Origin of the sequence: Catenulispora sp. MAP12-49, from assembly GCF_041262705.1 — a bacterium.
Taxonomy (GTDB): domain Bacteria; phylum Actinomycetota; class Actinomycetes; order Streptomycetales; family Catenulisporaceae; genus Catenulispora.
Genome location: NZ_JBGCCP010000034.1, coordinates 56,983 through 109,047, shown reverse-complemented (window position 1 = coordinate 109,047; position 52,065 = coordinate 56,983). Strand labels below are relative to the sequence as shown.

The window sequence follows — 52,065 nt, the reverse complement described above, 5'->3', positions numbered from 1 at the left end:
AAACTTCGAACACTTCCCTACGAACGTCCTGCGATGGCTCCCAACGCGCTAGAGCCCAGCTCAAGGTCAGTTACACCACACCAGCGGACGTGACCAGCCACGGCAGCGCGACCGGCGCGGCGTCGGGTCCACCATCCGCAACCGCACCGACCGCACCGCCGCCCTTGAAGGGCGCCACGCCGCCCCGGAACCGGGCGGACCGTGCCGTGTGCCCCCGCACACCAGGCAAAGCCGCCTCGACGTCCCATTTCAACACATTGACTACGGAACAGCGCGGACGAACGGCAGCGGCCGCGTGTCGACGAACGCCGGCGTCACCGTCGCCGGGCCCGGCGAGAAGTAGCTCGCCATCTGCTGGTACTCCGGCCCGAACGTACTCGCGGAGGCGTTCAGCGCCGCCGCCGACGTCGTCGGCCACGCTCCGGTCCGCACCCGCGCGGTCAGCGTCCGCAACGCCGTGATCTCCTCCGATCCGGTGAAGAAGCAGTGGTTCGCACGCGCCACGAACTCCTGCCGCAGCAGCGGCGAACGCCCGGCCCGCGCGACCGCGTCGGCATAGCTGCGCTCGTTCCCGACCGGCGCGATGCCGTCGCCGGTGTCGTGCAGGGTCAGCACCGGGATCCCCACCAGCCCGGTGATGCTCCCCTGTACCGCCAGCCTGGCCGCGGCGCCGACGTCGGGCGCGACCCGCCGTCCGGAGTCCAAGGCGGCGAGGTCGGCGTCCAGGGCCGCCGATCCTCCGGCGCGCGCGTAGGCCTGTTCCACCAGGTCGTGCGACGCCGAATCCGCCAACTCCGCGCGGTAGTCGACGCCGATGTTCCAGGAGGGGTTCCCGCCGAGCAACGCCTCGGTGTCCGAACGTCCGGTCCCCCACAGGAATTCGGGCACCTCGTAGTACAGATACGCGACCGCCGCGTCGATCCGGTCGCCCAGCGCCGTGGGCTCCGGCGCCAGCGAGTCGGCCCAGCCGGGGATGTCGGCCAGGGACGCCGCCAGCGCCAGCCGGGCCTGGGTTCGCGGGTCCGCGGACTGCCATGCGGCCGACAGCTGCGCCAAGGCCGTCGCCTGGTTGGCCGCCGGAGAGGAAATGTGCGTTATCTGCACCGGATTCGCGGGCCATACCAAGGTATTCAGCGTGTACGCGGCATCGAGCAGGGCGTTGAAATCAGGACCCGGACCCGCTGTCTCCCCGCACATCGGCAGCGCGCCGTCGAAGGCCGGGGCCGCACGCTCGGCCAGCCCCGCCGTCAGCTGGCCGCCGAGCGACATGCCCCAGGTCAGCGTGGTGCTCGGGCGTCCGACGTGGGTGCGGAACCAGGAGAGCAGCGCCAGGTCGTCGCCGATCGCGCCGGGCGTGGGGAAGGCCACGTTCGGGTACTGGATGCCGGCCAGCGCGTAGCCGTGGGCCAGCAGCCAGGTCTTCACCTCGGGGTTGCCGGCGTCGGCGTCCTGTGGCGCGGTCACGCTCGGGTCGTAGGGGTGGTTCCACAGCAGGACGGTTCCGTTCCACCCGGCCGGGACGTCGACGACGTACGGCACGCCGTTCAGCGTTCCCGACATCGTGCCGCCCGGCGGCGCCTGTGCCTGCACCTGTGCCTGGGCCTGTGCCTGTGCCTGTGCCGCCGACCCGCAGGCCGCCACAGCCAACGCCACCGCCGCCCAGCCGGCGACCCCGCGCTTCCGCCCCATCGCAACCTCCCGTACGCGCCGTCTCGTCCTCCAGGGAACGGGGGCGGCACCGGCCGAGTCCACGAATTCGAACGGGTTCGAAGATGATCAGGATCCAGCTGGGCTCCGACGGCCTGGCCCGCTCGCGGTTCGCCTTGTCCCCGGTCGCGGAGACGGTCAACATGCTGATAGCCGCGACGACCGGCACGCTCGCGCCGGCCCTGCGCGCGCCGCTGCGGCAGACGTTCGCCACCCGCCGCCTGGACCTGCTCTCGGCGCTGGTCCGAGTCGACGACAATGCCGGCCACTACATCCCCGACTTCCTGACGCCGATGCTGGCCCGCTTCGAGAGTCAGGCCATCGAGGAACTCCACGCGGTCGCCACCACCCCTGCGTGGCGCGTCGCGGGCGAGCTGGCCGTCGCCGCGCACGGCAATCCCGCCAACACCGTGGGCCGCACACTGCCGCGCCTGCTCACCGAGGCCGACGAGCAGGAGACGGCCCAGCGGCTGGCCACCGAGCTGGAACAGGTCTGGATCGACGCGCTGGCGCCGCGCTGGCCGCGCATCAGGGCCCGCCTGGAGGCGGACGTGAGCGAACGCCTGCAGACCGTCGGCAGGCACGGTTTCGCCGCGGCCATCGAGTCCCTCGACCCGCGGATGGACTGGCGCGAGGGCGCGGTGCGCGTCCGCGGCCGCTTCGACGTGGACGTCCCGGAGCAGGCCATCACGTTCCTGCCGAGCGTGTTCATCACCCGCGGGTGGAACGTGATCGACCCGGTCCCGCGCTGCGCGATCCCCGGCTACGACCCCGGGCGGCCGGGGCCGTGGCCGTACCCGCAGCGCCGCCCGGCGATGTTCATGTACCCGGTGGCGCACCGGCCGCTGGGCGCACCACCCACGCCGCCGCGCCCGGCCGAGCTCATCGGCCGGACCCGCGCCCGGATCCTGGCCGCCGTGGCGGACCCGGCGACGACCGGCGAGGTGGCGGGCCGACTCCGGCTGAGCCCGTCAACCGTGTCCTACCACTTGCAGATCCTGCATCGAGCCGGGCTGGTCCGCCGGACGCGAGACGTTCGCAGGGTTCTGTATCAGTCCACACGTGGTGCCGGATAACCGCGCACGGGCACGGCAAACACGGCGCTGGTGAGGGCAGGTGGGAACACCGGCCGGACAATCCGGCCAACCGGACCGGTCAGCCGGCGCCCGCCTGCGCCCCGATCAGTCCGCCGGCCCCGGCCGCAGCTCGTAGATCGGGTTGTACACCGCGCGCTGCCCGCCGGTCGTCGTGATCCGGCCGCGCACCATGATGCGCCGCCCCGGCGCGATGCCCGGTATCTGCCGCCGGCCCAGCCAGCTGACGGTCACCGAGCCGGTGCCGTCCCACAGGTCGGCCTCCAGGACCGGCACGCCGGCGCGCGGCCGCAGGCGCACCGTGCGCAGCGTCCCGGCCAGGACCACCGGTTCGCGGTCCGGGCAGTCGGCGATGGCCGTGGCGCCGCAGGGGCTCACCTCCTGCGACAGTTCGGCGGCCTCCAGTTCCTCGTTCTCCAGGGTCAGGTTCTGCAGGCGGGTCCGCTGGCGCGGCGGCTTGGGCTTGGTCATGGCGCTCCCCTGGTACGCGCTCTGTGCCTTCGCCGCCTCGATGCGGGCCGTCGCCGACTGGAGCTGGTACGGCACCGCCGCGACCACGACGCGGCGCTGGAACAGCAGCCGGCTCTTCAGGCGCAGCGCGGATTGGTTGTGCAGTACCTGCTCCCACCAGTGGCCGAGCACGTACTGCGGGATGTAGACGGTGACCACGTCGTCGGGGTTCTCGGTGCGGACCCGCTTGACGTACTCGATGATCGGGCGGGTGATCTCCCGGTAGGGCGAGGCGATCACGGTCAGCGGGACCGGGATCGAGCGGCGTTCCCACTCCGCCTTGAGGGCCTCGACCTCGGCGTCGTCCAGGTTCACCGTGACCGCCTCCAGGCTGCTGGGGCGGGTGGCGCTGGCGTAGCCGATCGCGCGCAGGGTCGGCAGGTGGAGCTTGGAGACCAGGACGATGGCGTGGTTGTTGGCCGGCAGGCTGAAGACCGCGTCGTCCGAGGGCGTCAGCTCCTGGGCCACCGCGGCGTAGTGCCGGTTGATGGCACGCATGATCAGCCAGATGATCGGCATCGCCAGGACCACGATCCAGGCGCCCTTGGCGAACTTCGTCACCAGGACGATCACCAGCACCGCGGCGGTCACGCCGGCGCCGACGGCGTTGATGACGCGCGACTGCATCATCCGGCGGCGCTCCACCGGGTCTGCGGTGTCCCGCAGCAGCCGGTTCCAGTGCCGGATCATGCCGGTCTGCGAACAGACGAAGGACACGAACACGCCGACGATGTACAGCTGGATCAGCCGGGTCGGCGAGGCGTTGAACGCCACCACCAGCAGCGTGGCGAAGCCGGCCAGCAGCAGGATGCCGTTGGAGAAGGCGAGCCGGTCGCCGCGGGTGTGCAGCTGGCGCGGCAGGTAGCCGTCCTTGGCCAGGATCGAGCCCAGGACCGGGAAGCCGTTGAAGGCCGTGTTCGCGGCCAGCACCAGGATCAGGGCCGTCACGAACTGCAGGATGAAGAAGAACGGCGAGGAGCCGCCGAACACCGACCGCGCGACCTGCGCGATGACCGTGCGCGGCTGCTGACCGGCCGGCAGGCCCGACAGGTTCGCCGCGTCCGCGGCGTGCACGTGGCCGGCCAGCGCCAGCGCGGTGACGCCGGCGAACATCGCGACCGCGATGCCGCCGAGCAGCGCCAGGGTCGTCGCGGCGTTCTTGCTTTTCGGCGGCTTGAACGCCGGGACGCCGTTGCTGATCGCCTCGACGCCGGTCAGCGCGGTGCAGCCGGAGGCGAAGGCGCGCAGCAGCAGGAAGACCAGCAGGACGCCGTTGTAGTGCCCGGCGTTGGTGATCGTGTAGTGCTCGCTCTCGGCGTGCAGGCCGTGGCCGAAGACCACGCGGACCAGCCCGGTCACGATCATGATGCCGACCGCGGCGACGAAGCAGTACGTGGGGATGGCGAACGCCGTGCCCGACTCCCGGACGCCGCGCAGGTTCAGCAGCGTGATCACGGCGATCACGACCACCGCGATCAGCACCACGTGCGAGTTGAGCGCCGGGAAGGCCGAGGCCAGGTTGGCCACGCCGGAGGACACCGACACCGCGACGGTGAGGATGTAGTCGACCATCAGGGCGCTGGCGACCGTGAGCCCGACCTTCGGGCCCAGGTTGGTCGTGGCGACCTCGTAGTCGCCGCCTCCTGACGGGTAGGCGTGCACGTTCTGCCGGTAGGAGGCGACCACGACGAGCATCAGCAGCCCGACGGCCGCCGCGATCCACCACGTGAAGTGCAGCAACGCCAGTCCCCCGGCGGAGAGCACCAGAAGGATCTCCTCGGTGGCGTAGGCGACCGACGACAGAGCGTCGGAGGCGAACACCGGCAGAGCGATCTTCTTTGGCAGCAGCGTCTCGCCGAGCAGTTCGCTATGCATCGGCCTGCCGACCATGACCCGTTTTGCGATCCCCAGAGCACTTGGCACGATCGCGAGCCTACGGCCGGTGCACCCGGAAATCACTAGCGTCAGGCTGATTATTTCTCACGTGCTGCTCACACCGCACATGCGCGGCGACCACGATCCCCTAACGAGTTTCCAACGGTTGGAAGCGATAGCCCATCCCCGGCTCGGTCAGCAGCTGCCGCGGGCTTGAGGGCTCCGGTTCCAGCTTCTGCCGCAGCCGCGCGAGGTAGAACCGCAGGTAGCTGCCCTCGGGTTCGTGCTCGGTCCCCCACACATGGGCCAGCAGCTGCTTGCTGGAGACCAGGCGGCCGGAATGGCGCAGCAGGACTTCCAGGACCGCCCACTCGGTGCGCGTCAGGCGCACCGCCTCCGGCACGTCCTCGGGCGCTCCGGGGGCGCGCTTCACCGTGCGCGCCGCGAGGTCCACCAGGTGGTGCCCGACTTGGATCACCGGCCCGGTCGTGTTCTCCGGCTCCGAGCGCCGCAGCAGGGACCGCACCCGCGCGGCCAGCTCGTCCATGTCGAAGGGCTTGGTGACGAAGTCGTCGGCGCCGGCGTCCAGCGCCTCCACCTTGTCCCAGGACTCGGTGCGGCCGGAGAGCACCAGGATCGGCACCGTGGTCCAGCCCCGCAGGCCGTTGATGACCCGGACGCCGTCCATGTCCGGCAGGCCCAGGTCCAGGACCACCAGATCCGGGGGGCGGCGGGCGGCGGCGGCCAGGCCCGCGGTGCCGTCGGCGGCGACCGCCACGTCGTAGCCGCGCGCCGACAGGTTGATGCGCACGGCCAGCAGCAGCTGGGCCTCGTCGTCCACGACCAGCAGGCGCTTCACCGGACAGCCTCCTTCGCCGGGCCGGCCGCCGCGCGGGCCGGCACCGCCACCACCATGGTCAGTCCGCCGCCGGGGGTGGCCTCGGGGCGCAGTTCCCCGCCCATCGCCTCGACCAGGCCGCGGGCCAGGGCCAGGCCGAGGCCGACGCCGGCGGTGTTGTCGTGGTCGCCGAGCCGTTGGAAGGGGCGGAAGACGCGTTCGTGGTCGGTGGCCGGGATGCCGGGGCCGTGGTCGATCACGCGAATCTCCACCTTGTCGCCGGGCTCGCGGCTCGAGCCGTCCGTGGCGTCCGTGGCGTCCGTGGCGTCCGTGTCGCCTGTCTTCCGGGGGACGGCCGTGCCGAACCCGGCGTGCACCCCGCTCGCCGTCAGCTCGATGCGCGAGGAGGTGTGCTTGGCGGCGTTGCCGACCAGGTTGGCCACCACGCGCTCCAGCAGCGCGCCGTCGGCCAGGGCCGGCGGTACGCCGCCGGGGCTCGCGGCGTAGGTGACACGGCCGGCCGCGGCCGGGACGTCGTCCAGCGCGCGCGGGATCACCTCGTCGACCGAGACCGCCTCCAGCCGCGGCTTCAGCGCCCCGGACTGCAACCGCGACATGTCCAGCAGGTCCTCCACCAGCCGCGAGAGCCTGCCCAGCGAGGTGTGCGCGGCGCCGAGCAGCTCGCCGCGCTCGTCCTCGGACAGCTCGAAGCGCGGATCGCGCAGCGTGTCCACGGAGGCCAGGGCCGCCGCCAGCGGGGCCCGCAGGTCGTGCGAGACCGCGTTGAGCAGCGCGGTGCGCATCCGGTCGGCCGCCTCCAGCTGCGCGGCCTCGGCGGCGGCGCGGGTGGCGCGGCGGAACTGTTTGCCGGAGTACTCGACCACCGAGGCCACCGTCACCGCGACGATGAGGAAGGCCAGGAACGCGATCACGTCGTTGGCCACCGCGATGCGGAAGGTGTGGATCGGCGAGATGAAGTAGTAGTCGAGCAGCATCGCCGCCCAGATCGCGGCGACCAGCGCCGGCACCATCCCGCAGACCCGCGCGATCGCCACGAGCGCGACCAGGTAGATGAGGACCTGGCTGCTCAGGTTGAGGCGCTCGTTGAAGGTCGTCAGGACGGCCGTCAGGAGCGGGGGCACGACCAGCGCCGCGGCCAGCCCGCGCCACTGGCGTCCGAAGTCCGGCATCGGTCCTCCCTGGCTCCTCGCCGCGCCGCCGCGCCCCGGGCCGACGTGCCCGGGGATATCGTGTGCAGCATATTGCGAGCGCGGTATCACGCGCGATCATGTGCTTCTGGCGTGAAGCGGGGGAACCATGGGACGCAACGCGGCGATATTGGTCACGATCAACCGGATCCCGTTCCGGTGCCTGGTCTGCCAGTCCGAGCAGTTCTTCGACCGGGAAGTGAAGCTGAACACCACCGGTGCGGAGTTCATGAACCTGGGCTGGTCCAACCAGTCCGCGACCGGGCTGGTCTGCGCGCGGTGCGGCTATGTGCACCTTTTCCTGAACGACGCGATCGAGTTCTGGAAGCCGGGCGGCGGGTATCCGCAGGGCTGAAGCGCTTGCCTCAGCGCCGGTCGCCTCAGAGCCGGTCGGCCGGGCCCACGCGCAGCAGCGCGCCGTCCGGGTCGGCGACGGCGAAGACGGTCGGGCCGTACACGGCCGGGACCGGCACCTCCGGGCACTCCACCCCGTCGTGGGACCACTTCTCCCGGAGCTCCTCGGGCTCCTGGACCCGCAGGTACCACCCGGAGGGGTTCTCGGCCGGGTCGGTGTCGGGGGCCGGGTAGAAGTGGACCTCCGCGTCGTCGTAGCGCAGGCGAAGGTATTCGTCGGCGGCGTCCACGACGGTGAAGCCCAGGAAGCAGTAGAACGCGCGGGTCCGTTCGAGGTCGGCGCTGGGCAGGATCGGGACGCTTGTCGCCACGTATTCCAGCGAAGCCCCTGTTCGGCGCGGGGGCCAGGGCTTCTCACAGAGCTCTCACGCACAGCGCGCGCATCCTCACACCGTGCCAATGCCCACCTGGCCTCCGCCGTCGCGAACGCCCGTCGGGCATTCGCCGTACTCTGCGTTCATGACCATCCCCGCGTCCATGAGCATCCGCGCTGTGCGCCCGACCTCCGGTGTCACCGCGGCCACGCTCCGGGAGATGAACATCCGGACCGTCTGGTCGGTGATCGAGGGCGGCCACCCGATCTCCCGCGCCGAGATCGCCCGGCTCACCGGCATCTCGAAGCCGACGGTGTCGGTGCTGCTGGAGGAACTTCTGGCCACCGGTCTGGTCACGCAGTCCCCCGACTCCGCGCGCGACCCCTCGCACGGCGCGGTGTTCTTCGGCCCCAAGCCCGACGGCGTGCACGCGCTGGCCCTGGACCTCGGCGCGCACCGGCTGCGCGGCGTGCTGGCCGGGCCCGGCGCGGTGATCGCGGCACGCCGGGACGTGGACGTGCACGGCCTGGACGCCCCGCGCATGGTCGCGGCGGCGGCGCGGCTGGCCGCCGAGCTGGTCGAGGCGGCCGGCGTGGACCCGGCGACGGTCCGGCACGCGGTGGCCGGGGTGCCGGGCGTCGTGGACCGGCACACCGGCCGGGTCTGGCAGGCGCTGAACATCCCGGCCCTCAACGGATTCGCGATCGCCACGGAGCTGGAGGCGGCGCTGGGCTTCCCCTTCACCGTCGAGAACGACATCGACCTCGCGGCGCTCGGCGAGAACACCCACGGCACCGGCGCCGCCGCCGAGAGCTTCGCCTTCCTGTCGGTGGGCACCGGGGTCGGCGCGGGTCTGGTCCTGCACGGCCACCTGCACCGCGGCCACTCCGGCGCGGCCGGCGAACTGGACAGCGCCTTCGACACCGAGGCGTTCGCCGCGAACGATCCCTGCGCCGCGTCGATCGTCGAGTTCGCGAAGCCGCACGCCGCCGAGCTCGCGGACGCCGGCGCGCCGCTGACGACCGAGCTGATCTTCGACCGCGCCCGGGCCGGCCACGCGCGGGCCACCGAGGTCGTCGAGGAGGTGGCGCGCCGCATCAGCGCCTACATAGGGGTGCTCGCGGCCGTCGCGGATGTGGAGCTGGTCATCCTAGGCGGCGGGATCGGGCTGAACGGCGATCTCTTATTGGAGCGCGTCGCGCTGCGTCTGCAGGAGCGGCTGCCGTATCCGCCGCGGCTGGAGGTCTCCGCGCTCGGGGAGAGCGCGGTGCTGACCGGGGCGGCGGCCGTCGCGGCGTCCGTGGCGGTCGAGCAGGTGATCCGGGAGCGCACCGGCTGAGGGCGGGCTACTGCTTGTCCTCTTCGCCTTCGCTGCCGAACAGCGCGAACCCGATCCCCACCAGCGTCACGAAAACCAGCCCCGCCACTCCGACGGCGCGCCACGACCCGGAGCCGAGGACGACCATCAGCACCTGCGCGGCCGCCACCGCCGCGCCGCCGGCCCACGGCAGCCAGCCGTAGCCGGCCAGGCGGGCACGCGAGGGCGCGGCGGCGGGGTCTGGCTCGCCTCCGGCTTCGTCGGGTCCGGGGACCGGGAGGTCCGTACTGCTCACTCCCCTGAAGGACCCGGGCCGACGAGGCCGGGGCACGGCGACAACTCGTTGAGGTGCCGATCCTAGCCGTCGGTGACGGCGAAGGGCGGATCCGTCACCCCTTCGCCGCGCCGGCGAACCGGAAGGCGCCTCCCATCGCCCGCGAGACGATCAGGTAGAGCACCACGACCGGCATCGAGTACAGCACCGAGTACGCCGCCAGCTGGCCGTAGGCCACCGCCCCGTACTGCCCGAAGAAGGTGAACACGGTCACCGACGCGGGCAGCTTCTCAGGGCTCTGGAGCAGGATGAAGGGCACGAAGAAGTTGCCCCAGGCCTGGATGAAGGTGAAGATCAGCACCACCGACATGCCCGGCGCGATCAGCGGCACCACGATGTGCCGCAGCGCCACCATCGGGGTCGCGCCGTCCACCCACGAGGCCTCCTCCAGGCTGATCGGGACGTTGTCGATGAAGCCCTTGATCAGCCAGATCGCGAACGGCAGCGAGGTGGTCGCCAGGAAGACCGCGGTGGCCGGCATCGAGTCGATCAGCTGGAGCCGCACGAACAGCCCGTAGACCGGGACCATGATCGCGGTGATCGGCAGGCCGGTCGCGAACAGCACCGAGTACAGGAACGGCTTGCGAAAACGCGTCTGGTACCGGGACAGCGGGTACGCCGCCAGGGTCGCGATCACCACGGTGATCAGCGCCGAGCCGCCGCACAGCAGCAGCCCGTTCCACAGCGGCCGCCACGCCAGGTCCGTGTTCATCACGGCCTTGAAGTTGTCCAGGCTCGGATGGTCCGGGAACTGTGTGGAGGTCTGCGCCGAGGCGTCGAAACACGACAGCACCAGCCATACCAGCGGCGCCAGGAACGCCGCCGCGATGAGTATCAGGATGCCGGTGCAGACCGCTCCGGCCGCGCGCCTGCGCGGTGTGTCCACCCCCATCTCACGCCTCCGGTTTCAGCACGCGCACGTACACGAACGAGAACACGGCGCCGATCACCAGCAGCAGCAACGAGATCGCGGTGCCGTAGCCGACCTCGGAGAACTTGAAGGCCTGCTGGTACATCAGCACCGGCAGCGTCGAGCTGGCGAAGCCGGGGCCGCCGGCGGTCATGACGTAGATCAGCGTGAACACCGACAGCGTCTGCAGGGTGATCAGCATCAGGTTGGTCATGATGGAGGACCGGATCAGCGGCAGGATCACCGACCACAGCTTGCGCCAGCCGGTCGCGCCGTCCAGCTCGGCCGCCTCCTGCAGATCGGTCGGGACGTCGTCCAGCGCCGCGTTGTACACCAGCATCGAGAACGCGGTGCCGCGCCAGACGTTGGCGATGATGACGGCGAGCATCGGACTGCTGTAGAGCCAGTCCTGCCCGCTCATCCCGACGGCCTTCATCAGCTGGTTCAAGGTCCCGTTCTGGCCCAGGAACGCGTACCAGATGATCGCGCTGACGACCTCCGGCAGCACCCACGCCGACACCACGATCCCGCCGACCACCCCGCGCACCCAGCGTCCGCGGCCGCGCATCAGGAGCGCGATCGCCAGGCCCAGCAGGTTCTGGCCGATCACCGCCGAGCCCAGCACGAAGACCACGGTGAGCCAGATCCCGTTGGTGACGTTGGGATCGGAGAACAGCCGGCGGAAGTTGTCCAGCCCGACCCACTGCGGGTTCTGGGCGCCGTCGCCGGTGAGCGCGGCGTTGGTGAACGAGCTGTAGATGCTCCACAGCACCGGGCCGAGGAAGAACAGGAAGAGCATGATCAGGGCCGGCGCCAGCGGGAGGTGCCGGGTCGCCCGGGCCGCGCGGGCCCGGCGGGCGCGGCGGGGGGACAGAGCCTGCCCCACCGCCGCGCCCGCGAGATCTGCGCCGGCAAGGTCTGCGCCGGCAAGATCTTTGCCGGCGAGTTGTGCGCGGGGCTCCATCAGCTGGTGCCCGCCGCCACGTCGCCGGAGCCGACGATGCCCTTCAGGGTCTCGGTGTACGCCTTCATGGCGTCGGCCGGCGAGGACTGGCCGGTGATCACCGCCTCCATCGCCACCTGGATCGCGTCGGACACCTTCGGGTACTCGGCGTAGGCCGGGCGGTACTGGGTGACCGGGACCAGGCCGGTGAAGAACGCGGTGGTCGGGTTCGTGCTCTGGTACTTCGGGTCGGCGGCGACGTCGTTGCGCACCGCGATCTGGCTGTCGGCGATGTCGTAGGACGCCGAGTTGTCCTTGTTCAGCGCCAGTTCGATGAACTGCGCGCCCAGGTCCTTGTTCTTGGACTTCGCGGTCACCGCCAGCGTCCAGCCGCCGGACATGCTGATGGTGCCCTTGCCCGAGCCGTCCTGCGTCGGCATCGCCGCCTCGCCGATCGCGGAGTTCCAGTCGGCCCAGGGCTTGGCCCCGGAGGCGCCCCAGGTGCCGGTGACCCAGGAGCCGTCCAGGTCGATGGCGAGCTTGCTCTGGGGCAGCATCTGGCCGGCGACCACGTTGGGGATGTTCGGGTCGAGCTCCTGCTGCGGCGGGATGGTCAGGCCGCTGCCGTAGGCGTCCTTGAGGAACTGCAGGGCGTCGGTGAAGCCCTTGCTCGGAGCGGTCCACTTCTTGGTGGAGCTGTCGTACAGGGTGTCCTGGGTGCCGTAGAGGAGCATCTCGAAGCCCTGCATCGTGCTGCCCTCGCCGTCGGGCTTGCCGGCGTAGACGTTGAGCGGGACCACGCCGGGCGAGCTCGCCTTGACCGCTTTAGCGGCGGCCAGGACGTCCTGCCAGCTCTTGGGCTGCCACGGCATCGTGATCCCGGCCTTGGTCAGCAGAGCCTTGTTGTAGTACAGCGCGCGGGTGTCGGTGCCCATCGGGACGCCGTAGGTCTTGCCGTCGCTGCCGCGCGCTGCGGACTTGGCCGTGTCCGGGAACTGCGACCAGTCACTCCAGGTCGACAGGTAGGAGTCCAGGGGCGTCAGGTAGCCGGCCTTGATGTCGGAGTTGATGAGGAAGGTGTCCTCGTAGACCACGTCGGGCGCGGTCGAGCCGGAGCCCATCATCAGGTCGATCTTGGTGTAGTAGTCGTTCTCGGCCGCGGCGATCGGGTCCAGCTTGACCGTGATCCCGGGATGCGCGGCCTCGAACTGCGCCTTCACCTTCTGCATGTGGGCGTCGACCTGGATCTCGTTGCCGAACTTGACGTAGGCGACCTTGAGCGTTTTACCGCCGCTGCCGCCACTGGAGGAGGACGACGAGCAGGCGGTCAGGGCGAGCGCGGCGGCCCCGCCGGCGCAGGCTATACGTATACCCGTGGACAACATCCTGACTCCTTCGCGACAGAGTCTCCACCGCGTGGGCGCGCGGCGGAGGAAGAGGAGGGAGTGGCGCCATGCTTTGAGAAAACGTTATTTTCGCGTTAATCTAGGCGCGTGGTCCGGGGCACCGTCAAGCCCTGCGAATGTCTCGATCAGGTCACGGCGGCCCGTAGAGCGGATATTCCATGACGAAGGCTTCAGGGCGCCGGTCCAGACGCCCGACAATGGTGGACGTCGCCCGCGAGGCCGGCGTCGCGGTCAGCACGGTCTCCCGCGTGGTCAATCAGGACCCGACGGTCGGCCCGGAGTTCGCCCGCCGGGTGCAGACCGCCATCGACACCCTCGGCTACCGCCCCGACGAGCAGGCGCAGCAACTGCGCCGGGGCACGAGCCGCACCATCGGCGTGGCGGCCCGCGAGATGTCGGCCCGCAACCCGCTGCTGGCGGAGTTCGAGCGCGGCGCGTACGCCTCCGGCCTGACCGTCTTCGCCGCGTCCACGGCGGACGACGTCGAGCGCGAGCGCGCGGTGGTGCTGTCGATGGCCCGGCGCGGCTTCGACGGCGTGGTCGTCGAACCGATCGGCCCGGACCACTCCTACCTCGCCCCGGAGATGGCCACGGGCCTGGCGGTGGTGGCGGTGGACCGGCCCGTCGCCGGCCCCGAGACCGACGCGGTTTTAGCCGCCAACGCGGCCGGCATCCGCATGGCCTACCGCCAACTCACCGCCCACGGCCACACCCGGATCGCCTACATCGGCGACCACGAACGCATCTTCACCGGCCGGGAACGCGCGGCGGCCTTCCGCGCCTGCCTGAGCGCCGACGGACGCGCCGTGACAGGGCTGGTCCACACCGGCGAGACCGTGCAGAGCCGCATCAGCACGGCGATGCGCGCCGTCCTGTCGGGGGACTCACCGGCCACCGCACTGGTCACCGGCAACGTCACGACCACCCTGGCGGTCCTGACCCACCTGGCCGCCGAGGTCCCGCCCGACCGCCGCCCGGCCCTGGTCGGCTTCGACGACTTCCCCCTGGCGGGCCTGCTCGACCCCCCGGTGACGGTGATCTCCCAGGACAGCTCGGCCATGGCCTACGCCGCCCTGCACCTGATGACGGCCCGCCTGGCCGAACCGGACCGCACCCCGGAGACGATCACGGTCCCGGTGACCCTGACAGCCCGCGGCTCCGGAGAAAGACCGCCACCCTAACGGAGCCCCAGTGCCGTTAAAATACCCCCGATGACCGACCAAGCCCCACCCCCCGGCACCCTCCGCCCCGGCGGCCGCACCGCCCGCACCCGCGAGGCGGCCCTGCGCGCCGCCGAGGACGCCCTCATCGAGCACGGCTTCGACGCCCTGGACCTGGCCGACATCGCCCGCCGCGCCGACATCGGCAAGACCACGGTCTACCGCCGCTGGGGCACCCCGGCAGCACTCGTCGCGGACCTGCTCATCGACATGGCCGACCAATCCCTGCCCCGCACCGAGACCGGCACCCTGGACGGCGACCTGCGAGCCAACGCGGAACTGGTCCGCAAGACACTCACCGACCCCCGCTCCAGCGCCCTGTTCAAGGCGGTGATCACGGCGGCGGCCGGCGACCCGGCGACAGCGACGGCGCTGCACCGGTTCTACGCGACGCGGATCGCGGAGTGGGCCCCATGCGTCGAGCAGGCGGCCGCGCGCGGCGAGGTCCCGCAGGGCACTGACGCGGCGGAGGTGATCCGCGCGGTCTCGGCGCCGCTGTACTACCGCTTCCTGGTCAGCGGCGACGCGCTGGACGCGGCGAGCGCCGAGCGGGCCGCGGCGGCGGCTGCGGCGGGGGCGCGCGCGGGGGCTTTTGTGGTGCGGGGCGGCGGGGGCGGCTGAGCTGGGATTGACGCCGCAGCCTCCGCATTCGCCGCCGCCGACCGCAAGCCGCAAGCCGCAGCAGTTCGCCAGCCTCGAAAGTTCGCCGCCGCCAACCGCCAACCTCGAAAGTTCGCCGTTGCCAGCCGCCGACCTCGGCAGTTCGCCGCCGGCAGCCGCCTAACAGCCGCCGCAAGCCAGCTCAATCAGCCGCCCAACTCCCGCTCGCCTCGCCATCCCCCTCCGCCAGCGAAGCCACCCGCCCCCGATCCACCTCGAACGCCAAGCTCAGCTCCGCCACGTGCCGCGGATCCGACAGCGTCCGGCCGGTCCGCTCCTCCAGGCGCCTCAGCCGGTATCGCACCGTGTTCGGGTGCACGTACAGCGTTCGTGCCGCCTCGTCGGCGGAGCCGCCGTGGTCGAGCCAGGCGCCGAAGGTGTCCAGGAGGATGGCTCGGTCCTCGGCGGGCATGTTGTCCAGGCCGGACAGGATTGCTCGGGACAGTCTGGCCATCACGTCGGGGGCGCTGGCCGCCGCCACCGACAGGGAGTCGCGGCCGAAGACCACGACCTTGCCGGGGCCGGCCGCGCCGCGCAGGGCTACGCGGGCCAGGCGCAGGGCCTGGGAGGTGCCGGTGAGGTCGTCGAACAGGGGGCTGATGCCGACGCGGCCGACGCTGTCGGCGGCCAGGGCGTCGATGAGGACGTCCAGTTGGTCCGCGGGGCGCGGCAGGCTGGCCAGGCCGATCTCGACGTCGTGCAGCAGGCGCCAGGCCGAGGTGATGCTCTGGCGCTGGAGCCCTTCCTCCATGCCGCGGGTCAGGCCGTGTTCGCCGGCGCCGGCCACGCGGGCGGCGATCACCACGTACGGGCCCTGGTGCGGCAGCCGCAGCGCGTCGGCGGCCTCCCACACCTGCGGTTCGGACAGGTGCCCCTCCAGCAGGGCCTGGATCAGGGCCGAGCGGCGCTGCTCCTCGCTGCGGATGCGAGCCGCGAGTTCCGTGCGGTAGCTGTCGGACATCACGTCGGTGAAGCCCGACAGGCGGCGCCACAGGGCCGAGGCGGCGCGCAGGGCGACCCGGGGGGCGACCTCGTCGCGTTCGGCGGCCTCGGCCAGGTGCTCCCAGATGTACGCCAGCGAGATCTGGTACGCCTCGAACACCGCCGACATCGGCACGCCCTCGGCGGCGCGGGCGCGGCCGGCGAGGTCGGCCGGGGCGTTGCCGTCCAGGGCCGGGTCCAGGAGGCCGTCGAAGATCACCCGGAAGTGTTCGACCACCGAGCGGTGCAGGTCGGCGGGCGACACCCGTTCGGCGTAGGCGGGAACCAGGGCGATGATGCGGGCGGCGACACCCGCCGCGAACTCCTCGGTGCGTTCGAGCATCCGGTCGGCCAGCGCTTCGGCCCCGGCGTCCACCTGATCGTCGTCCGCCATAGCTACGCATCGTAGCGATCCGGCTATCTCCCGGAATGGGTTTTCCCAGTTCCGGGAGTTCCCACTTCGATCACTGAGCGTCGGGGGCGCCGGGGTCGACGTCGATCAGCCACCGCGTCGCGGCCCGCGGCCGCAGATACAGCACCCAGTACAGCGCAGCCACGGCGGTCGCACCGAGCGTCCAGTAAAGATCCGACGGCTGGGTGCGCCAGAGTTCGAACAGCACGCCGACCAGGCTCGCCACGACCAGGACCGGCACCGCCGGCCACAGCGGCATCCGCCACGCGCTCTTCGCCTTGTGCGCCCCGCGCCGCCCGGCCAGCGCCGCGACCGCGACGATCAGGTACAGCCCGGTCACCGCGACCCCGGTGATCCCGTTGAGCGTGGCGACCGGCGCGAAGCACAGCGCGGTCCCGGGCGCGCCGACCGCCAGCGTGGCGACCCACGGCGCCCCGAAACGCTCCGACACCGTGCCCAGCGCCCGGTTCACCGGCTCCGGCCACGCCTTGTCCCGCGCCGAGGCGAACAGGATCCGCGAGTTCTGGATCACCATGACGATCGCCGCGTTGACGATGGCCGCGGCGATGCACAGCGCGACGAAGGCCCCGACCGCCGAATCGCTCCAGCCCTTGACCATCCCGATCAGGTCGAAGTTGTCGCCGGTCAGCGCACTGGCGCCGCCGGCCCCCAGAGTGATGGCCACCGTCGGCACGACGACCACGACCGCACCGAGCCCGAGCGTCCACAGCACCGCCCGCGAGACGTTCCGCCGCGGCTCCTGGATCTCCTCCGAGAGGTAGACAGCGGTCGCGAAACCCTGCAGGGCGAACAAAGCCACAGCCAGACCGACCATGACGGTCGCGAACGGCAGCGCCCCGGTGTGCTGCCCGTCGGACACCACCGGATGGATCAGGACGCCGGCCCCCTGATGCGCGTGCGAGAACCCCAGCACCGCCACCACCCCGGCCGCGATCACTTCCAGGACCAGGAACACCCCGGTGATCCAGGCGTTGGCGCGCAGGTCGAACACGCCCATGATGGTCGACGCCGCCATCACGAACGCCCCGGTGTACGCCCCGCTGACCGGCAGCGCCGGAATCGCGGCGTGCAGGTACTCCCCGGTCCCGATGGCGATGATCGGCGGGATGATGAACGCCGCGACCCCGGCCAGGAAGAACGTCAGCCAGCCCGAGACCCGCCCCAGCAGCGACCCGACCATGGCGTACTCACCGCCGGCCGAGGGAATCAGGGTGCCCAGCTCGGAGTAGCAGAAGGCGACGCCGACGCACAGGACGCCGGCGATCCCCAGCGTGAGCGCCGTCCCGGTGCCCTGCGTGGCGAACAGGCCCGGCACGATGACGAACAGCGAGCTGGCCGGGGTCAGGCAGGACAGGGTGAGCAGGACCGCGCCGACCAGACCCAGCGAGCGGGCGAGTGCAGGCTTGCCGGGGGCGCCGGGCGTACCGGTGGTGCCGGCCGCGGTACCGGCTGTGTCGGGCGTGCCGGAGGATGCGGAAGCCGAAGGCCGCGCCAAGATCTCGGTCATACTCGACTACCGCCTCCACACCGATCGGCCACGGGCCATGAGCGACCCGTGTGTTCGGGCTATGAAAAGTGATGGACGTAACGGGCGTCAAGGCTGGTCAGCCGCGAATTCCGCAGTAAATGCGGACATAGCGAAGCCCGCGCCGACGCTGTTTGATCAAGAGCGGTTGGAGATAGTCCCCAACACCGGCCGTCGCCACCACATTCGCAGGCATGCGAGCCCCACAGCCTTGGATCACCAGGCGACGGAAACACGTGCGCTCCACAGAAAATCGACGCCGCGCACCGGTACCGTGGTGCGTCATGGAGGGGTTCGAAGCATCGCCGCGCGTCACCCGGCGTCGCGAGACGAACACATTCAGTGCCCGATCACTGTTGATGACCCTCCTCGGCGAATACGTCCTCCCCTACGAACGTCCGGCGTGGACCTCGACCATCGTGGAAGCGCTCAGCGCGGACGGCGTCGAGGAGAAGGCCGCGCGCCAGGCACTGGCCCGCACCTCCGCCGAGGGCTGGATCGCCTCGGAACGCGTCGGCCGCCGCGTGCGCTGGACCCTCACCCCCGAGGGCCGCCGGCTGCTGACCGAAGGCGCCGAGCGCATCTTCGCCTTCGGACGCACCGCCCCCGCCTGGGACGGCCGCTGGCTCATGCTCCTGGTGACCGTCCCGGAAACCCGCCGCGATCTGCGCCACCGCCTGCGCACCCGCCTCACCTGGGCCGGCTTCGGCACCCCCGACCCCGGCGTCTGGATCAACCCGGACCCGGCCCGCGAGCAGGAGGCCCGGCACGTCCTGCGCGACCTGGACCTGGATCAGGGCGCGATGTCGTTCACCGCGGCGCACGGCGCCGTCGGCAGCCAGGCCGCGATGGTCGCCCGCGCCTGGGACCTGAGCACCCTGGAAGCCGAGTACGAAGCGTTCGTCACGACGTTCGGCGCCCTCGCGCCCGACACCGACGCGGCCGCCCTGCGGGCCCAGAGCCGCCTGGTCCACGAATGGCGCCGCTTCCCCTTCCTCGACCCGCGTCTGCCGCGCGAGCTGCTGCCCGCCGACTGGACCGGCGCGAAAGCCGTCGAGGTCTTCCACGCGCGGCACGCCGAATGGAGCCAGGCGGCACAACGGGAATGGGACGCCTTAGACGGCGCGTGACGGCTCGTCCTCCACAAGAGCCACATGGTTCCGCTGACGCGGCACCCGCTCGAAGACTCCCCACTGCGACACACCTCCCTTGACCTGCGAGTGCTTCAGCCGGAAGACCGGGGGCAGGTCCCGAAGGTAGATGAGGTGGGTGTGCGGGCTGGAACGGCGCTGGTTCACACCGAGCCGTTCCAGCACCTTGCACGCCCAGTCCATGTGCGGCAGCGGGGTGGTCACCATCAGCTTGCCGCCGGGCTTGAGCAGGTCGGCCATCGCGGCGTAGAAGTCGCCGTGCTCGATGACCTCGAACGCCACGATCGCGTCGAACGACGCGGGCCGCAGCCCGAGCGCCCGCCAGCGGTTGACGTCGCCGTGCACGAACTCGTGCCCCAGTGGCTTCGCCGGCCGCACGATGTCGATCCCCACCAGATCAGTCCATCCATGGCGGACTGCGAACTCCCCGAACCAGCCGTCGGCACAGCCGACTTCGAGGATGCGCGCGTCCTTCGGCAGCTGACCGAGGAAGAACTGGAGCTTGGCACGCCGGGCCACATCGCTGAGAAAAGCCATGAATAGACCCTAAGCGCATCAAAGCGCGCGTTTCATCCCGCCGCGCGGTCACACCCGCCGGCGATCGAAGTCCGCCGCCACCCCCGAGCCGTACCGCGAGAGCGCACCGTTCGGGCCCGAGGCGTTCGGCCGCACGAACACCCAGTTCTGCCACGCCGCGAGCCGGCCGAAGATCTTCGTCTCCATGGTTTCCGGGCCGGGAAAGCGGAGATTCGCCTCCATCGCGGTCAGCGCGTCCGGCGACAGCGCCGCACGTTCTTGCAGCGCCACGCGCAGTTCGTCCTCGAAGTCCAGATCATCGAGCGCGTAGGTGACCAGCCCCAGCTCCACCGCCGCGTCGGCGTTCAGCCGCTCCCCCACATACGCCGCGGCTTCCAGGCCGCCATCGTGTCCCCAGAACCGCATCGCCAGGCGGCTCAACCCGTTCGCGGTCGGCCACGCGGCCAGGTTCGCGGCCGTCACCATCAGCACGGCGGGTTCGGCGTCCGGATCGACGTCCTCGAACACTCCGTCCAGCATGTACTGCCGGTCCGCGGCCAACGCCATTTCCAGCAGCAGCCCGGCGAAGCAGCTTCCCGGGTCGATCACCGCCACCAGGCTTCGGCTGGTCATGTCGAGCCGCTTCAGCGTCCGCTTGTAGTAGTGCCGCACCTCGTTCACGAACCAGTCGTCGGCCAGCGCGGTCAGCTGCGCGTCGTACGCCGCGACCGCCTCGACCGAGCCGCGGGTGCGCAGGACCCAGGTCCCGATCTCGGGTTCGTTCGTCCGCAACCGGAGTATCGCGTCGTCGAGCGCGCGAGTCAGGGCCAGCGGCCAGTAATCAGCCCCCTGAGTGTGGACGTCGGCGGGCGGCGCGTCGCTCGGCCCGAGAAGGGTGAGGTCCGCGCGACGGGCTTCCCTGTCGATCTCGACGGTCAGAAACGGATAGGCCAGCGAGTCCCCGTCGACGGCCCGCGCCAACGGCGTCAGCGCGATGCCCTTCTCGGCTCCGGCCTCGATCCCCTCGGCCCGGCGCGAACGGCGCGCCGCCTCCTCGGCCACGCGTGCGACTTCGGTCGCGAAACGCACTGGCGAGGCGACTGTGTCGACCAGTCCCCACTCCAACGCGGTCGCCCCTCGGAAGCCCTCTGTCTTGGTGGCGAAGACGTCCGCGCGGTCGCGGCGCACATGCCGCTTGTCGGTCAGCCTGGTCAGCCCGCCGGTGCCCGGCAGCACGCCCAGCAGCGCCACCTCGGGCAGGGACACGGTCGTGGAACCGTCGTCGACCAGCACGAGGTGCTCGCACGCCAGCGCCAGCTCGTAGCCGCCGCCGGCCGCCGGGCCGTTCACCGCGGCGATCCACGTCTGCCCGGAGTGCGCGCTCGCGTCCTCGATCCCGCAGCGGGTCTCGTTGGTGAACTTGCAGAAGTTCACCTTCCACGCGTGCGAGGACTGAGCCAGCATCCTGATGTTGGCGCCCGCGCAGAACATCCTGTCCAGGCCGCCGGTGAGCACCACGGCGCGGACCTCCGGATGCTCGAACCGCAGCCGTTGCACGGCGTCGTAGAGCTCGATGTCGACGCCGAGGTCGTAGGAGTTCAGCTTCAGCGCGTACCCCGGCACCAGTCCGCCGTCCTCGGCGACGGCCAGCCGGAGCGTGGCGATCGCGCCGTCGAGCTGCAGCGTCCAGTGCCGGTACCGGTCCGGCGCGGTGTCGAAGTCCACACTGGTCAAGCCCACAGCGGTCGAGTCCGCACCGGTCGAGCTCACGCCGGTCAAGCCCACACCGGTCGAGTCCACGCCAGTCATCCGATGCCCTCCTCGGCCAGGTGCACATAGTCGAACTCGACCGGCTGCTCATTGATGCCGGTGCGCGGCGGCGTGATCCAGGCGGCGAAGCGTCCCGGCTCGTACTCCGGCTGCATCATCGAGGCCACGGCCGCACGGTCCTCCGGAGTCGGCAGCCAGTCCTTGGACCGCGCCTCCCAGGCAGCGGCGTCCAGGACTTCGCCGTCCGGGCTGATGTGGTGCCCCGCGTAGGCGCCGACCTTGCGGTGGAATCCCTCGTGCGGCAGCGCAAGGCGGTGTGGGAGCCCTGCTTCGGCGAGCACCTGGTTCCAGCGCTTCACCCCGCGGGCGCAGTCGGCGATGTACTCGTCGCGCAGGTCCAGGTTCAGGGCGTTGAGCAAGGGCACCGGCTGGGCCGTCAACCGTCCGTCCTCGACCACTGTCATCGAGCGCTCGGCGCCGATCAGGACGTGGTCGTCGTCGCGGCGGGTCTCCTGCCAGCGGCCCTTCACGCCGGCGCTGAAGTAGGTGCCGGCGTTCGTGGACCGCTCGGAGCCGAACAGGTCCAGCGACACCGATAGTTGAAAGTTCAGATAACGTTGGATGATCGCCAGGGGGATGGCACCGTACGCGAGCACGTCCTCGGTATCGTGCGCGGCCATCTGCTGCGCGGTCCGTTCCACCACCCGCTGCACGCCGGTCGTCCCGACGAACATGTGGTGCGCCTCTTCCTTGAGCATGAACTCGCAGGTACGGGCCAAGGGGTCGAACCCCGATTCCTTCAGTGTGCCGAGCTGGTACTTGCCGTCCCGGTCAGTGAAGTAGGTGAACATGAAGAACTGGAGCCAGTCGGTGGTCGCCTCGTTGAAGGCCCCGAGTATCCGGGGGCTGTCGTGGTCGCCGGAGTGCCTGAGCAGCAGCTGGTCCGCCTCCTCGCGGCCCTCGCGCCCGAAGAAGGCGTGCAACAGGTAGACCATCGCCCACAGGTGACGGCCCTCCTCGACGTTGACCTGGAAGAGGTTGCGCAGGTCGTACAGGCTCGGCGCGGTCCGGCCGAGGACGCGCTGCTGCTCGACCGAGGCCGGTTCGGTGTCGCCCTGGATGACGATCAGGCGTTGCAGGACGGCGCGATGCTCGCCGGGGACCTGCTGCCACGCCGGTTCGCCCTTGTGCCGGCCGAAGCCGATGACCCGGTCCGGATCGCGTTCGGCCAGGAAGATGCCCCAGCGGTACTGCTCCATCGGGACGTGCGCGAAGTGGGCCCAGCCGTCCCGGCCGACGGCCGTGGCAGTGCGCAGATAGACGTCCTTCGTGGGCAGGGCCGGGCCGAGGTCGCGCCACCAGTCCAGGAACCGGGGCTGCCAGCCCTCCAGAGCCCGCTGCAGGCGCCGGTCGCCGGCCAGACCCACGTTGTTGGGGATGCGTTCGCTGTAGTCGATCGGCACGGGCATCAGGGCCCTCCTTGCGCTGCGCGAAGCCGCCGGGCTCTTCGGCGGTGTGCCGGAGCCCTGTTAACGTTCTACACTCGGCGCGCGCGACTGCCAATATGCTGTCGAACATCATCGTCCACTACTATTCTCCAGATCTTTATGTTCGGGGGGACTGGGGCGGCGGCGATGACGATCGTGCAGAACACGGCCAAGATCCTGGTCGCCGGCGGATTCGGCGTGGGCAAGACCACGCTGGTCGGCACGGTGTCCGAGATCGAGCCGCTGACCACCGAGGCCGAGATGACCTCGGTGGGACGCGGCATCGACGACACCGTCGGCGTGCCCGGCAAGACCGCGACCACGGTGGCGTTCGACTTCGGGCGCCTGACCCTGGCCGAGGACCTGATCCTGTACCTGTTCGGCACCCCCGGCCAGGAACGGTTCTGGTTCCTGTGGGAGGAACTGGCCCGCGGCGCCGTCGGCGCGGTGGTCCTGGCCGACGTGCGCCGCCTGGCCGACGCCTTCGCCGCCATCGACTTCTTCGAGCACCGCCGCATGCCGCACGTGGTGGCGGTGAACCAGTTCGACGGCGCCCGCGCCTACAGCGAGGACGCCCTGCGCGAGGCCCTGGCCATCCCGGCCTCCACCCCGGTCATGATCTGCGACGCCCGCGACCGCACCTCCACCGTCACCGTCCTGCTGGCCCTGGTCGAACACGCGGTGAAGTGGCACGCCGAGGAGGCGTGAACGACCGGGAGCGCCGAACCTGTCAGCACCCCCGCCTACGATGGACGACGTGCAAGATCTGGTGACTGGCGAAGATGGCCTTGCCCGCTGCGGCTGGGCCGGCACGGGCGGCGACTACGCGGCGTACCACGACACGGAGTGGGGCCGCACCCTGCACGGCGACGACGCGATGTTCGAGCGCCTGAGCCTGGAGGGCTTCCAGGCCGGCCTGGCCTGGATCACCGTCCTGCGCAAACGCGAGGCGTTCCGCAAGGCCTTCCACGACTTCCAGATCGACGCCGTGGCCGCCCTCACCCAGGCCGACGTCGAGCGCCTCCTGACCGACCCCGGCATCATCCGCAGCCGCGCCAAGATCGAGTCCGCGATCCACAACGCCCGCATCGTCCGCGACCTCCCCGAGGGCCTGGACGCCTACCTGTGGAGCTTCGCCCCCGGCACCCACCGCCGCCCCAAGTCCTTCACCGAGACCCCGACCGAGACCCCGGAGTCCAAGGCCATGGCCAAGGCCCTGAAGAAGACCGGCGTGAAGTTCATCGGCCCCACCTCCGCCTACGCCCTCATGCAGGCCACCGGCATGGTCGACGACCACCTGAAGGGGTGTTTCCGCGCCGCCGCCTGAGGGCCCCGGCACCGCGAAAACGTGGTCAACAGGGGCCCTGGAGATCTGCTAATGTTTCACCCGTCAACGCGACACCAGCAAGATCAAGCGCCGCTAGCTCAATAGGCAGAGCAGCGGACTCTTAATCCGCGGGTTCGGGGTTCAAGTCCCTGGCGGCGCACCCGTAGCAGTTCCCGGCTCAGGCTTCTGAGCTGGGAATTTTGCGTTTCAGGCCCCGAAGAGCTCGAACCTGTCGGACCGAGGCCGACATCACCGTCCAGTGTGGACTTCAACCCGGTTTGCACCCGCGCTGCACCCTCGGGTTGAAGGATTTCGCGGCACGTCGGCGGATGCTCTTAGGCATGACAACGGCTGAGTGGTTCACCGACATCGCGCTCCCGCCCATCGCCGCATCGCGCCGCACGCTGCGCGCCCTGGCCCGCACGCGGCCTCGGCTGGCCGTGGCGGCCGCCACGGTGGCCCTCGGGGCGGCCGCCTGTTCGTCCGGAGGCGGGCACCCGAGCAGCGCTCCGAGCAACGCTCCGAGCACGCCAGCCACGCCAGCCACGGCCGTGACGGCCACCACGGCGGCGTCGACCCGGCCACGCGATGCTCGTCCAGGACTCCGACCGGTTCGCCTCCCTGGTGACTCAGTTCACCGCGGCGTCAGGCGTCGAATAGATCGGGCGCAAGACCCCCGGCCGCAGAGAATCCCTGACTCAGGGCTCTGTCTTTCCGGCAATTCCAGTGCGATGATGCGGCTGACCAGCACCCTTACTGATCGGAGACCTTGATGATCGCACGACGCGTGATCCGTCTGACCACGGCGGCCGCCCTGGCCACGTCCGTGATCGGCCTGGGCGTGGGCGCAGCCTCCGCGGCGACGGCCACGACGAGCTTCCCGTGCTCGGATTCCGGGGTCGGCGCCACCCAGGGGCTCGCCGAGAACAACGCGAAGCAGAACCTCATCGGCGACTACACGGTCCTGTCGGGGATCACCATCTCGTACAACACTCAGGAGCCGGACGGCTCGTGGTACGCCGTCGCGTCGGCGCGTTGCGGGGAGCCCCGATAAGCGGTCGGATCGGGCTTCTGGGACCCCTGGCAGACTGGCTGCCGGGGGTCTTCGCCGTGGTTCGCCGTCTGAATCCCTTTGAGGGCCTAATGGGGGAAATAGCCGCCCATCGAACATTTCCCCGACCGCCCGGGGAATTTGTCCGAGATGATCAAAGGACTATTACACAGGGCCGGAGCCCTCACCGTCGCGGCCGTCCTGGCCGTGCTCGGCGTCACTCTTTCGGCGGCGCCGGCCGCCGCGGCGAGCAAGAAGGTCGTCTACATCACCTTCGATGACGGCCCCAGCCGCTACACCCCGCAGGTCCTCAAGGTCCTGGCGCAGTACGGGGTGCACGCGACGTTCTTCGAGGTGGGGCAGAACGTGGCCGCGCATCCGTCGCTGACGTCCCAGGTGTACCGGCGGGGCAACAGCGTGCAGAACCACAGTTGGTCCCACCCCGACCTGCGGAACCTGACCGCGGCGCAGATCCAGTACCAGGTGAGCGCCACCGACCGGCAGATCCTCGCGCACACCGGCTACCGCCCCTGCTGCCTGCGGCCGCCGTACGGGGCGGTGAACGGCGCTGTGCGGGCCCAGGCCTCGGCGCTCGGCAAGAAGCTCGTGCTGTGGACGGTCGACCCGCGGGACTGGTCGCGGCCCGGCACGGCCACGATCCGGAACCGGGTGCTCAGCAAGGTGCGGCCGGGGTCCGTGGTGCTGCTGCACGACGGCGGCGGGGATCGCAGCCAGACCGTCGCGGCGCTCAGCGGGATACTCAGGACCCTGAAGGCGCGGGGGTACACGTTCGCGACGTGGGCCAGGTGACCGAGGGCGTGAGCGTCCGGGCGGCGGGGGCGTCAGACGGCCCGCATACTGTTGGCCCATGACTCCGAACGAGCTGAAGTCGGCATGCCTCGCCCTCCACGGAGCCGTCGAGGACTTCCCCTTCGGCGCCGAGACCTCGGTGTTCAAGGTCTCCGGGAAGGTCTTCGCGATCACCCGGCTGGACAACGAACCGCTGTCGGTGAGCCTGAAGTGCGACCCGGAGCTCGCCGTGAGCCTCCGGGCCGCACACCCGGCGATCATCCCGGGCTACCACCTGAACAAGCGGCACTGGAACACGGTGACGATCGACGGCTCGCTGAGCGAGCAGATGGTCGTGGAGATGATCGAGGATTCCTACGACCTGGTCGTGAAGTCGCTGACCCGGGCCCAGCGCGCCGCTCTCGGGGCGTAGCCGGCGACATATCCTGCGCACGTGTCGAATTCAGATCTGTGGAGCCCCATCAACGGCCCCGGCTCCGAGGCCACCGTCGTCGAGATCTTCTCGACCTGGCTCGCAGAGCAGGGCTGGACACGCAAGGACCTCCCGAAGCACGGTGACTTCCCCGACATCGAGGCCCGGCACGTCGACGGCCGCCGGCTCGTCGCCGAGGCGAAGGGATTCACCCGCGATTCCGGCGCCAGCCTCGACATCGGCTACGGACAGCTCCTGCGGCGGATGAAGGGCGAGCCGGACACCACGTACGTGCTGGTCGTGGCCAAGACGGTGGTCCGGTTCGCGCAGCGGGTGCCCTCCGAGGTGCGCGGCAGGCTCGGAATCGCGCTCTACACCGTCGACGCGCTGGGGAAGGTCGAGCACGTCGACGGGCCGGCGCTGTGATCCGGTAACGCGATTCAGCCGAATCATTGTCAGTCCCGCGTGCCACACTGCCGACAACCGGGACCGGTCCCGGCCGCCCGCCCACCACAGCGGGCTCCAGCACCCTGTCCGCAGGGACCATCACCCCTGCGCTGGAGGCATCGTGAAACTGCTCCTCACCTCCGCCGGAGTGAAGAACCCCAGCATCCGGCAGGCCCTGCTCGACCTCCTGGGCAAACCCATCGAGGAAGCCGACGCTCTGTGCATCCCCACCGCCGGCTACGGACACCCCATGGGAAGCCCGGCCGGAGCCTGGCGATTCATCACCGGCCAGGCCACCACCCCGATGTGCGAGCTCGGCTGGAAGTCCATGGGCGTCCTTGAGCTCACCGCCCTGCCCAGCATCGGCGCCGAACGCTGGCTGCCGTGGGTGCAAAAGGCCGACGTCCTGCTCGCCAACGGCGGTGACGCGCTCTACCTGTGCCACTGGATGCGCGAGTCCGGCCTGGCGGACCTGCTTCCCACCCTGCCCGAGAAGGTATGGGTCGGACTGAGCGCCGGCAGCATGGTGATGACGCCCCGCATCGGAGACGACTTCGTCGGCTGGAAGTCCCCGACGGGAAGCGACGAGACCCTGGGCGTCGTCGACTTCTCCCTCTTCCCGCACCTGGACCACCCGGCCCTGCCCGAGAACACCATGGCCGACGCCGAACGCTGGGCGGCCGACCTGCCGAACCCGGCCTACGCCATCGACGACGACACGGCCGTCAAGGTCGTCGACGGGGTCGTCGAGGTCGTGTCCGAGGGGCACTGGCGACTCTTCTGACACGGTCGAAAAGGACGGCTCTGACTGGGGTGTGGGTCGGTGTGGGTCAGTGTGGGGTGGCGTGGGGTGTTGGTGCGGTCGGCTGGTGGTTTTTAGGAGCTTTTTACGGCTTTGCGCATGGTTTGCGGGATCCGCTGGTGGCGCGGGGTCGGGGATGGGTGACGTTGTGTGTGGGCGGCGATGGCGTGGGCGCCCGCGCAAGGCACCGGCTGGCCCGCTGGGCTGAACCGCCTACGGCAGGCTCCGCAGCCGCGAGACCGGCGACAGCGCGACCGGCACCAGCATCACCGCGGAGCCGATCGCGATCGCCGTGATCGCGGTGTGCGCGCCGAGCGTCTGGGCCAGCACGCCGCCGAGCAGGCCGCCCAGCGAGCCGCCGCCGAACAGCAGCGTCCGGAACGCCGCCGTCATGCGCCCGCGCAGCTGCGGCGGCGTGGCGTTCATGCGGAGGCTGACGCCGACCACGTTGGCGATCCCGAGCCCGAGGTAGGACACGAAGAAGGCCGCGGTGAAGCAGCCGAACACCACGGCCCGGGGCCCGCCGGCGACCGCGATCAGCAGCGGGCCGGCGAACAGCGCCGACATCGACACCGCCCAGACCGGCCCGAGCGGCAGGCGGGCCAGCAGCCGGCGAGAAAGCGCGGCGCCGATCAGGCCCCCGATCGAGGAGACGGAGAACACCACGCCGATCAACGCCGGGCTCAGGCCGCGGTCGCGGGAGGCGTAGACGAGGAACATCGTCCAGACCGACACCATGGAGAAGTTCGTGAACGGCCCGATCAGCGCCAGAGAGCGCAACAGCCGGTGCCCGAGGACGAACCGCAGGCCCTCGGCGATCTCCCCCGGGATGCCGCGCCGCGCCCCGGCTCCCGTCCCGTCGCCGGTCCCGGTCCCGGCCCCGGCGGCCGGCTTGGGCTCGGGTGTGCGGATCCACAGCAGCGTCGCCAACGACACCAGATACGAGACGGCATCGACGGCCAAGGCGATCGGGGCCGTCAGCGCGCCGATGATCGCGCCGGCCAGGCCCGGTCCGGCGACGTCCGCGCTGGAGGCGGTCACGCCGGTCTTCTGGTTCGCCTCCAGGTAGTGCGCGGGATCGCCCACCAGCGTCGGGACGAACGACATCCAGCTGACGTCGAACAGCACCGAGAACACCCCGATCGCGCACGCCAGCGTCAGCAGCAACGGCAAGGTCAGCGTCCCGGTCGCCGACAGCACCGGTATCGCGCCGACCAGCAGCATCCGCGCGGCGTTGGCCACCATCATCACGCGCTTGCGGCGCATCCGGTCCACCAGCGCGCCGAACACCAGCGCCAGGACCAGATACGGCACCAGTTGCAGGAACCTCAGCACGCCGACCATCCCGGCGCCGGCGTGGAACGACAGGATCGCGGTGAGCGGCAGCGCGAGGTTGGTGACCTGGGTGCCGAACAGCGACAGGGTCTCGCCGGACCAGAACTTCAGGAAGTCGGTGTTGCGCCACAGGCTGTCGGTGCCACCAGCGCTTCTAACAGGAGAGATGGTCGTCATGCGTGAGAAGAGTGGCAGAGACTTCTAACGGATGCAACTAGCGAGTACCATAAGAATATGGAAGCCGGACCCACCCTCGCCCTCGACCTGGCCAACACGCTCTCCATGGCGCGCGGCAAGATCCGCGACGCCCTGCCGAGCTGGCTGGCGTCCCACAGCGCCGCGCCGGAGGGGATCCCGCAGGCCCAGAAGGCGCGATTCACAGAACTGCGCGACGGGATCCGGGCCCTGATCAACGCCGCGATCGCGAACGAGCCCTATCCGGCCGAGGCGCTGCGGATGGTCAACACCGCCTCGGCCGGCGCCCCGTTCTGGCTCGAACTCGACGGGGCCGGACGCGTCGCGGAGAAGGAGGGGAAGGCGGTGGGAAGCGACCCGGAGGCCCTGCTCGGGACCATCGCCCGCCACGCCATCACGCTGCTCGGCGGGCCGGAGCGTGAGGCGCTACGCGCGTGCCAGGCGCCGGGCTGCGTGCAGTTCTTCGCGCGGACTCACCCGCGCCAGGAATTCTGTGGCCCCGCCTGCGGAAACCGGGCTCGGGCAGCGCGGCATTACGCGCGGCACAAGGATGACGAGCAGGCCTGACCGCGTTGCCGCCGAACGGCGTTCAGGCACCGTCCTTACTGCCCTTCTCCCCCTGGTTTCCGATGATCCGCGGCAACTCACCCCGCGACGAGACCCCCAGCCGCCGATACACCCGCCCCAGATGCGCCTCGACCGTCCGCGGGCTGAGGAACAGCCGCTGCGCGATCTCCCGCGACCGCATCCCCTCGGCGGCGAGCGCCGCGATCTCCCGTTCCCGCTCGCTCAACATGCCCAGCGGCCCGTCGCCATGGGCCTGCGGCGCGTCGCCGCCGACGCCACTACCGCCGTCGGTGTCCCCGTCGGCATCCCCGTCGCCGTCGCCCCGGCCGATCTCCAACTCCGCACGCGCGCGTACCGTGTCCTCCTGCACCCACAGCGCGCCGAGCGCATCCGCCGCAACCGAGGCGGCGTCCAGCCACACCAGTGCCGCGTCATGGCCCTGCGTCGCATCGGCGGCCGCGGCCCCCATCGCCTGGGTCCAGGCCCGCTGGATCGGGGCGCCGGCCCGCTCGAAACGGTCGGCGGCCCGCTCGAAGAGGTCCACGGCCAGGTCCGGGCGGCCGTCGGCGAGGTGCAGCGCGGCGCGGGCGCGCATGGCGCTCGCGGTCTGGCCGGGCAGGGCGAGGCGGGCCGCGGCAGATTCGGCGTCCTCGGTCCAGCGCCGCGCCGCCGCCAGGTCGCCGCAGCGGAGTGCGGCCATGGCCATCACGCCCTTGAGCGAGGGTTCCAGAGCGGGCTGCGCCGCTGCCACGTCCTGTCCGTCGGCACGCTCCAGCATGGTCCGCAGGGCGCCCTCGGGGTCGCCGCCGAGCAGCTGCACCTGGGCCGCCAAACCGAGTGCGCTCAGGGCCCACCAGCTGCGGTGTGATTCGACGTCGGCGATGGCGGACTCGGCGAGCGCCAGGATCTCGCGCACGTCGCGCTGGCCGCGGGTCCAGATCATGGCCGAGGCCTGGACCGCCTTGGCCAGTCCGACGCCTTCCTCCGATCCGATGGCGGTGGCGAGTCGTTCGGCCTGCACCGCCCACTCGGTGCTGGTCTCCAGCCGGCCGCTGAACACGTCCACGGAGGCCAGGGCGAGCAGCAGGTGCAGCACCACGTGCAGCTGGGTGCCGCCGCTGGCGACCTTCAGGCCGCGCTTCAGGTGCCGGGAGGCGTCGTCGAACCGTTCCAGGTAGAGCTCGGCGATGCCGAGGGTGGCGAACATCTCAGGGGACTGACCGGCCTGCGGGTCGGCCAGCGCGTCCACGGCGTTCGCGCACTGCCGCATGGCGAGGACGGCGGTCTCCACGTCCCCCAGGTAAGAGTCCTGACACAGCTCCAGACAGCGGATCGCGACCTCGGTCGGGTGCACGGGCCGGGCGGTGGTGTCCACCGCCGCGCGGATCATCTCGCGGGCCTGGACGTGGTCCCCGCGCAGGGTCTGCACCAGCGCGTACTCGTAGACCATCATGACGGCCTCGAGCGGCAGCGTTTTGCCGGGCCCGGGGTCGGGCAGCAGGCTGAGCGCCGTGGCGGCGATGGCCTCGGCCTCGGCGTAGCGGCACAGCAGCCGCTCGACGTCCGCGGCGGCGCCGTAGGCCCGCAGCGCGAGCTGCCACGGCAGGTCCGCGACGTGCCCCAGCACCCGGTGGACCAGCGTCCGGGCCTCGTCCAGCCGGCCCACGGCTATCAGGGCCCGGCAGAGCAGGATCTCCAGTTCCGGCCGCGCGGAGCCACCGTGCGGGATGTACTCGAGCGCCAGCCGCGACCAGTGCGCCGCGGCGGCGGGGTCGCGCGCCACCACCTCGGCGGCGGCCCGGGCCAGGATCGGCGCGGCGGTCTCCGAGGCCGTGCCCAGCAGGTTCTCCGCGTGCCGGGCCAGTGCCGTCGCGGCGGCGTCGCGCTTGACGAGCAGGTCCAGCGCGCGCCGGTGGCCCGCCGACTGTTCGGAGAAGCTGGCGTGCTCGTGGACGACGTGCCCCAGCACCGGATCGCGGAAGACGAACTCGCCGTCGCCGCGCGCCCGCACCAGGTCGGCCCGCGACAGTTCGCCGAGCGCGGCCAGGACCCGGTCGGTCGGCAGCCCGCACACCTCGGTGACGTCCTCGGGCCGGAACGGGTCGCCCAGGATGGCGGCTCCGCGCAGGACCACGCCGGCGTCCGCGGACACCAGGTCGAGTTCGGAGGTCAGCGCGGCCGCCTCCCGCAGCAGCCCGCCGGGGTCGCCGCCGGCCTGGAACGGCCACAGCACCGGGTCCCAGCCGCCGGCCAGCAGGATCCTGAGATTGCGCGGGCTGCCGCCGGCCGCCTCGCCGAGCCGGTGGTCGCAGGCCTCGTCCGCGGCCGTCCCCGCGCCGGTCCCCGCCGCCTTCGCGATCGCCCCGCCGGCCCAGCGCCCGGCCAGCTCGCACAGGGCGTCGGCGGCCAACGGCGCGGCCTCGACCCGGATGACGGTGCCGATGCGGACGCCGTCGTCCAGGGCGGCGAGCAGCGCCGGGCTCGTCTGCCGCGGACGGTGCGCCAGGGCGAGCAAGAAGGGTCCGGGCACGGGATTGCGAACCAGCCCCACGGCGATCTCGACGGACCCCGGATCGCACCACTGCACGTCGTCGAGCAGCACCGCACCGCCGGCCCCGACGGCCCACCCGGCGGCCAGCGCCCTGGCCGACTGCGGGTCCAGCGAGGCCTCGCGGTCCAGCGTGCCCGGCCCGAGAAGTTCCTCCCAGGCGCTGGCGAAGATCTGGCCGGGGGCCGCCCCGCCGCGGACCGCGTTCCCGCGGGCCAGCCGCGTCCCGGTCCCGGCCACCATCGCCGCCAGCGCGGTCAGCAGGCTCGTCTTCCCCATGCCGGGATCGCCGACGACCTCCACGACGGCGCCGTGCCCCAATCGCAGCATGCTGACGGCCTGTTCCAGGCGCGCGCTCTCCGCGTCCCGTCCCACAAGGGGCCCGTCGAACCGCGAAGGGCTTATCAGTGGCATCGACACACCATAAGACTCTCCAATCCCGGGAGCCGATATGCCAGGGTGCCTATTTCCCCTTCTGGCGCATGGCAATGACTTCCCGCGCGATGAACAGTCCGTACAGCGCGGTGAACGTGAGGAAAAGCAGCCACAGGCCGGCGCCGAGTTGGTACCTGTCTGCGATCAGCCGTCTCGACGGGCACCGCGTTTCCGAAGATCGCCCTCGCGACGTACCGTCGTCGGTGAGCACACCGTCCCGCACCGAGGAGTCCCGCCATGACCCGCGACCTGGCTTCCCTCCACGCCGACCTGCCCGTCTGGGCCGCACCGATGGCCGGCGGGCCCAGTACTCCGGCGATGGTCGCCGCCGCCGCGGGTGCCGGCGGACTCGGTCTCCTGGCGGCCGGGTACAAGACCGCTGGGGCCCTGGCCGCGCAGATCGCGGAGGTCCGCATGCTGACCGGGGCGGCGTTCGGTGTGAACGTGTTCGCACCGAACCCGCTCCCGGTCTCCGTGCAGGACTACCGCGACTACGGCCGGACCTTGCAGCCGGAGGCCGGGCGCTATGGCCTCACCCTGCCGAGCGAGCAGCCCCGGAACGAGGACGACGACGCCTGGGCGGACAAGCTCGACCTGCTCCTGCGCGATCCGGTTCCCCTGGTGTCCTTCACCTTCGGACTGCCGGGCGCCGATGCTGTGAAGGTGTTGCAGGACGCGGGCACCGTGGTCGCGCAGACCGTCACCACGACCGCCGAAGCCCTTGCCGCAGCCCGGATCGGCGTGGACGCGCTGGTCGTGCAGGCCCCGGCGGCCGGCGGCCACTCAGCGACCCTCTCCCCCACTCGGCCGCTTGCTTCCATCGCCCTTCCGGACCTGGTCAGCGACGTGCGGAACGCGGTCGGGCTGCCGCTTCTGGCCGCGGGCGGCATCGCCACGGCCGCAGATGTCGCGGACGCCCTGCGCGCCGGCGCGCACGCCACGATGGTCGGCACCGTCCTGCTGCGCACTCACGAAAGCGGCGCCTCGGCAGCCCACCAGGCCGCCCTGGTCGATCCGGCGTTCACGGAGACCACGGTGACCCACGCGTTCACCGGCCGTCCCGCGCGGGCTCTGCGCAACCGTTTCATCGACACCTACGAAACCCACGCCCCGCTCGGCTACCCGGCGCTGCACCACCTCACCACCGGACTGCGCAAGGCGGCCGCCGCGGCCGGCGACACGGACCTGGTCCACCTGTGGGCCGGCACGGGCTGGCGGCAGGCTCGTGAGGAGAGCGTCGCCGACGCCCTCACTCGGCTGGCCGCAGAAGCGACGGCTTCTTAGCGACGAAACTCTGGATCTCGGCCACGAGCCGAGCCGGCTGGTCGAGCGGGACCAACGTGTAGGAGTCCTCGATCTCGACCAAGCGGGCATGGGGAATCAGGTCGGCGAGCCGGCGGCCGTGCTCGGGCGGCATCACCCGATCGCGCTGCGCCCAGACGACCAAGGCCGGCCGGTCGAACCGGGCCAGCTTCTCCGCGGCAGCGGTGAGCACGTTCCGGTCCGCAGCCGCGGCACGCAGCACCCGAACGGTGTCGCGACGGATCTCCCGCTGCCGCCAGATGGGCCGCATCCACCGCTTGACCACCGCGTCGCCGCGCTTGGTGAGCCAGCCGAACGCCAGCGGGAGGCGGCGCACCATCTTCAGCCGCATCTGCTGCATGAACATCCCGAACAGCGCCGGCGGGAGCTTGCCGGTGAGGAACAGCGCGCGGCCGGTCAGACCGGGCGGGAAGTTGTCGAACGCGTCGCACGACACCAGGACGGCGCCGGCGATCCGCTCCGGCGGTCCGTCGGCCATCAGCAGCTGCACCAGCACACCGCCGGTGTCGTTGCCGATCAGGATGACGTCGCGCAGATCGAGGGCGTCCAGGAACTCGGCGACCAGCGCGGCGATCCCCCAGGGCGACATGTCCGCGTCCGGGTGCATCCCCTTGCGGTGGGCTCCCATCGGCAGGACCGGGATCACGCAGCGGTGGCCCGGTGCGAGGCCGTCCGCGACCTCCGTCCACAGCGTCTCGTCCATCAGCAGGCCGTGCAGGAACACCAGGGTGGTCCCGGGGCCGGCACGGTCCTCGTACTCGATGACTCCTGCGGAAAGCTCGACCTCGTTCACGGGTGCTACCTCCTGCCGCGACGCTTCTTCCCTCAAGTGAACCACATGGTTCACATCTGCGCGCGGTCAGTCGGCGGGCTCGCACGGTCAGTCGGCGGCCTCCTCCCGCTCCAGCATCCGCAGCAGGGCCGCGAACCCGGCCTCGCCGCCGCTGCCGCCGTCGGTACCTCCCGTGCGGCGCTGCACCAGGAAGCCGCGCAGCGCCGCGAACACCACCTCGGCGATCTCGTCCTTGCGCCGGTCGCTCCACTGCGGCGGGCACATGGCCCGCAGCGCCGGCAGGAAGTGGCCCGCGGCGTCGACGGCCAGCGCCGCGTGCCGGTCGGGGTCGTACATCGCCAGGCCGAGCGCCTGGTCCAGCGCCCGCTGCCCCTCGCCGGAGCCGGTCAGCACCGGCCAGACCGCGCCGATCCGGCCGGCCAGCGTCGGGGCCTGGTCCGGGGCGTAGGCGGCGGCCAGCGAGGAGGCCAGGCGGCGCTCCCGCAGCCGTTCGACGGCCTCGCGCAGCAGGTCCTCGACACCGTCGAAGTGATAGAGCAGCACCTTGTGCGTGGTGCCGGCCGCCTTGGCCGCCCGCCGCAGCGAGAAGTCGACCAGGCCGTGCTCGGCCAGGTCGTCGGTGACGCTGTCGAGCAGCTCGCGGCGGCGCGCCTGGGCCCGGGGCGTGCCGGCCGAGCGCCGGTAGCCGACCGGGGCGGCGGGGTCGGTACCGATGTCGGGGTCTTCGTTCACAGCTCAAGCTTCCCTGATCCCGGCCGTGATGCCGGGATCAGAGAAGCGGCGGTTCTAGTTCAGCGTGAGGGTCACGGGCCCGGCCAGCACCGAGTACCCGTCGTTGCTGAAGTAGTAGACCTTGTACGTGCCGGCGCCGTAGTTCGCGGTGAACGTGGCGCTGCCGCTGGTCCCGGGGGTGTACTGCCAGGCCGTGGAAGCCTGGCTGCCGGGCGTGTCGCTCGGCTTGTAGATGCCGATCCAGTTCTTCGTGCTGTTCGTCGCGGGCGGGGTGGTGTAGGAGAACGTCACCGACGAGCCGTTCGCCACGCTGGGCGTCGAGGTGGTCAGCGTCGGGCCGCTGTTGGACGTCCCGCCCCAGGCGTCGTTGACGGTGGCCGCGTAGGCGTCGTTGTTGGTCAGCGGCGCCAGGCCCAGGGCCTTGTCGACGGTGCGCAGCAGGCCGTACTGGTCGGTGCGCTGCGAGCTGGTGTAGCCGGCCTTCACCGAGTTCTGCGATCCGAGCAGCAGCGTGGGGATGCGGTTGGGGTAGCTCGGGCCGTAGGCCTTGGTCGCGCCCTCGTCCCAGGTGAGGATCAGCAGGGACTTCTGCTGGGTCCAGGCCGGGGAGTTGAAGATGGCCGGCAGCGTCTTGCTCAGCCAGGTGTCGCCGTCGGTGACGCCGCAGGACTCCATGTCGTCGCAGTCGTCCGGCTCGAACCAGACGAAGTTCGGGGTGGTCGCGGCCGACTTCAGGTCTGTGGTCATCTGGGTGAGCGGCTGGTCGTGCTGGGCGCAGTAGCCGGTCGCGGACTCGTCGGCCTTGAAGTTCTGGAAGAAGGTGAACGGCACGTCGTCCGGGGCGTAGTAGCCGTGCGAGGTGTAGTCGCAGTTCCCGTTCTCGTTCTCGACGTACGTCTTCCACGTCTTGCCGACCGCCTCGACGCTGTTGCCGACGTGCGGGGCGTTGATCGTGGTGGTGGCGATGCTGTTGTCGTGCAGGCCGTACAGGCCGCCGCCGGCCAGCGCGACGTAGTTCGGGTCGGACGGGTGCGTGGTGGCGTAGGCCTGGCTCAGCGACGTGCCCTGGGCCAGCAGGCTGTTGATGTACGGGGCCTGCGAGGTGTTGCCGACGATGCCGGAGTAGTCCTCGTTCTCCATGTAGACCACGAAGACATGGTCGAAGCCCGGCACCGAGGACGGCGGCGCGGTCAGCGCCGGCGTGGCCACGTTCGCCCCGACGGTCAGCGACACGTCGTCGGCGTAGCCGTCCGTGGTGTCGCCGGCGGTCCAGGTGAAGACCAGGTCCACCTTGATCGAGCGGGTGCCGGCCGGCAGCGTCCCGGTGGCCGAGCGCTGCAGGAACTTGGTGACGCTGCCCCGGTCGGTGCTGGTCACCGGGGCGATGCTCGCGGTCCCGACCGAGGCGCCGGACGCGTTGAGGAACGTCGCGTTCATTCCCACGCGGTCGTTCTGGCCCGCGTACCCGCCGAGCCAGCCGGACAGGTTGAACGGCACGCCCCCGGCGTCGATCGCCGAGGCGGCCGAGGACACGTCGACGGTCTGCGCCAGGTCCGAGTTCCCGGTCGCCCCGCCGGCGAAGAACTGCTTCCCGCGCGTCGGCGAGCCCGGCGTGTTCGCGTCCGGATAGCCGGAGGCGCCGTAACACACGGCGTTCGCGTCGCCGGAGACGATCGTCCACCCCGGCATCGTCATGTCGTCGAGGCCGTCGGACGAGCACTGGGCCGCGCTCTCGGCGCCGGCGTCCACCAGCAGGTTGCCGCTGGTGGTGGCGGCGTGCGCGGGCCGGGCGGCGGTCACCGACAGGACGCCGGAGAGCAGGGCCAGCGCGGCGGCCGTGGCCAGCAGGGCTGTTCGGCCGCCTCCGGCGGCGCGGCGCAGGGACAGAGAACTCATACGGGATCCTTTTCCGTTCAGCGAGTGTGGGCGGGCTGCGGACCTGGACTACGTGCAGTTGGACTATGGATACGTGAGGTTGACGGGAGTTCCTCGCCCGGTGAACGGATCGAAGTTGTATAGCCAACACCTAGTTGTCTGGCCAACTTTGCGCACGGGGGCAAGGTAACTCCGTCGGCGGCTGTCGGCCAGAGCCTCGCGCGACAGACAGCAGCGGGCCGCGTGACCAGTCAGGTCCCGCGGCCCGCTGTTCCACAGGCCGAGCGGATATCAGCTGTCGTAGACGAGGTCGAACGACTCCCACGGCCCGATCGCGTAACGGTTGGCGATCAACGGCGAGGCACCGGTGTTGTCGGCGGTCACGATCTCGCCGTTCGCGTGGGCCCGCAGGCTCACGCTGCCGTCGGCGTTGTGGATGAGGTCGAACTCCTCCCAGGGCCCGACGCCGGTGCGGTTGTTGATCAGCGGCGACGCGCCCGCGTTGTCGGCGGTCACGAGCCGTGCGTTGGCGTGGGCCCGCAGGCTGACGCTGCCGTCCGGGTTGGTGACGAGGTCGAACCTCGTAGTCGGGGAACAGTCTCGCGATCCCCGGCCGCCCACGCACATCGCGTACAACAGCGACACAGCCCTGGAGAGCTCGGTGTTGGTGAACCCGAAGATCCTCACGCAACAGGTCCCGGTGAAGAACACCGGCTGGACCACCGTGCGCGTGACCGGCATCGGCCAGGACGGCCCGGGTCTGCGCCTGGTCGGCCCCACCGATGCCGAGGGACTGAAGCAGGCCTCGGACATAGGCGGCAAGCAGCCGCCGTTCGACCTGCACCCGGGCCAGACCGCGATCATGGTGGTCGCCTACCGGGTCACCGACTGCACGGCGGTCTCCTCCGGACCGTTCCCGATCGCCGTCCGGGTCGACCGGTCTTGGGGAACGGAGACGATCGACGTCGCCCTGCCCCGGCAGACCCCGAACACGCCCGGATGGACGATCGACGGAGCCGACATCGAGTGGCAGAAGGCGGCGGCGGACCAGGCGTGCCATCCGCAGCACTGAAGTCACGCCGCTGAAGACAACTGAAGACAACTGAAGACAGCTAAAGACACTGAAGACATCTCAACTAGAACGCGTTACATTCCCGCCATGAGCCTGCCGTCTTCGGTCACCTCCGAACTGCTCGCGAAGCTCACCGGCATGGTCGTGGCCACCAGCGGCCGCGCCCACGCGGTGACCGAGGTCTACAGCGGCGACAAGGTCGTGGACCTGCCGCAGTCCGATCCCGCCGACGTCCGGACCGCCTATGCCGCAGCCCGAGCGGCGCAGGCGGTCTGGGCCGGCTGGCCGCTCAAGCGCCGGCTGGGCGTGATGAAGCGGTTCCACGCGCTGCTGCTGGAGCGCGGGCTGGTCGTCGCCGACCTGATGCAGGTCGAGACCGGCAAGGCCCGGCGCATGGCCTTCGAGGAGACCTGCGACGTGCTGATGGTGACCAGCCACTACATCAAGGCCGCACCGCGCATCCTGAAGGAGCGCAAGCACGGCGGGGTGGTGCCGCTGGTCTCCACCTCGACCGAGGTCCGGATCCCCAAGGGGGTCGTCGGCCTGATCTCGCCGTGGAACTTCCCGTTCGCGACCAGCCTGTCCGACGCGATGCCCGCGCTGATCGCCGGCAACGGCGTCGTGCTGAAGCCGGACAACAAGTCCACGCTGAACGTCGCCTATGGCGTCGATCTGCTCTACGAGGCCGGGATGCCCGCCGGTCTGGTGCAGATCGTCTGCGGTGAGGGCCCTGACATCGGCGCGGCGCTGATCGAGGGCGCCGACTACGTCATGTTCACCGGCTCGACCGCGACGGGCCGGGTGATCGGCGCCCAGGCCGGGCAGCACCTGATCGGCTGCACGCTGGAGCTCGGCGGCAAGAACCCGCTGATCGTCCTGGACGACGCGAACCTCGAAGAGGTGATCGCCGGCACCGTCACCGCCACGTTCCTGAACACCGGCCAGGCGTGCATGCACATCGAGCGCATCTACGTCTCGGAGCGGCGCCGGGAAGAGTTCACCAAGCGCTTCGTCGAAGCCGTGCAGGCGATCCGGGTCGCCGCCGCCTACGACTTCTCGCCGGACATGGGATCGCTGGTCTCGGTCGCGCAGCGGGAGCGGGTGCAGGGGCACGTCGACGACGCCGTCGCCAAGGGCGCGACCGTCCTGACCGGCGGCAAGCCCCGCCCCGATCTGGGCCCGGCGTTCTTCGAGCCGACCGTGCTCACCGACGTCACCCCGGACATGGCCCTGGCCAAGGCGGAGACGTTCGGGCCGGTCACCGCGATCTACCCGTACGCCTCGGTCGAGGCGGCCGTGGCGATGGCCAACGACACCGAGTACGGCCTGAACGCCAGCGTCTGGGGCGGCGACCGCAAGGCCGCCGAGGCCGTCGGCCGCCGGATCGAGGCCGGCAACATCAACGTCAACGACGGCCTGGCCGCCTCCTACGCCTCGAAGAAGAGCACCTCCGGCGGGTTCAAGGCCTCCGGGGTCGGCAGCCGCCACGGCGACGCCGGCATGCTGAAGTACACCGACGTGCAGAACGTCGCCGTGCTGAAGAAGCAGGTGCTGACGAACCCGCCGGACACCGACTGGACCAAGCAGGTCGACAAGACCATCAAGGGCCTGCGTTTCATGCGCAAGCTCGGCATCCGCTGACCCGGTCCCCGTTCCCGCGTGCACTAGGGTCGGTCCTGCTTGCCGCGATCGTGACCGGGGAGACGGGCCTCTCCGGTGCGCGGGGCCTGAGGAGAGCGGGTCGGGGATGGAAGAGCTGACGGCGGACGATCCGCAATGGATCGGCGGATACAGGCTCCTGCGACGGCTGGGTTCCGGCGGGATGGGCCTGGTCTATCTCGGACGGACGGCCGGCGGCCGGACCGTCGCGGTGAAGCGGGTGCACGCCGACTTCGCGAACGACAGCGAGTTCCGGGCCCGCTTCCGGCAGGAGGTCGCCGCCGCGCGGCGGGTCGGCGGGCGGTGGACGGCGCCGGTGTTCGACGCCGACACCGAGGGCCCGCAGCCGTGGGTCGCGACCGGATACGTGGCCGGGCCGTCGTTGCAGGCGGCGGTGCGCGAGTTCGGGCCGCTGCCGCCGGCATCGGTGCGCGCGCTCGGAGCCGGCCTGGCCGAAGCCCTCGGCGCGGTGCACGGACTCGGCCTGGTGCACCGGGACGTGAAGCCCTCGAACGTCCTGCTCGCCCTGGACGGGCCCCGGCTGATCGACTTCGGGATCACCCGGGCCCTGGACGCCGCGGTGCAGCTCACCCGCACCGGCCTGCTGGTCGGCTCGCCGGGGTATCTGTCGCCGGAACAGGCGCAGGGCATGGCGGTGGGACCTGCCAGCGACGTGTTCTCGCTCGGCGCGGTGCTGGCGTTCGCCGCCGCCGGGACGCCGCCGTTCGGCGAGAATCAACCTATTGCGACGTTGTTGTACCGCGTGCTTCATGAGGCCCCCGATCTCGGGCGCCTCGACCCCGGACTGCGCGCGCTCGTCGCGGCGTGCATGGCGAAGAACCCCGCGGAGCGCCCCACGACCGAGCAGCTGCGAGCCGGGCTGGAGGCCGGCGGGCAGACGGCCCTGCTCGGCGCCGCCGGCTGGCTGCCGCCGGCCATCTCGGCCTCGGTCGGGCGGCTGGCCGTGGAGCTGCTGGACCTCGAAGCCGATGCCGGAGGCGGCACGGGGCCGGCCGGTCCCCCGGTCGGTCCCGCGAGTTCGCCGACCCGGCCACTTCCCCCGCCACCGACAGCGACGGCGGCGGCCTACCCACCGCCGCAGCAGACCTTCGGTCCGCCGACATCGCAGCCCCCGATGACCGCCATGGCGACGATGACCGGTGCGATGCAGCCCTCGTGGCAGACCGCACCGCCGATGGCACAGCCCAAAAGCCGCGGACCGCTGCTCGCCGCACTCGGGGCCGGCGCGGTCGTGGTGGTGGCGGCAATCTCCATAGCGATCGCCACTTCCTCTTCGACTTCGGGAACGCCGAGCTCGACAGCCACCTCGGCTCCCGGCGCCTCGGCACCCAACGGCCCGGCTCCCGCCAGCTCGACCCCCGGCGCCTCCTCCCCCAGCGGCTCGATCCCCGGCAAGTACCTCGGATCGTGGCAGGGCACCGCCACCGGCCCGCTGCTCCCCACGCCCCTGGCCATCGCCGTCACCGTCGCCCAGGGGCATCCCGGCCAAACGGTCGGCACGGTCACCAACGACGGCGGCGGCGGCCAGATCTGCCGGATCAATACGTCCCTGGTGTCCGCCGACGCCTCGCGCATGGTGCTGCGCGTCATCCCGAGCACCGCCAGCCCCGGCTGCGTGCCGATCACGTACGACGAGGTCTACACCGTGAACCAGGACGGCTCCATGCTGCTGACCCTCGGGTCGTTCACAGCGGACCTGAGCAAGCAGTAACGCGGGGCACGGTTTCGCGCCAGCCTAAGCAGGCTCCTGATGTCAGGCCTTGCTCATCGGCTGACGGTCTGTTAAATGCCTATTACAACGTTGTACTCAGTGGTACCCAAAACGTTGTCTTCGGCGTTGTCACAGCCACCGGATGGAGCTGAGCAGGCATGAAACCACGCGCTCCCGGCAAGGACTTCCCCGTTCCACCGCCCCGGGGCCCGCGGCGCCGACGACGAACGGCCCGGCTGGCGGCCGCCGTCGGCCTGCTCGCCCTGGCGGGCTCGGCCCTGTACGCGCCGGCTTCGGCGACCGCCGCGAGCGGCGCCAAAGCGCAGGCGACCGCGGCGTCCACCGCCGTCCTGGACGGCAGCGCCCGCTTCGAGGTGCTCACCCCGACCTTGATCCGCATGGAGTACGCCGGGGACAACCAGTTCCAGGACTCCCAGACTTTCAACGCTGTAAACCGCTCGTTCCCGGCGGTGTCCTTCACCACGTCGGTGAGCGGCGGCTACCGCGTCATCACCACCGGGTCGATCACCTTGCGCTACAAGGAGGGCAGCGGGCCCTTCACCGCCGCCAACACCTCGATCACCGTCGCCGGGACCAACGCGACGGCCGCCCCGTCGTTCCCGTCCTACTGCGCGTTCGGCACGGCCTGCGAGGCCGAGGACGGACTGCTCAGCTGGGGCGCGATGACCGCCTATGACCACAACGACTACTCCGGGTCCGGCTTCGTCGCCGGCTTCGGCCAGGTGAACAGCGCGGTCCAGCAGGACGTCTCGGCCGTCCCGTCGGCGGGGACGTACCAACTCAGCGTCCGCTACGCCAACTCCACCGGCGGCGACGGGAAGAACGTCACCCGCACCCTGTCGACCACGATCAACGGGGCCGCCGGGCCGGCGCTCTCGATGCCGGTCACCAGCTCGTGGGACACCTGGTCCACGGTCTCGATCCCGGTCACCCTGAAGGCCGGCGTCAACACGATCAACATCGTGCAGAACGCCTCCGACAGCGGCAACGTCAACCTCGACAGCCTGGCCGTGACCGCCTCCGGCGCCGCCTACCCGGCACCCGGCGCCTCCAGCTCGCTGCTGACCACCGCCTACGGCGCCGGCCCCACCGACACTGTCGGTGGCTGGTCCAGCTCGCTGGACAACCAGAACCCGGCCACTGCGACAGAGCGACCGGGCATCCTGGACCGCGACGGCTGGTACCTGCTGGACGACTCGCGCTCGGCGCTGATGAACGCCAACGGCACCGCCACCGACCGTCCCGGCCACGGAGCCCAGCCCTATCAGGACGGCTACTTCTTCGGCTACGGCGCCAACTACAAGCAGGGCCTGTCGGATCTCAATGCCCTGACCGGCAGTGAGAACCTGCTGCCGGAATCCGCCTACGGCGTCTGGTATTCGCGGTACTACGCCTACAGCGCCTCCGACTACGAGAACACGCTGCTTCCCACCTTCCGCAGCACGCACACGCCGCTTGACTGGCTGGTCGTCGACACCGACTGGAAGTCCCCCAACCAGTGGAACGGCTGGAACTGGAACAACTCCCTGTTCCCGGATCCCAACGCGTTCATGAGCTGGACCCAGCAACAGGGCCTTGAGACCGCGTTCAACATCCACGTCGGCATCAACAGCGCCGACCCGCAGTTCCCCGCCGCGAACGCCACCGCCGGCGGCCTCACCCCCGACCCCACGCGCGGCGGCGGCGACTACGAGTTCGACTGGTCGAACCCGAACCAGCTGGCGGCCTACTTCAACCTGCACAAGCCCTTCGAGCAGCAGGGCGTGCGCGAGTGGTGGCTGGACTACTGCTGGTGCGGCAACTCCACGGCCAGCGACCCGCACGTCGCCCCGGGCAACTTCATCAACCAGCAGTACGCCCAGGACGGGACCAACCGCGGCCTGCGCGGCTTCTCCTTCGGCCGCATCGGCTCCTCGGCGCAGGCCGGCGACAACGGCAACTACGCGCTGGGACCGTGGTCCGAGCGGCGCAACACCATGCAGTTCACCGGCGACACCGAGGCCACCTGGGCCATGATGGCGCTGGAGGCGCAGTTCGCCGGCGACGAGGCCGCGGCCGGCATCTCCAACGTCAGCAACGACATCGGCAGCTTCCACGGAGACCACCTGGCCGACGACATGTACGCGCGCTGGGTGCAGCTGGGGGCCTTCCAGCCGATCGACCGCCTGCACTCCGACCACGGCGACCGGCTGCCCTGGAACTACGGCACGGCCGCGGACGCCAGTGCCGAGCGGTTCCTGCGGCTGCGCGAGGCGCTGGTCCCGTACACGTACACGCTGGCCCAGCAGGCGCACACCACCGGCGTGCCGATCATCAGGCCCCTGTATCTGGACTACCCCTCGAACAACGAGGCGTACACGAACAAGGGCGAGTACCTCTACGGCGACAACATGCTCGTCGCGCCGATCACCACGGCGAGCGACGCCAACGGAAACGGCTCCGTCGGCGCGTGGATCCCGCCGGGCACCTGGACCGACTACTTCACCGGGACCAGCTACACCGGCCCGACCACCGTCACCATCACCGACCCGCTCAACGAGATGCCCGTCCTGATCAAGAGCGGCGGCATCATGCCGCAGCGCACCAACTACGTGAACGACGGCAACGCCTCGCCGCTGACCCAGGTCACGCTGTCGGTCGCGGCCGGCGCCGACGGCTCGTTCCCGCTCTACCAGGACGCCGGCGAGGGCAGCGGCTACCAGAGCGGCCAGTCGACCACGACGCCGATCTCCTGGAGCGACGCCTCGCGCACCCTGACCGTCGGCGCCGACACCGGCTCCTTCACCGGCGCCGCGACTCAGCGCTCGTACACCCTGCGGCTGTCGAACACGGTCGCCCCGACCGCCGTCTTCGTCGACGGCACCCAGGTCCCCGAGACCGCGTGGGCCTACAACCCGAACGAGCGCACGACGACCGTGACCACCGGCGCGCTCCCGGTCAACGCCCAGCACACGATCAGCCTGACCGGCAGCGCCACCGCCAACCCGACCAGCGGCGAGGTCGTCGGCGACGCCGGCCTGTGCCTGGACACCCGCGGCGGCACCAGCACCGACGGCACCGCGATGCAGCTCTACACCTGCAACCACAGCACCGGGCAGCAGTTCGCCTACACCCCCAACGGCACCCTGCAGGTCCTCGGCAAGTGCGTGGACGCCTCCAACGCGGGCACGGCCAACGGAACCGCGATCCAGCTCTATGACTGCAACACCACCGGCTCACAGAACTGGACCGCGCAGGCCAACGGCGAACTGATCAACCCGCAGTCAGGACGCTGTCTCACGGTCACCGGCGGCAACACCACCCCCGGCGCGGTCCAGCTGACACTGCAAGACTGCACCGATGCCGCGTCCCAGATCTGGAAGCTCCCGCCCGGACCGGTCGTCGGCCCCGGCAGCCTGTGCGTGGACGTGGCCAATGCCGACCCGGCATACGCGACCGCCGTCCAACTGTGGGGTTGCAACCAGACCGACGCCCAGCGCTGGTACACCCCCGGCGACAGCACGGTCCGCGTGTTCGGCAAGTGCCTGGACGTGAACAACGGTGGGACCGCCAACGGCACGCAGGTCCAGCTGTACGACTGCAACGGCACCGGCTCGCAGACGTGGGTGACGCAGGCGAACGGCTCGCTGATGAACCCGCAGTCGGGGCGCTGCCTCGACGATCCGAACAACAACGAGAAGGCGGGAGACCTTCTGGAGATCTACGACTGCAACAGCACCGCCGCGCAGCAGTTCAGCCTCGGAGGCTGAGCCGGCGGCAGTACCGATGCGCGCCGTGGCGGGAGGTCCCGCCACGGCGCGCGTTCGTCATCAGGAGAACCTGCCCCGGACCCGCCAGGCACACAGGCCCACCAGGACCGCGCTGAGCAGGAAGAAGACTCCCGTCTCGTACCACTGGAACGACCAATAGCGGTCGGCGGGCTGGAGCGTCACGTCGACGTGGGCGTTCTCCTTGGCGACACAGTCCGGCAGCTGCGGCGGCGCGACGACGTTCACGCAGTTCGCCCACCATGCGGTGTGGCCGACCTCCTTGCCGGAGGTGTCGAGCACCGCGCTGGTCGAGACGATCCACGGGCCGCCGTGGACCGTGACGCCGCCGACCGTGCCGTACTCGCCGAAGAACGACAGGCCGCTGACTTCGGCCTTGGTGAGGGCGACGGTCTGGCTGACCGGGGCGACGTAGCCCGGGCGGACCATCGTCGGCACGACGCCCTGGACGACCGCGAACACGACCAGGACGGCGGCCATAGCGGGGACCGTGCGCCGGACAAACAGACCGAGAGCCGCGGCGAGCAGGAAGGCGAAGACGCCGTAAGCCACGGGCACGATGTTGCGCGCGTCGAAGAGCAGCGGGGTGAAGCGGTTGTCGTGCACCGCGTCGATCGGGCCGGCGGCCCAGGTGAGGAGCAGGCTGTACAGACCGGTGAAGGCCGCCACCGCCAGGCCGACGAATCCGAGCTTCGCCGCGAGCCACCGGCCGCGCGTCACCGACTGGTTCCACGCCAGCCGGTGCGTGCCCGCCTCCAGCTCCCGGGTGATCAGCGGAACGCCCCAGAACATGCCGAGGAGCGCCGGGACCACGATCAGCGCGTAGCCGAGGACTTCGACCTGGGTGCCGTACCGTCCGGTGAACTCGCTCATCACACCGGCGCAGGCGCCCTTCGCGCACTGCGCGATATCGGCTTTGTAGGTATGGCGGATCTGCTCGCCGAGGATCACCAGGTAGGTCGCGATCAGCACCAGGGCACTGATACCGATGATCGCCTGGGTGCGGAACTGGCGCCAGGTCATCCAGATCATCGGTGGGTCTCCTGCGTCATGTAGGCCAGCACAAGCGTTTCGAGGTCGAGTTCCTCGACGCGCCACGGCCCGGGCGTCGGGGCGCCGTCCGTGCGGACGATCGCGCTGGTGCCGGTCGGCGTGTGGTCGAGGTGGACGATCCGGAATCCGGGCGGCAGGGCTTGGACATCGTCGCGGCGGCCGGTGATCCGGCGATGGTCGGCCAGCAGCTGATTCACGTCACCGGCGACTTGGACCCGGGAGCCGGCCAGGACGATCAGGTGGTCGCAGACGCGCTGGACGTCGGAAAGCGCGTGCGAGGACAGGATCGCGCTCGCGCCGAGGTCGGCGATGAACTCGGCCAGGTTCTCCAGGAACCCGCGCCGGGCCAGCGGATCGAGCGCGGCGGCCGGCTCGTCGAAGATCAGCAGCTCCGGCCGCTTGGCCACGGCCACGGTGAGGGCCAGCTGCGCTCGCTGGCCGCCGGACAGCCTGCCCGCCCTCTGGGACGGGTCCAGGCCGATCTGGGCGAGGCGGCGCTGGGCGAGGCGGTCGTCCCAGCCCGGGTTCAGGCGCGCTCCCATCGTCAGGTGGTCGGCGACGGACAGCGCGGCGTACACCGGGGTGTCCTGCGCGACGAAGCCCACCCTGGCCAGCTGCGCGGCGTCGGTGGCGGGCCGTTCGCCGAGCACGGTGATGGTGCCCGAGCTCGGCTTGATCAGGCCGCAGGCCAGTTGCAGCAGCGTGGATTTGCCGGCGCCGTTGGGGCCGACCAGGCCGATCACGCGGCCCTGCGGGATGCTCAGATCGCAGTCGGTCAGGGCCGCGCGGCGTCCGTAGCGTTTGCCGAGTCCTTCGGCTTCCAGAACGAGTGTCATCGCTTGTGCCGGCCCTTCAGCCTCGGGACCGGCGGTCGATCAGCTTGAGCACGAAACGCACGATCGTGAAGAACACGATCAGCACCGCGATCACGTCGATCGTGATCAGGGTGTAGAACAGCGGGCTGTAGTGATTGGCGGTGTCGGCGAGGGCGCCGGACGCCGGGGAGGTCGAGGTCATGCCTCAACGGTCCTGGCCGGAACGGACCCGCGGCATCGACCGAAAGCACGGTTCGGCCGCCGCGCGATCGTACTTTCGGCCGGTACTGCGCGGCGGACCGCGTCACGTAGCCTGGCCGGCGTGACCGTACAAGATCGGCAGGCCTCGGCCGGACGGCGGGCCGGAATCGCGGCGGACGTCCTGTTCGCACTGCTGAGTGCGGCGGTGCTGGCGTTCACCGCCGACCGCTTCGCGCACGACGGCCGCGCGTGGGTCTTCGACACGGTGGCCGACGGCGCGGTCTGCGCGGCCGCGCTGGCCCGGCGGCGCCACCGGCTGGCCGCTCCGATCGCCGGGCTGGCGGTGAGCACCGTCGCGACGTTCGTCGCCACCCTCGCCGGGCTGCCCAGCGAACCGGGCGCCGCCGCGATCCTGGCGCTGATGGTGCTGGCGTTCACGGCTGTCAGGGTGCTGCCATCGGTTCCGGCCACGGCGATCGCGCTGTGCGGCGTCTGCGTCGCCGGAGCCGGCCGCCTCGGCGCGGCCCTGGGGTATCAGACCTCGCACGCGGCCTACATGGTCGGCGCGGAGAGCTGGCTGGCGGCGGTGGCGCTGGGGCTGTGGCTGCGCCACCTGGACCGGCGCCGGCACGACACCGCCGAGCGCGTGCGCCGCGACGAGCGGCTGGCGATGGCCCGGGAGCTGCACGACGTGGTCGCGCACCACATCACCGGCATCGTGCTGCAGACCCAGGCGGCCAGGATCACCGCCCGGCGCGGCCGGGGCTCCGACGAGTTCGACAACTCTGATAGCTCTGATAGCTCTGACAACTCTGACGAGTTCGACGAGTTCGACGAGGCCCTGGCGGAGATCGAGGCGGCCGGCAGCGACGCCCTGGCGGCCATGCGGCGCGTGGTCGCCCTGCTGCGCGACACCGACGACGCGGTCACCACCGGCGCAGGCGCGGGTTCGGACGACCTGGCCGAGCTCGTCGAGCGCTTCGCCGGCCACGGCCCCGCGGTGACACTGAGCATGCCGCGGCAGAACGAGGCGCAGTGGCCGCCGGAGATCGCCTCGACGGTCTACCGCGTGGTCCAGGAATCCCTGACGAACATCGCCCGCCACGCCCTGAACGCCCACTCGGCCTCGGTCACGATCACCCAAGCCACGGAAGGAATCCACCTCGAGGTCGCCGACGACGCCCCGCCCACCCCGCCCCGCCACCTGCACCGCCCCGGCTTCGGCCTGATCGGCATGCGCGAGCGCGTCGAGGCCCTGGGCGGCACGCTCGACGCGGGACCGCAGGCGGACGGCGGGGCCGGGTGGGTGGTGCGGGCCGTGCTGCCGATCGCGAGTTCGGGCCCTGATGGTGGCTCGGACTCGGACTCGGACTCGGTTCCGGACCCGGCCCCGGACTTGCGCTCGGACCCGGCACCAGCCCCGGACCTGACCGCAGGCTCGACCCCGGACCCGAGCTCCGCCCCAGCCCCGACAACCCGCCCGACCTCCGCGGCAGGAGCCCCCCGTTGACCATCACCGTCCTGCTCGCCGACGACCAGGCGATGGTCCGCCGCGGCCTGCGCCTGATCCTCGAGGACCAGCCCGACATCACCGTGGTCGCCGAGGCCGCCGACGGGGCCGAGGCCGTGGAGCTCGCGCGGCGGCTGCGTCCCGATGTGTGCCTGGTCGACATCCGGATGCCGCGCCTGGACGGCATCGAGGTGACCCGCGCCCTCGCCGGTCCCGGGGCGGCCGACCCGCTGCGGGTGGTCGTGGTGACCACCTTCGACCTCGACGAGTACGTCTACGGTGCGCTGCGGGCCGGGGCGCTCGGCTTCGTCCTGAAGGACGCGGGTCCGGCGCTGCTGGCCGAGGCGGTGCGGGCGGCGAGTTCGGGGGACGCGCTCATCTCGCCGTCGGTGACGGTGCGGCTGCTCAAGCACATCGCGCCGCCGAGGGCGAAGCGGGGGGCGCGGCAGCCGGCGCAGGCCTTGTCCGTGCGGGAGGTCGAGGTGGTGAAGTCCATCGCGGCGGGGCGGACCAATCAGGAGATCGCCGCGGAATTGTTCATCTCGCTGAGTACCGTCAAGAGCCATCTGGCGAGCATTCAGGCCAAGCTGGGGGTGCGGAACCGGGTGGGTGTCGCGGCGTGGGCTTGGGAGAACCGGCTGATGGACCCGGGTTTCCAGCCCTGAAGCAGCCCTGAGGCAGTCCTGAGGAAGCGCTGAGGTACAACACCGGCGGGGTACCCGCTGCCGGTATTTCTACGGACCCCGCCACCGGGCCCGGATCCGTAACGTGTCTCTATGCTTGCTCGGCTGTTAGGTCCGTTACTGGCCGACGCGGACGATCAGTCCCACCGCGCCGCCCTTCAAGCGTTGGAAGCCCTCGCCGGGGAACATCCCGAGCAGCGGCAGCCGATCGCCGACGCCGTGTGCCGCTACCTGCGCGAGCCCGCCGAGCAGGCGCCCGCCGGGGAGCAGGCCGTCGCCCTGTTGGCGGCGCTGGCGCGTCAGCATCCTGACGCCGGCGGGGCCGCGGCGGACGCGCCGTGCGCCGCCGGCTGCGAGCACTGCCTCGATCTCGCGCTGGACGGGGCCATCCTGCCGGACGTCGACTTCGCCGACTGCCGGCTGGGCGTCGTCAGCCTCACCGACACCCACTTCCACGGCGACTCCGTCTTCGCCGGGACCCGCTTCGCCGACCAGGCGCTGTTCCAGCGGTCGGTCTTCGAGGGCGACGCGTCCTTCGCCGGTGCGCGCTTCAACCGCGCCGCGGACTTCGGGCGGGCCAGGTTCCGGGCCGACGCCGACTTCTCGCGCGTCCGCTTCCAGAGCATCGCCTGGTTCGGGCGGGGCGAGGAGTCCCTGGACGAGGAGGACGAGGCCTGGGAGGAGATCGAGACGCGGCGCACCGTCGCCTGGGACGAGCTCAACGAGGACGACCCGAACTGGCCGATCGCCGAACTCACCGACGAGTACCAGATGTGGGAGGAGGGCGGCGACGGCACGCGTTTCAACCACGGGGTGTCCTTCGCCGACGCGGCCTTCGCCCGGGAAGCCTGGTTCTGGAAGGCGCGCTTCGGCAGCGCGGTGTCGTTCCAGCGCTGCGTGTTCGGCGGACGCGTCCACCTCATCCAGCCCGCGGTCGACCTCACCGGCGCCCGGCTGACCGCCGACGCCCAGGAGTTGGGCCAGGAGTGGCCGGAGGGCCAGGACTGGCCCCTGGGCTGGACGACCGCGGCGGACGTGGAGGACGACGGCGCCGCGCTCGTGGTCCCGGACACCTCACTCGCGCCCTACCACCTGCACCTGGCCGATCCCGATCCCGAGGTCCGGCTGGCCGGGCTCCGGATCCTCGGCGACCTCGGCGACGCGGAACCCGATCTCAGGGAACGCATCGCCGACACGGTCTGCGCGTACCTGCGCACGCCCCTGTCGTTCGCCGTGACCGCCGACCTGTTCGACCTCGCCCCGGCGCACTTCACCGAGCTGCGGGCCCGCCGCACCGCCCAGCGCCTGCTCACCGAGCGGACCCGGCCCCGTCCCGGCCGGCCGCTGTGGGAGGACATCGACCTCCAGCTCTCCGGCGCGACCCTGATCGACTTCGACGCCTCCGGCTGCCGCCTGGCCCGCGGAGACTTCACCGGCGCGCAGTTCTACGGCACGACCAGCTTCGCCGGCGCGACCTTCGGCAGCAAACAGTCCGTCTCCGGCGCGGAGATCAGCTTCGCGCTGAACTCGGGCGGCCAGCAGGGACGCGCCACCTTCCACGGCACCGCCGACTTCACCGGCGTATCACTGCGCTCCTCGGGGCTCATGCGCTGCCGCTTCCACGCCGACAGCTCGGTCCGCGCCTCGGGCACCGACCAGGACCTGATCAGGGTCCTGCTGGGCGCCCGCCTCGCCGGCGACGTGGCGGAGGTGACCGCCGACTTCCGCGAGGCGCTGCGCTCGTTCAGCGCGAACGCCCCGTACAAGCTGAGCCGGGAAGCGTGCGACGAGCTCGTACAGAACGTGGAGTACGGGACGGTCCCCGGCCCGCCGGACGCCCCGTGGGAGGCCCGGACCGGACTGAAGATCACCGGCACCGCCATGCTGCTCACCGACCTGGCCGGGCCGCCGGCCGGCGCCGACTGCCTCCCGCTGGTCGGACCCGAGCAGCGGGAGGCGGCAAGGCGTGTCATCAGGGTTCTGCTGGAGGCGCTGGAGGCGGATTAGCGCCCCCGAGCCTTGAATCCTCAGTCCAGCCCGTTGAAGGTCCAGGTATGGGCACCAACACCCCCAACTCACCCATAAGCCAGGGGCACCGTTTTCCCCGTGCGCATCAGAACCAAGTCGGCGCGAACGGCAGCGTCGGCGTCGTGAACATCCGGTCGGCAAGAGCCAGCGCGCCGTGACGCTCCTCCGTGACCAGATCCGCCGACGCCAGCCAGGACGGCGCGTGGCCGCCCAGCAGCATCGAGCCGAGGGTCTGGACCGGCAGGGTCAGATCAGGGC

The 52,065-nt window shown here is 71.0% G+C and carries 46 protein-coding genes and 1 tRNA gene (1 of these 47 only partly in view); 23 read left to right on the top strand and 24 right to left on the bottom strand.

Features of this window, described 5'->3' with window-relative positions:
• Nucleotides 1–261 precede the first annotated feature (261 nt).
• Nucleotides 262–1,689, bottom strand: coding sequence for a hypothetical protein (locus ABIA35_RS39575; RefSeq protein ID WP_370361344.1), 1,428 nt, complete (start codon nt 1,687–1,689; stop codon nt 262–264).
• A gap of 83 nt (nt 1,690–1,772) precedes the next feature.
• On the opposite strand from ABIA35_RS39575, the gene ABIA35_RS39570 reads away from it, so the two are divergent.
• Entirely contained in the window at nt 1,773–2,783 is a 1,011-nt protein-coding gene (locus ABIA35_RS39570) for an ArsR/SmtB family transcription factor (RefSeq protein WP_370344748.1), read from the top strand.
• A 105-nt stretch (nt 2,784–2,888) separates the two neighbouring features.
• On the opposite strand, the gene ABIA35_RS39565 is transcribed toward ABIA35_RS39570, so the two are convergent.
• The 3 genes from ABIA35_RS39565 to ABIA35_RS39555 form a co-directional block, all read right to left on the bottom strand.
• Nucleotides 2,889–5,201 carry an amino acid permease gene (locus ABIA35_RS39565; RefSeq protein WP_370344799.1) on the bottom strand — a complete coding sequence of 771 codons (2,313 nt, stop codon included), beginning with the start codon at nt 5,199–5,201 and terminating at the stop codon, nt 2,889–2,891.
• A 133-nt stretch (nt 5,202–5,334) separates the two neighbouring features.
• On the bottom strand, nt 5,335–6,045 hold the full coding sequence (locus ABIA35_RS39560) for a response regulator (protein ID WP_370344747.1): 711 nt from the start codon (nt 6,043–6,045) through the stop codon (nt 5,335–5,337).
• Nucleotides 6,042–7,214 carry an ATP-binding protein gene (locus tag ABIA35_RS39555; RefSeq protein ID WP_370361343.1) on the bottom strand — a complete coding sequence of 391 codons (1,173 nt, stop codon included), beginning with the start codon at nt 7,212–7,214 and terminating at the stop codon, nt 6,042–6,044. The genes ABIA35_RS39560 and ABIA35_RS39555 overlap by 4 nt, the downstream gene beginning before the upstream one ends.
• 127 nt (nt 7,215–7,341) lie before the next feature.
• Between ABIA35_RS39555 and ABIA35_RS39550 the strand changes: the two genes are divergently transcribed.
• On the top strand, nt 7,342–7,587 hold the full coding sequence (locus tag ABIA35_RS39550) for a hypothetical protein (RefSeq protein WP_370344745.1): 246 nt from the start codon (nt 7,342–7,344) through the stop codon (nt 7,585–7,587).
• 25 nt (nt 7,588–7,612) lie between these two features.
• Here ABIA35_RS39550 and ABIA35_RS39545 read toward each other — a convergent pair whose 3' ends face one another.
• Complete coding sequence (locus tag ABIA35_RS39545) at nt 7,613–7,957, bottom strand: VOC family protein (RefSeq protein ID WP_370361342.1); 345 nt, start codon at nt 7,955–7,957, stop codon at nt 7,613–7,615.
• Nucleotides 7,958–8,105: 148 nt separating this feature from the next.
• Here ABIA35_RS39545 and ABIA35_RS39540 point away from each other — a divergent pair, with 148 nt between their 5' ends.
• Entirely contained in the window at nt 8,106–9,299 is a 1,194-nt protein-coding gene (locus tag ABIA35_RS39540; protein ID WP_370361341.1) for an ROK family protein, read from the top strand.
• Between the two features lie 7 nt (nt 9,300–9,306).
• Here the strand turns inward: ABIA35_RS39540 and ABIA35_RS39535 are convergent, their stop codons facing one another.
• The 4 genes from ABIA35_RS39535 to ABIA35_RS39520 all read right to left on the bottom strand — a co-directional run bounded on the left by ABIA35_RS39535 (nt 9,307) and on the right by ABIA35_RS39520 (nt 12,850).
• Nucleotides 9,307–9,573: a hypothetical protein gene (locus ABIA35_RS39535; RefSeq protein ID WP_370361340.1), complete on the bottom strand. Its 267-nt coding sequence runs from the start codon at nt 9,571–9,573 to the stop codon at nt 9,307–9,309.
• Nucleotides 9,574–9,667: 94 nt separating this feature from the next.
• Complete coding sequence (locus ABIA35_RS39530) at nt 9,668–10,504, bottom strand: carbohydrate ABC transporter permease (RefSeq protein WP_370344741.1); 837 nt, start codon at nt 10,502–10,504, stop codon at nt 9,668–9,670.
• Nucleotide 10,505: 1 nt separating this feature from the next.
• Complete coding sequence (locus tag ABIA35_RS39525; RefSeq protein WP_370344798.1) at nt 10,506–11,321, bottom strand: carbohydrate ABC transporter permease; 816 nt, start codon at nt 11,319–11,321, stop codon at nt 10,506–10,508.
• Nucleotides 11,322–11,485: 164 nt separating this feature from the next.
• Nucleotides 11,486–12,850: an extracellular solute-binding protein gene (locus ABIA35_RS39520; RefSeq protein WP_370344740.1), complete on the bottom strand. Its 1,365-nt coding sequence runs from the start codon at nt 12,848–12,850 to the stop codon at nt 11,486–11,488.
• A 218-nt stretch (nt 12,851–13,068) separates the two neighbouring features.
• Here ABIA35_RS39520 and ABIA35_RS39515 point away from each other — a divergent pair, with 218 nt between their 5' ends.
• Nucleotides 13,069–14,052 carry a LacI family DNA-binding transcriptional regulator gene (locus tag ABIA35_RS39515; RefSeq protein WP_370361339.1) on the top strand — a complete coding sequence of 328 codons (984 nt, stop codon included), beginning with the start codon at nt 13,069–13,071 and terminating at the stop codon, nt 14,050–14,052.
• 30 nt (nt 14,053–14,082) lie between these two features.
• Entirely contained in the window at nt 14,083–14,712 is a 630-nt protein-coding gene (locus ABIA35_RS39510) for a TetR/AcrR family transcriptional regulator (RefSeq protein WP_370361337.1), read from the top strand.
• 181 nt (nt 14,713–14,893) lie between these two features.
• On the opposite strand, the gene ABIA35_RS39505 is transcribed toward ABIA35_RS39510, so the two are convergent.
• Nucleotides 14,894–16,126: a PucR family transcriptional regulator gene (locus tag ABIA35_RS39505; protein ID WP_370344737.1), complete on the bottom strand. Its 1,233-nt coding sequence runs from the start codon at nt 16,124–16,126 to the stop codon at nt 14,894–14,896.
• A 70-nt stretch (nt 16,127–16,196) separates the two neighbouring features.
• On the bottom strand, nt 16,197–17,672 hold the full coding sequence (locus tag ABIA35_RS39500) for an APC family permease (protein ID WP_370361336.1): 1,476 nt from the start codon (nt 17,670–17,672) through the stop codon (nt 16,197–16,199).
• A gap of 302 nt (nt 17,673–17,974) precedes the next feature.
• On the opposite strand from ABIA35_RS39500, the gene ABIA35_RS39495 reads away from it, so the two are divergent.
• Complete coding sequence (locus ABIA35_RS39495) at nt 17,975–18,820, top strand: PaaX family transcriptional regulator C-terminal domain-containing protein (protein WP_370361335.1); 846 nt, start codon at nt 17,975–17,977, stop codon at nt 18,818–18,820.
• On the opposite strand, the gene ABIA35_RS39490 is transcribed toward ABIA35_RS39495, so the two are convergent.
• Genes ABIA35_RS39490 through boxB form a run of 3 tightly spaced genes read right to left on the bottom strand, consistent with a single transcriptional unit; the run spans nt 18,806 to nt 22,596 of the window.
• Nucleotides 18,806–19,378, bottom strand: a complete 573-nt coding sequence (locus ABIA35_RS39490; protein ID WP_370344734.1) for a class I SAM-dependent methyltransferase — start codon at nt 19,376–19,378, stop codon at nt 18,806–18,808. The genes ABIA35_RS39495 and ABIA35_RS39490 overlap by 15 nt on opposite strands.
• A gap of 48 nt (nt 19,379–19,426) precedes the next feature.
• Entirely contained in the window at nt 19,427–21,166 is a 1,740-nt protein-coding gene (gene boxC / locus ABIA35_RS39485; protein ID WP_370361334.1) for a 2,3-epoxybenzoyl-CoA dihydrolase, read from the bottom strand.
• Nucleotides 21,163–22,596 (bottom strand): benzoyl-CoA 2,3-epoxidase subunit BoxB, encoded by a 1,434-nt coding sequence (boxB, locus tag ABIA35_RS39480; RefSeq protein ID WP_370344732.1) that lies wholly within the window; start codon nt 22,594–22,596, stop codon nt 21,163–21,165. The genes boxC and boxB overlap by 4 nt, the downstream gene beginning before the upstream one ends.
• Before the next feature lie 165 nt (nt 22,597–22,761).
• Here boxB and ABIA35_RS39475 point away from each other — a divergent pair, with 165 nt between their 5' ends.
• From ABIA35_RS39475 to ABIA35_RS39440, 8 genes are all read left to right on the top strand, one after another.
• Nucleotides 22,762–23,322, top strand: a complete 561-nt coding sequence (locus tag ABIA35_RS39475) for an ATP/GTP-binding protein (protein WP_370344731.1) — start codon at nt 22,762–22,764, stop codon at nt 23,320–23,322.
• 49 nt (nt 23,323–23,371) lie between these two features.
• Nucleotides 23,372–23,941, top strand: a complete 570-nt coding sequence (locus tag ABIA35_RS39470; protein WP_370344730.1) for a DNA-3-methyladenine glycosylase I — start codon at nt 23,372–23,374, stop codon at nt 23,939–23,941.
• Between the two features lie 87 nt (nt 23,942–24,028).
• A tRNA-Lys gene (locus ABIA35_RS39465) sits at nt 24,029–24,101 on the top strand.
• Nucleotides 24,102–24,713: 612 nt separating this feature from the next.
• Nucleotides 24,714–24,995, top strand: a complete 282-nt coding sequence (locus ABIA35_RS39460; protein WP_370344729.1) for a hypothetical protein — start codon at nt 24,714–24,716, stop codon at nt 24,993–24,995.
• Between the two features lie 147 nt (nt 24,996–25,142).
• Nucleotides 25,143–25,802 carry a polysaccharide deacetylase family protein gene (locus tag ABIA35_RS39455; RefSeq protein WP_370344728.1) on the top strand — a complete coding sequence of 220 codons (660 nt, stop codon included), beginning with the start codon at nt 25,143–25,145 and terminating at the stop codon, nt 25,800–25,802.
• 58 nt (nt 25,803–25,860) lie between these two features.
• Complete coding sequence (locus ABIA35_RS39450; protein ID WP_370344727.1) at nt 25,861–26,214, top strand: MmcQ/YjbR family DNA-binding protein; 354 nt, start codon at nt 25,861–25,863, stop codon at nt 26,212–26,214.
• Nucleotides 26,215–26,235: 21 nt separating this feature from the next.
• Nucleotides 26,236–26,640, top strand: coding sequence for a hypothetical protein (locus ABIA35_RS39445; protein ID WP_370361333.1), 405 nt, complete (start codon nt 26,236–26,238; stop codon nt 26,638–26,640).
• A 142-nt stretch (nt 26,641–26,782) separates the two neighbouring features.
• The gene (locus ABIA35_RS39440) at nt 26,783–27,445 is read left to right on the top strand and encodes a Type 1 glutamine amidotransferase-like domain-containing protein (RefSeq protein ID WP_370361332.1); all 663 of its coding nucleotides are present in this window, start codon (nt 26,783–26,785) and stop codon (nt 27,443–27,445) included.
• A gap of 231 nt (nt 27,446–27,676) precedes the next feature.
• Here the strand turns inward: ABIA35_RS39440 and ABIA35_RS39435 are convergent, their stop codons facing one another.
• Nucleotides 27,677–28,975, bottom strand: coding sequence for an MFS transporter (locus ABIA35_RS39435; protein WP_370361331.1), 1,299 nt, complete (start codon nt 28,973–28,975; stop codon nt 27,677–27,679).
• Between the two features lie 57 nt (nt 28,976–29,032).
• Here ABIA35_RS39435 and ABIA35_RS39430 point away from each other — a divergent pair, with 57 nt between their 5' ends.
• Nucleotides 29,033–29,560, top strand: coding sequence for an ABATE domain-containing protein (locus ABIA35_RS39430; protein ID WP_370344723.1), 528 nt, complete (start codon nt 29,033–29,035; stop codon nt 29,558–29,560).
• 22 nt (nt 29,561–29,582) lie between these two features.
• Here the strand turns inward: ABIA35_RS39430 and ABIA35_RS39425 are convergent, their stop codons facing one another.
• Entirely contained in the window at nt 29,583–32,522 is a 2,940-nt protein-coding gene (locus ABIA35_RS39425) for a LuxR C-terminal-related transcriptional regulator (RefSeq protein WP_370361330.1), read from the bottom strand.
• Between the two features lie 258 nt (nt 32,523–32,780).
• On the opposite strand from ABIA35_RS39425, the gene ABIA35_RS39420 reads away from it, so the two are divergent.
• On the top strand, nt 32,781–33,827 hold the full coding sequence (locus ABIA35_RS39420; protein ID WP_370361329.1) for a nitronate monooxygenase: 1,047 nt from the start codon (nt 32,781–32,783) through the stop codon (nt 33,825–33,827).
• Here the strand turns inward: ABIA35_RS39420 and ABIA35_RS39415 are convergent.
• From ABIA35_RS39415 to ABIA35_RS39400, 4 genes are all read right to left on the bottom strand, one after another.
• Nucleotides 33,793–34,659, bottom strand: coding sequence for an alpha/beta fold hydrolase (locus ABIA35_RS39415; RefSeq protein WP_370361328.1), 867 nt, complete (start codon nt 34,657–34,659; stop codon nt 33,793–33,795). The genes ABIA35_RS39420 and ABIA35_RS39415 overlap by 35 nt on opposite strands.
• A gap of 87 nt (nt 34,660–34,746) precedes the next feature.
• The gene (locus ABIA35_RS39410; RefSeq protein WP_370361327.1) at nt 34,747–35,391 is read right to left on the bottom strand and encodes a TetR/AcrR family transcriptional regulator; all 645 of its coding nucleotides are present in this window, start codon (nt 35,389–35,391) and stop codon (nt 34,747–34,749) included.
• Nucleotides 35,392–35,445: 54 nt separating this feature from the next.
• On the bottom strand, nt 35,446–37,287 hold the full coding sequence (locus ABIA35_RS39405) for an alkaline phosphatase family protein (protein ID WP_370361326.1): 1,842 nt from the start codon (nt 37,285–37,287) through the stop codon (nt 35,446–35,448).
• Between the two features lie 270 nt (nt 37,288–37,557).
• Nucleotides 37,558–37,953: a hypothetical protein gene (locus tag ABIA35_RS39400; RefSeq protein ID WP_370361325.1), complete on the bottom strand. Its 396-nt coding sequence runs from the start codon at nt 37,951–37,953 to the stop codon at nt 37,558–37,560.
• Here ABIA35_RS39400 and ABIA35_RS39395 point away from each other — a divergent pair.
• The 4 genes from ABIA35_RS39395 to ABIA35_RS39380 all read left to right on the top strand — a co-directional run bounded on the left by ABIA35_RS39395 (nt 37,934) and on the right by ABIA35_RS39380 (nt 45,499).
• A complete protein-coding gene (locus ABIA35_RS39395) occupies nt 37,934–38,338 on the top strand; it encodes a hypothetical protein (RefSeq protein WP_370361324.1) in 405 nt (134 codons plus the stop codon). The two genes, ABIA35_RS39400 and ABIA35_RS39395, sit on opposite strands and share 20 nt — an antisense overlap.
• Nucleotides 38,339–38,425: 87 nt before the next feature.
• Nucleotides 38,426–39,979, top strand: coding sequence for a succinic semialdehyde dehydrogenase (locus tag ABIA35_RS39390; protein WP_370361323.1), 1,554 nt, complete (start codon nt 38,426–38,428; stop codon nt 39,977–39,979).
• Nucleotides 39,980–40,085: 106 nt separating this feature from the next.
• Complete coding sequence (locus ABIA35_RS39385) at nt 40,086–41,729, top strand: serine/threonine-protein kinase (protein ID WP_370361322.1); 1,644 nt, start codon at nt 40,086–40,088, stop codon at nt 41,727–41,729.
• Nucleotides 41,730–41,887: 158 nt separating this feature from the next.
• Nucleotides 41,888–45,499 (top strand): ricin-type beta-trefoil lectin domain protein, encoded by a 3,612-nt coding sequence (locus ABIA35_RS39380; RefSeq protein ID WP_370361321.1) that lies wholly within the window; start codon nt 41,888–41,890, stop codon nt 45,497–45,499.
• Between the two features lie 60 nt (nt 45,500–45,559).
• Here ABIA35_RS39380 and ABIA35_RS39375 read toward each other — a convergent pair whose 3' ends face one another.
• The 3 genes from ABIA35_RS39375 to ABIA35_RS39365 are packed head-to-tail and all read right to left on the bottom strand — an operon-like array spanning nt 45,560 to nt 47,587.
• Entirely contained in the window at nt 45,560–46,549 is a 990-nt protein-coding gene (locus tag ABIA35_RS39375; RefSeq protein ID WP_370361320.1) for a hypothetical protein, read from the bottom strand.
• Nucleotides 46,546–47,406, bottom strand: coding sequence for an ABC transporter ATP-binding protein (locus ABIA35_RS39370; RefSeq protein ID WP_370361319.1), 861 nt, complete (start codon nt 47,404–47,406; stop codon nt 46,546–46,548). Before ABIA35_RS39370 ends, ABIA35_RS39375 begins: the two co-directional genes overlap by 4 nt.
• 16 nt (nt 47,407–47,422) lie before the next feature.
• Nucleotides 47,423–47,587, bottom strand: coding sequence for a hypothetical protein (locus ABIA35_RS39365; protein ID WP_370344710.1), 165 nt, complete (start codon nt 47,585–47,587; stop codon nt 47,423–47,425).
• A gap of 120 nt (nt 47,588–47,707) precedes the next feature.
• On the opposite strand from ABIA35_RS39365, the gene ABIA35_RS39360 reads away from it, so the two are divergent.
• The 3 genes from ABIA35_RS39360 (at nt 47,708) to ABIA35_RS39350 (ending at nt 51,786) form a co-directional block, all read left to right on the top strand.
• Nucleotides 47,708–49,096 (top strand): sensor histidine kinase, encoded by a 1,389-nt coding sequence (locus ABIA35_RS39360; protein WP_370344709.1) that lies wholly within the window; start codon nt 47,708–47,710, stop codon nt 49,094–49,096.
• Entirely contained in the window at nt 49,093–49,761 is a 669-nt protein-coding gene (locus tag ABIA35_RS39355) for a response regulator (RefSeq protein ID WP_370344708.1), read from the top strand. Before ABIA35_RS39360 ends, ABIA35_RS39355 begins: the two co-directional genes overlap by 4 nt.
• A 111-nt stretch (nt 49,762–49,872) precedes the next feature.
• Nucleotides 49,873–51,786 carry a pentapeptide repeat-containing protein gene (locus ABIA35_RS39350; RefSeq protein ID WP_370361318.1) on the top strand — a complete coding sequence of 638 codons (1,914 nt, stop codon included), beginning with the start codon at nt 49,873–49,875 and terminating at the stop codon, nt 51,784–51,786.
• A gap of 106 nt (nt 51,787–51,892) precedes the next feature.
• Here the strand turns inward: ABIA35_RS39350 and ABIA35_RS39345 are convergent, their stop codons facing one another.
• Nucleotides 51,893–52,065: the end of a GNAT family N-acetyltransferase gene (locus ABIA35_RS39345; RefSeq protein WP_370344706.1), read on the bottom strand. 1,081 nt of this gene lie beyond the right edge of the window; the window shows 173 of its 1,254 coding nt (coding positions 1,082–1,254); its start codon lies off the right edge, out of view; it ends in the stop codon at nt 51,893–51,895.

Bases quoted from the DNA above. Each gene is read 5' to 3' on its own strand.
- ABIA35_RS39575 (WP_370361344.1), bottom strand. From the start codon at position 1,689: ATGGGGCGGAAGCGCGGGGTCGCCGGCTGGGCGGCGGTGGCGTTGGCT.
- ABIA35_RS39570 (WP_370344748.1), top strand. From the start codon at position 1,773: ATGATCAGGATCCAGCTGGGCTCCGACGGCCTGGCCCGCTCGCGGTTC.
- ABIA35_RS39565 (WP_370344799.1), bottom strand. From the start codon at position 5,201: ATGGTCGGCAGGCCGATGCATAGCGAACTGCTCGGCGAGACGCTGCTG.
- ABIA35_RS39555 (WP_370361343.1), bottom strand. From the start codon at position 7,214: ATGCCGGACTTCGGACGCCAGTGGCGCGGGCTGGCCGCGGCGCTGGTC.
- ABIA35_RS39550 (WP_370344745.1), top strand. From the start codon at position 7,342: ATGGGACGCAACGCGGCGATATTGGTCACGATCAACCGGATCCCGTTC.
- ABIA35_RS39540 (WP_370361341.1), top strand. From the start codon at position 8,106: ATGACCATCCCCGCGTCCATGAGCATCCGCGCTGTGCGCCCGACCTCC.
- ABIA35_RS39530 (WP_370344741.1), bottom strand. From the start codon at position 10,504: ATGGGGGTGGACACACCGCGCAGGCGCGCGGCCGGAGCGGTCTGCACC.
- ABIA35_RS39525 (WP_370344798.1), bottom strand. From the start codon at position 11,321: ATGCTCTTCCTGTTCTTCCTCGGCCCGGTGCTGTGGAGCATCTACAGC.
- ABIA35_RS39520 (WP_370344740.1), bottom strand. From the start codon at position 12,850: ATGTTGTCCACGGGTATACGTATAGCCTGCGCCGGCGGGGCCGCCGCG.
- ABIA35_RS39515 (WP_370361339.1), top strand. From the start codon at position 13,069: ATGGTGGACGTCGCCCGCGAGGCCGGCGTCGCGGTCAGCACGGTCTCC.
- ABIA35_RS39510 (WP_370361337.1), top strand. From the start codon at position 14,083: ATGACCGACCAAGCCCCACCCCCCGGCACCCTCCGCCCCGGCGGCCGC.
- ABIA35_RS39505 (WP_370344737.1), bottom strand. From the start codon at position 16,126: ATGGCGGACGACGATCAGGTGGACGCCGGGGCCGAAGCGCTGGCCGAC.
- ABIA35_RS39500 (WP_370361336.1), bottom strand. From the start codon at position 17,672: ATGACCGAGATCTTGGCGCGGCCTTCGGCTTCCGCATCCTCCGGCACG.
- ABIA35_RS39495 (WP_370361335.1), top strand. From the start codon at position 17,975: ATGGAGGGGTTCGAAGCATCGCCGCGCGTCACCCGGCGTCGCGAGACG.
- ABIA35_RS39490 (WP_370344734.1), bottom strand. From the start codon at position 19,378: ATGGCTTTTCTCAGCGATGTGGCCCGGCGTGCCAAGCTCCAGTTCTTC.
- boxC (WP_370361334.1), bottom strand. From the start codon at position 21,166: ATGACTGGCGTGGACTCGACCGGTGTGGGCTTGACCGGCGTGAGCTCG.
- boxB (WP_370344732.1), bottom strand. From the start codon at position 22,596: ATGCCCGTGCCGATCGACTACAGCGAACGCATCCCCAACAACGTGGGT.
- ABIA35_RS39475 (WP_370344731.1), top strand. From the start codon at position 22,762: ATGACGATCGTGCAGAACACGGCCAAGATCCTGGTCGCCGGCGGATTC.
- ABIA35_RS39460 (WP_370344729.1), top strand. From the start codon at position 24,714: ATGATCGCACGACGCGTGATCCGTCTGACCACGGCGGCCGCCCTGGCC.
- ABIA35_RS39455 (WP_370344728.1), top strand. From the start codon at position 25,143: ATGATCAAAGGACTATTACACAGGGCCGGAGCCCTCACCGTCGCGGCC.
- ABIA35_RS39450 (WP_370344727.1), top strand. From the start codon at position 25,861: ATGACTCCGAACGAGCTGAAGTCGGCATGCCTCGCCCTCCACGGAGCC.
- ABIA35_RS39435 (WP_370361331.1), bottom strand. From the start codon at position 28,975: ATGACGACCATCTCTCCTGTTAGAAGCGCTGGTGGCACCGACAGCCTG.
- ABIA35_RS39430 (WP_370344723.1), top strand. From the start codon at position 29,033: ATGGAAGCCGGACCCACCCTCGCCCTCGACCTGGCCAACACGCTCTCC.
- ABIA35_RS39425 (WP_370361330.1), bottom strand. From the start codon at position 32,522: ATGCCACTGATAAGCCCTTCGCGGTTCGACGGGCCCCTTGTGGGACGG.
- ABIA35_RS39420 (WP_370361329.1), top strand. From the start codon at position 32,781: ATGACCCGCGACCTGGCTTCCCTCCACGCCGACCTGCCCGTCTGGGCC.
- ABIA35_RS39405 (WP_370361326.1), bottom strand. From the start codon at position 37,287: ATGAGTTCTCTGTCCCTGCGCCGCGCCGCCGGAGGCGGCCGAACAGCC.
- ABIA35_RS39390 (WP_370361323.1), top strand. From the start codon at position 38,426: ATGAGCCTGCCGTCTTCGGTCACCTCCGAACTGCTCGCGAAGCTCACC.
- ABIA35_RS39385 (WP_370361322.1), top strand. From the start codon at position 40,086: ATGGAAGAGCTGACGGCGGACGATCCGCAATGGATCGGCGGATACAGG.
- ABIA35_RS39380 (WP_370361321.1), top strand. From the start codon at position 41,888: ATGAAACCACGCGCTCCCGGCAAGGACTTCCCCGTTCCACCGCCCCGG.
- ABIA35_RS39375 (WP_370361320.1), bottom strand. From the start codon at position 46,549: ATGATCTGGATGACCTGGCGCCAGTTCCGCACCCAGGCGATCATCGGT.
- ABIA35_RS39370 (WP_370361319.1), bottom strand. From the start codon at position 47,406: ATGACACTCGTTCTGGAAGCCGAAGGACTCGGCAAACGCTACGGACGC.
- ABIA35_RS39365 (WP_370344710.1), bottom strand. From the start codon at position 47,587: ATGACCTCGACCTCCCCGGCGTCCGGCGCCCTCGCCGACACCGCCAAT.
- ABIA35_RS39350 (WP_370361318.1), top strand. From the start codon at position 49,873: ATGCTTGCTCGGCTGTTAGGTCCGTTACTGGCCGACGCGGACGATCAG.